Below are 57,671 nucleotides of genomic sequence, written 5' to 3'. Positions count from 1 at the left end.
AGCAACACCAGCTGGGACTGCCGGTTTTTGTCAAACCCGCCCGCGGAGGGTCTTCAATTGGAATCTCAAAGGTTAACAGCTGGGAAGACCTAGGAGCAGCCGTAGAACTGGCCTATCAGCATGATAATAAGGTCATTGTGGAGGCGGAGATTACCGGCGCAGAGGTCGAGGTAGGGGTTCTGGAATACCCGGACGGCTCCCTGCAGGCTTCTGTTCCAGCAAAACTCAACGGCATTGAGGACTCAGCGGAAGGCTTTTACGGCTTTGAGACTAAATACCTGGACAACGTAGTCAGTGCGGAAATCCCCGCGCAGCTAGAGCCCGCTGTTATCGCACAGCTCCAGGACCTTGCCATCGCGTCCTTCAAGGCCTGTGACTGCAAGGGTCTGGCGCGGGTGGATTTCTTTGTCACGGATAAAGGCCCCGTCCTCAATGAGATCAACACCATGCCGGGGTTTACGCCTATTTCGATGTTCCCGCAGGTATTTGCCAAGTCCGGCGTACCCTACGGGGAGCTTCTGGATACTATGCTAAGTACTGCGCTATTGAACAGGCGTGGTCTCAGTAATGAGGTCGCCCAGAACCACTAGCACCTCGCCCGCCACATCCTGGGGGACGTAGACGGCTATATCGGTCGCGCGTCCCAGCGCAAACCACGTGGACGCGGTGGTGCCGCCGGCAAGCGTGGTGTCTTCAAACCAGGGGATATCGTTGACTTGTACCAGTCGTTTCCCGGCCTGGTACCCCGGAGGAGGGGCCACGCCGCAGCGCAAGACTATTGCCTCCCGGCCCTTGGCCACCCAAGCCCTGCTGTGCTTTACTGTCGCAACGCCCGGCTGAGCAGAATGGTAGTCAGGAGTGATCTCTGCAGGCAGAGCGTTCATAAATTGCTCACACGAGTCCGTATTACCGGCGGCCAGGTCGGCCAGCGGTGCAGGCCGGGGGCTAATCTTTTCATCTGCTGGATCCAGGGCAGATAAATCCAACTTGGGCTCGCCATTGTCGTGGGTAGTTACCGCAACGGTGGGCACATGGTCGGTGTTATACCAGGTGACCAGATCGGACCCGGGAGTCATGTCTTTGACCTCTAACCAAGAGTTGCCGCCAATTGTCTGGGTCTGTGAAAAGACGTTGTACTGGTAAGGCAAGTCCACGCCGCAGCGCAGCGTCACGGGGGTATCGGAAAAGGTTGCCCACGCTGCCGTGCCCGGCGGTTGTGGCTGGGCCACCTCAGCACGCGGGTGCCCCATGAATTTATCGGGCAAGGAGTTAATCAGTGCAGAGCAGCGGGGAGATCCTGCTCCATCAGAGGGCAGCGCTGTGATGGTAACCGGCGCGCGATCAGCGTGGGTCAAGACGTACTTAGCGCCCAGAACCACACCCAGAACCATAGCTATGCTCAGCCCCAGCGCGGTAAAGATAGCGGGGCGGCTAAATTGGTTATCCATAGACTTCTTATCGTATCGAAAGGACCGCGTGTGCACGAAACTTTGGCATCAGTAGGAGAACAAGAGGTTATCCGGGCCATCACCGCCATTGCCGGCAGTAGCCTCAACGGAGATGACGCCGCAGTGCTGCACCCCGGCGCGCCTAACCACCTGACAGTCGTGGCCACAGACATGATGGTGGAAGGCAACCACTTCCGGCAGGAGTGGTCAACGCCGGAAGAAGTAGGTGAGAAGATTATTCTGCGCAATTTTGCTGACGTGGAATCCATGGGTGCGCGGCCGGTGGCCAGCCTGCTGGCTATCGCCGCACCGCCGGATACCCCGCTTGAGTTTGTGCGCGGCCTAGCCCGGGGGATAGCCAAGCGTCAGGACAAGTACAACGCGGAGCTGGTGGGCGGGGATGTGACCCATAGCTCGCAGATAGTTATCACGCTCACGGCGCTGGGAGCGTTGGGCGGAGACCTACCCGCGTTAACGTTATCGGCCGCCCGGCCCGGACAGACCGTCATTGCGCACGGCCGCATAGGCTGGGCCGGAGCAGGACTGGCGCTCTTGCAACGCTATGGCCGTGCGGTGCCGTCCGAATTCGCCCCCTTGGTCAAAGCGCAGTGTGCGCCCTGGATAGACCCCGGGCGCGGGGTGGTAGCGCGCGCCGCGGGTGCTAAGGCCATGACGGATAACTCCGACGGCCTCATCCAAGACCTCACCACTGTGGCCACCAAATCAGGCGTGGGCATAGACCTTGATTCTGCCGCCCTGGAACCCGATGACTTGTTAGTTGCGGCGGCGCGGGCGCTGGATGCGGACCCATGGGAATGGGTGTTGGCCGGCGGGGAGGACCACACCCTAATTGGCACCACCCCGGGTGATGTACCCACCGGCTTTGTCCCCATTGGCCGGACCACTGCAGCCCGCGATACCGGAGTTGTGGTGGACGGACGCAAGCCCCAATTTAGCGCCGGTTGGAGCGCGCTATGAGCAACTACCACCCGTCGTGGGAGCCGTTTATTGGAAGCGCTGTTAGGCAGTACCTCCCCGGTATCAAACGCCACATTGGGCGGGACTTTTTACCCGAAGACTACTTTGCAGCCTTGCGAATGCCCCACGACCAGGTGCGGGTGCTCATCGTGGGACAAGATCCCTATCCCACGCCCGGGCACGCGATGGGGCTGTCTTTTTCCACCGCGCCGGGGGTTAAACCACCGCGTTCGCTGGCCAATATCTATGCAGAACTAGCCAGTGACATAGGGGTGACACCGCCTGAAGATGGTGACTTACGTCCGTGGACGCGCCAGGGGGTGCTGCTGCTCAACCGCGTTCTGACCGTTCAACCAGGCCAGGCAGGATCCCACCGCAAGATAGGGTGGGAGCACATTACCGAGGCCGCTATCCGCTCGCTAAACCGCGCGCCCATGGTGGCGGTCTTGTGGGGCAAAGACGCCCAAGCGTGCGCGAAATTTCTTGCCGATGTCCCGGTGGTCACCGCCCCGCACCCCTCACCGCTGTCAGCGCGCCGTGGCTTCTTTGGTTCGAAACCATTTTCCCAAGTAAATCAATTTTTGCAGGCCCAGGATGCCACGCCCATCGATTGGCGCTTGTAGACTGTAACTCATGTCATATGCGCCTTCTCTCAACGCTCAAGGGCTCTACAATTGGGCGGCCCGCTCAGTAGCCGAACTCTCCGAGCGCCGCGCAGAGATCAATGCGCTGAACGTCTTCCCCGTCCCGGACGCTGACACCGGCTCTAACATGGCACACACCATGGAGGCCGCGCTGGAACAAGCCGACCGCGGCGGGGACGTGGCAGAAGCCCTGGCTATAGGCTCCGTGCGCGGGGCGCGTGGTAATTCCGGCATGGTCTTATCCCAAGTCCTAGCCGGTGTGGCCAACGCCAGCCACGACTCAGTGATTGACGCTACTGTGTTCGCAGACGCCCTAGAACGCGCGGAAAAGCTGGTGGACCGCGCTATCGCGCAGCCGGTAGAGGGCACCGTCATCACCGTCCTGCGCGCTGCGGCCAAAGAAGCCAGAGCAGCTACGGCCGAGGGGTCGGATCTGCACGGCACCCTCGTCCGGGTTACCGCAGTGGCGCGCCGGGCGCTAGAGCAGACCCCTTCCCAGCTGGAGGTGCTGCGGGAGGCCGGGGTGGTAGACGCCGGCGGCATGGGCTTGGTCATCCTGCTGGACTGCCTGTTGCAAGAATTGGAAAGTGGACGGTCAAGTTCTCAGATGTCTACCTCTCAGCTGCCTGGTACTGAGCTGCCTGGTACTGAGCTGCCTAAAACTGACTCGCCTGGTATTGAGTTACTTAATGCTGGTCTGCCTAACGCTGGTCTGCCTAAAGCTGGGCTGTCTAGTTCTGAGCGGTTGGGGTCCGGGCAGGTTAGTTCCGCACAGGTTAGTTCCACACAGGTTAGTTCCACACAGGTTAGTTCCACGCAGTCCCTTGCGGGGCGGCCGGCTTCGGAGCAGGTGCCGGAGTTAGAGGTGATGTTCTTCTTCTCAGGAGAGGTAGAAGTTCTAGAAGCCCAGCTGGCTCCGCTGGGTAACTCACTGGTTATTGCTCGCGCGACGGATACTTCGGCGTCTGTACACATCCACACCGCCCAAGCCGGTGCGGTGATAGAGAAGGCTTTCAAGCAGGGAGAGGTTACTAACCTGCGGCTGGAGGTGCTACCAGAAAATTGCGCCCCGGTGCCAAAACAGCGCCAGCTCTACGCGGTGGCACCGGCAGGACCGGTAGCAGACGTCTTCGCGGCCGGGGGAGCCAAGGTCATTGACCCGGAATGTTCACAGGCAGTTGCTGCTGCCGGGGATATATTTTTGCCCAACGGCTCTGCCTGCCCGGCGGGTCCCGCCCACGTGGTGCCCACAGACTCCTTGGTGGCAGGAATAGCAGCCATGGCGGTCTACGACCCGGAGGATGAACTTGAAACGGCCGTCACAGCCATGAACGACGCGGTTAAATCCATGCGAGTGGCAAAACCACCGGCTGATACCACAGACGCCCTCATCGTGGCCGCACGCGAGCTCTTGCAGGACGGTGGGGAGCAAGTCACCATTCTTTCCCCGCACCCGGTGGACCAGCAACTGCTAGCCAAACGCCTGGGCGTTGAGGTCATGGCGCTGTCTGCACCGGGTATTGACGCTGAAGTGGGGGTGGAGTAAACGCCATGCTGGGCTGGCGCGACGAAAGACCGCTCAAGGAAGTCCTGCCGGACAAGGCAGCCACGTTGCTATCTAAGCAACTTGGGTGCAACACCGTAGGAGACCTACTGGCGCACTACCCACGTGACTACGTACGCCATGGCCAGGACGTGAATTTTCACGGCGCAGAAGAAGGTGACGTGGTAACCGTCAGCGGGATCGTAGACATGTCCAACCTGCGCGTGACAAAACGTGGGCAAGAGATTTCCGTGGTGCGCTTAGACACTGGCCTTGAGGCCAGCTTCTTTGGTCAACCCTGGGTGGCCCGCATTGTGGCCCCGGGCTCGCACATCATGCTTAGCGGCAAGTTGAAGTTTTTCAACGGCCAGCCGCAACTTGCTTCCCCCACGTTTGCCTTGTTGGGCGGGGAAGCTGCCAAGATGGCGGCCAGCCCGCAGCTTAAGCAGCTAGCCCAATTTGGCAGCCTTGAGGAGCTGTTGGGGGATAGGCCGTGGATTCCCATCTACCCGGCTACCGCGAAGGTGTCCTCCTGGTTCATCATGGGCGCTATCCACCACGTGCTCACCCAGCTGGAACATATCCCGGAACCGCTGGATTATGAGCTTCCCATTTCCTATGATCAGGCGCTTCGGGCCGTCCATGAGCCCGGGCCGGACGGGCCTTACTTGGGTATTCACCGCCTGAAATACAACGAGGCCCTGACCGTGGGGCTAGTAATGGCGCTGCGCCGGCGCGACGCCCAGGCTCAAAATGCCCCCGCTATGGAGGAGGTTTCCGGAGGGTTCCGGGAATCCGCAATAGCAGCGCTGCCCTTCGAATTAACCCAAGGGCAACAGGATGTGGTGCAAGAGATTTCAGCTGATATCTCCCGCAGCTTCCCCATGCAACGGCTTCTGCAAGGGGAGGTGGGCTCCGGCAAGACCATGGTGGCCGTGTTGGCCATGCTGCAGGCTATCGACGCCGGGTACCAGGCCGCGTTACTAGCGCCCACGGAGGTGCTGGCCGGTCAGCATGCGGCGTCCATCGGCGGCTTTGTGCCCCAGGGCGTCAAGGTTGTGTTATTGACCGGTTCGATGAAGACGGCCCAGAAGCGCCAAGCGCTGTTGGACATTGTCTCCGGGGAGGCCGACATAGTCATTGGCACCCACGCGATCATCCAGGATGCGGTCGAGTTCTTCAACCTAGGCATGGTTATTGTTGATGAGCAGCACCGCTTTGGCGTGGAACAACGCGACCGCCTGCGCTCCAAGACCAGGGACGGCACCCACCCACACACGCTGGTGATGACGGCCACGCCTATCCCGCGCACCGTGGCCATGACCGTGTTCGGCGACCTAGCCGTGTCCACCCTGCGGGAGCTACCTGGTGGGCGCAAACCCATTGAGTCCTTCATAGTGCCAGACTCCCAGCCAGCATGGGTTGAACGCGGCTGGCAGCGAATCCGGGAGGAAGTCTCAGCCGGCAGGCAGGCCTACGTGGTGTGCCCCCGCATTGACGCCGAAGGCGGCGTTGAGGAAGTAGCCGCAGAGCTAAGCAACGGACCACTGGCTGACACCCGCATTACTTGCCTGCACGGCCGGATGGCCGACCGGGATGAAATAATGGCAAGCTTTGCCCGCGGCGAGTCAGACGTCATGGTGGCCACCACCGTCATTGAAGTTGGCGTGGACGTACCCAACGCCACCGTCATGCTCATCCGGGAAGCAGAGAAGTTTGGCGTCTCCCAGCTGCACCAGCTGCGCGGGCGGGTAGGCCGTGGCGGCAACGCCTCGCTATGCCTTTTGCACACCTCCGCTCAACCCGGGTCTGCCAGCTTCGAGCGGATAGAAAAAGTAGCCGCAACTCCTTCTGGCTTTGAGCTGGCCGACCTTGACCTTGCCACCCGCAAAGAAGGTGACATCCTGGGAACCGTGCAGTCCGGGACAAAGAAGACCCTCCGCTTGCTCAATCTCTTGCGGGACCGGGAAACAATCGAGCGCGCGGAGCACGACGCCGCAGCACTCGTGGAGCGCGACCCCGGCCTGGCACAAGCTTTGGTAGGGGAGTTCAGTGAGCAGGAAAGAGAATATCTAGAAAAAAATTAGCCGCAGAGTTTCCCAGTGGGCATGGCCAGCATCCGAATGCGGCCGTGGGGGTCAAGAAGGGGAATTAGGCGGGGAACTTGGATGCGATAGACTTAACCGCCATGAGAATCTGCGCGCCCTTTGCCGGAATAGTCCGCTACCACGTGGTAGCGGGGCAGGAAGTCCGGGCGGGTGACATTATCGCTACAGTGGAGGCCACAAAGTTAGAAGCCCCGGTGCCATCACCTGGCCCCGGGGTAATTGCCGGTCTTGCCCTCCCGGAGTTCGCCGACGTGCTGGGCGGGGACCTGTTAGCTGAAGTTGAGGAGAAGTAAAATGACGCGAATCATTGCCGGGGAAGCCCGGGGTCGCACCATCAAAGTCCCACAATCCGGAACCAGGCCCACCTCTGACCGCGCGCGGGAAGGACTGTTTTCTTCCCTGAGCATGCGGTGGGGCTTTAGCGGCTCAAAGGTCCTGGACCTGTTTGCCGGGTCTGGTGCGCTGGGCCTAGAGGCCGCTAGCCGGGGCGCTGAGGAAGTAGTGCTGGTTGAACATCACGCCGCCGCCGTCCGGGTTATCGAACACAATATTTCCGTGGTGCGCCACCCCAAGGTCACCGTGCGGGAGCAGAAAGCCTCCACCTATCTGGCAACGGCGCCGCGCGGCTACTTTGACATGGTGCTGGCAGACCCGCCCTATGACTTCGGTGCTGTTGATGAGCTCATTGAGGCCATAATCCCGGTGCTTGATGACCGCGCCATAGTGGTGCTAGAGCGCCACGTTGATTCACCCGCCACCCAGTGGCCTGCGGGATTTAGCGAAACCGGCCAGAAGCTCAAGAAACGCACTTACGGCGTCGCGCGGATGGATATGGCAATTTTCGACCGCGCGGACTATGAAAAGGAAAACAATGACTAAAGCGCTGTGCCCGGGGTCCTTTGACCCCATGACCATGGGGCACCTGGATATCTTCAACCGCGCCCTGGGGCTGTTCGATGAGGTAACGGTGCTGGTTACCGGCAACCCAGACAAACCCTCCGGCTTATTCACCGTGGAAGAGCGCGTGGAGCTTATCCGGCAATGCGTGGATCCGCGGATCACCGTGGACTACTGGGCCGGGCTGCTGGTGGATTACACCACCCAGCACCGCTACGACGCCCTGGTCAAGGGACTGCGTTCTTCCCTGGACTACGAGTATGAGCTGCCTATGGCGCAGATGAACCGCCGGTTATCAGGTATTGATACCGTGTTTTTGCTCACCGATGAAAAATACGGCTACATTTCCTCATCTTTGGCCAAGCAGGTGGCAAAGTACGGCGGGGATGTCACGGGACTATTCCCGGAACCCGTCCACAAAGCAGTACTGGAGAAATTTTCTTGATTATATCCGCTATTTTGGGAATCACGCTGGCGGGTGCTGTTCTCCAACGCGTATCCGGAATGGGGTTTGCGCTAGTCGCAGGCCCCGTTCTCATGCTCATCCTGGGGCCGGTTGATGGCATTATTTTGGTCAATCTCCTGGCGGCGGTCAACGCTGCATTGACCACAGCTGTGGTGCGCCGGGACATCGAGTGGGGGAAATTCGCCTTCATGGCCCCCTTCCTCCTTGTCGGATCAGTTCCCGCCGCCATCATGGTGGCACGCTTTGACTCCTCCTGGTTGCTCATATTAGTAGGTTTGATGCTGCTCTCCGCGCTGGTGGCGGCCACCCTTTCCTCACGCCGTATGGCCCCGGTGGCCGGGAAAATTCCCATGGTCATAGCCGGCGTGACGGGTGGATTTGGAAACACCCTGGCCGGTGCAGCGGGCCCACCGGTGGCCATCTACGCGCAAGCCTCCCGGTGGAATCCACTGGCCTTCCGGGCCACATTGCAGCCCATCCTGGCCGTCAGCGGGGCGATATCCGTGGTGGTAAAACTAGCCATGGGCGCCGGAAGTCTGGACCAAACAACACCGCTTCTCTGGGTGGCGTCGTTTGGCGGGATGGTGTTAGGGATTATTGTGGGCACCCGACTGGCCGGAAAGGCCTCACAGGCACTGGCACACAAGTTGTCAATGAGTGTTACTGCCGCAGGTGCCTTGGCCGCCATTGTCCGCGGAGTAGTATCCCTTGTCAACACCTAGACATTAGGGGTTTTGGGCTGGCTAGTGGCGTGTCAAGCACTGGTCGAAGGGTGGTGGCGCGGGGCTGTCCTTTTCCAGCCATTGCGATAGAATGCAAGGGTCACCCCCCAAACGCAGTCCCTAACAAGTATGGGTTAGGGACTGCTCAAACGTCTAAGGTCAACTATGTTTTTGCCTAAAGCAGCTCTAGCGGCGCTACTGTCCATCGCCCTTGTGCAACCCACCGTGGCGAATGCCGCGCCCGTTACCGTCAATCAAGGCGATGAGATCCGAACTCCCGTGGATGATAATTCTGATTTCGTCTGTACCGCCGGGTTCATAGATCCCGCCAATCATCGGATCTGGACCGCCGGGCACTGTGGTAGCGACGGCGCGGAAATGTTCATGGCAGATGACCGCTACATCTACCCGATAGGCGAGCTTGTCCACCGCTACAACTTCGTTGACATCTCCGACAGCCTGGAAGGCGAGGAGAAATTCGAGGCGTTATCCAAATATTTCTTCTACGACATCTCCTACATTGATACCAGCGACTTCGACGTGGCGGGTGAAAACATCTACTCCGGCGACAGGGTCTACACCCCGGCAGAAGATGACACCGTGTGCAGGTACGGAAGAACCACCAAGAAGGTCGTGTGCGCCAAAATTTTCAGCATGAATAAGCACCTCATCTTTGCCGGCTCGCTGCTAGGGGAGTCCGGGGACTCCGGCGGACCAGTGTGGGTACCGGGCAAAGGCTACGTGGGGCAGTTCCTCGGCGTCGCGGAGTCCTACCTCGGGGATGAAGTGCTGGGAATGAGCATTATTCACCGCGAGGATTTGGCAGAGATAATTGAAGAGCCGGACGCCGGCCAGAGTTTCGAAATCGTTTACCCGTCCTTGGATGACCTCCGCAACGGCGTAGGGGTAGTCAAAAACGCGGACGAAGTCTTTGGCCGTAACCTTCCCGACCCCGTTGAATTTGCCCGGCTCCTGCACGAACACGAGGCCGCAGTAAGTGCCGCCCAGCAGCGGGTAACCGAACTCGAAGCCAACCTGGCTACCGCTGGATCGGAAAAGCAGGAGCTAGAGTCCGAACTGCTGGAGGCGAAGCAACAGCTTGCTAGCGCCCAGGAGACGGTAGGGGCACTCAAGGTGATCCGGAACGAACTTGAAGCGCGCAACAGCGCCCTGGCTGCGGAGATTAAGGAAAAGGAAGCCAGTTACCAAGAGGCTCTGCAAGAAATGCAGGCAAGCTGGGAACAGAAGGTTGCCGCTAAAGAAGCAGATTGGTCAAATAAGTTAGAGGAGCAAAAAGCACAGCACCAGGTGGTCCTAGAGCAGAAGTTGGCCGATAACAACGCCACGTGGGAGCAGCGGTTGGCCGCGCGATTGGCCAAGAATGAGGCTGATTACCAGGCCAAGCTTGCCACTAACAACGCCACGTGGGAGGACAAGCTGGCGGCGCAGGCTGAGAAGGCGAAGGCGGACGCTGCTGCCGTTATGGCAAGCCGGGAAGAGCAGTGGCGCAATACCCTTGAGTCAAGGCTTAAAGAGAATAACCAACAGTGGCAGGACAAGCTTGACGCGAAGCAGGCGGAGCTAGAACGCGAGCGGGAGCAGCAGTCCCAGGACCAACCTCAGCCCCAACCACAGCCGGATTACGAGGCCAAGGTTAAAGACCGCCTGGAGGCCCTAGCAGCGGAGAATGAGGCGCTGCAGATGGAGAAAACCATTGGGATTGTGGCAGCCGTAGTGGCCGCCATCCTGGGCCTGCTGGCGGCAGCCGGCGGATTGCTCATCCCACGGAATTTGCTGCCCTTCTAAGCGGCGGTTTCGAAGGCTCGGTTAGCAGATATAGATAACCGCACCGCGGGCTCGTTAGGTGAGCCGCGGTGCGGTTTTCTGCTTCCTTGGGTGCCTGTGCGCGCCAGCGCGTGCGCTGCTGCTTTCAGCGGAGCGCTGCGGTTAAAGCAGGGTGGACAGGAAGGACTGGGTTCTTTCGTGCTGGGGGTTGTCCAGGACCTGGCTGGGGGTGCCGGACTCTAAGACGACGCCGCCGTCCATGAAATAGACGGTGTCCGCGACCTCCCGGGCAAAGCCAATTTCGTGCGTGACAACCATCATGGTCATGCCCTGGGCGGCTAGATCTTTCATGACGCGGAGAACCTCACCCACTAGTTCCGGGTCAAGGGCGGAGGTGGGCTCATCGAACAACATGAGCTTGGGATCCATAGCCACGGCCCGGGCAATAGCAATACGTTGCTGCTGGCCGCCGGAAAGTTGGATGGGGTAGGAGTCTGCCTTATGAGCTAGCCCCACCATCTCCAGTAACTCCATGGCGCGTTCTTTGGCCTTGGCCGGTGATTGTTTTTTCACGTGGATGGGGGCTTCGATGATGTTGTCCATAACCGTGCGGTTGCTAAAGAGGTTGAAGGACTGGAACACCATGCCAATGTCCTGACGTTGCTTGGCCGCGTCCTTTTCGGAGATTTCGTACAACGTGCCACCACGTTCGCGGTAGCCGATGATCTCCCCATCAATGTAGAGCCGGCCGGCAGTGACGGTTTCCAGGTGATTACAGCAACGCAGGAAAGTGGATTTACCGGAGCCGGAAGGCCCCAGCAGGCAAGCGACCTCACCCTGTTCCACCGTCATGTTGATTCCCTTAAGGACTTCAAGTTGGCCGAAGGACTTATGGACGTTTTCAGCTCTGATCATTGGGTGCTTCATTTACTTGACCTCCGGGATGATGTTGACGTTTTTAGGAATTGTTGCCTCAGCATCAGCGAGCGCTGCTAGTTGCCGGTTGGTGAGCTCACGGGTTGCACCGCGGTCAAAGTAGGCCTCCAGGTAATGCTGGCCAACCATCAAGGCAGAGGTAATAACGAGGTACCAGGTGGCAGCGACCATGAGCAGCGGGATGGGTTCAAACAGCGCGGCGGCAATGTCAGTAGAACGGCCAAAGATCTCATGGGTGTAAGGAATAGCAACCACCAGTGAGGAGGTCTTGAGCAGGGAGATGAACTCATTGCCGGTAGGCGGAATGATAATGCGCATGGCCTGTGGCAGCACCGTCCGGCGCATGGTCATAGACCAGTTCATGCCCAGGGCCTTAGAAGCCTCCTTTTGGCCGTCCGGAACGGAGTTGATACCGGAACGGACGATCTCAGACATGTACGCCGCCTCGTTGAGGCCAAGGCCTAGGACCGCCAGCATAAAGGCGTTAGACAACACGCCCTCAAGCGAGATTTCCGTAACCCCGAGGTTGATCGATTGGTAGAGCGCGGAGAGCAGACCCCAGAACACCAACTGGACGTAGATGGGGGTGCCGCGGAAGATCCACAGGAACAGCCAAGCGATGGACTGCAGGACCGGGTTCGGGGACAAGCGCAGTACGGCTAAAATCACGCCGCCAATTACGCCTAGGATCATGGCCAGCAAGGTAATGGCAATGGTGTGGAGCGCAGCCACGGCAATACGAGTGTCAAGTAAATATTGGAAGTAGGTGGACCAGCCATAAGCCTCGTTTTGCGCAGCGTCAATAATAAACCAGGCGGTTAACGCGAGAAGGACCGCTGCGAATACCCACCGCCACGGGTGCCGTAGCGGTTTGGCCTCAATCTTGGCGGGAGGGTCGGTGGGGGCGGTTTGTGAAGTCACGGGTGTACTAGACATTGATGGGCCTTTCATTGATCATGGCCTCATCAACGAGACCTTCGGTAATTCCCCACTGCGCCAGGATCTGGGCGTAGACGCCGGTGTCGATGAGGTGTTGGAGCGCAGCCGCGGTGGCGGGGCCTAGTGCAGAGTCTTTGGGCACTGCGATCCCGTAGGGAGCGGCGTCAAAAATTTCTCCAGTAAGCTCCATCTCACCGCCTGAGCGGTTGACCGCCCATGCTGTGACCGGGGAGTCTGCAGAGAGGGCATCGGCACGCGTTGTCAGCAGAGCAAGTGCGGCGTTGTCGGAAGAATCAAAGGACAATACCGTGATCGGCTCTTTGCCTTCGGCCAGGCATTTCTCCGCCTTGGGGCGCACGTCATCGGTTTCTGAGACCGTAGTACGCTGCACCGCTATGGTTAACCCGCAAGGATTGTCAGGGTCAATTGAGTCCCCGGGTTTTTGGGCCCACTGAATGCCGGCATAGAGGATGTCCACGAAATCATAGTTTTCGCGGCGCTCTTCCGTATCAGTGAATCCGCTGGCGCCAGCGTCAACCTGATTGCCGGAAATAGAGGGCAGGATGAGGGAGAAATCCTGTTCAACCGGTTTAAAATCCAAGCCCATGACTTGGGATAGGGCCCGGACAAGGTCCATTTCCACGCCCACGATGTTGCCGTCGGAGTCTTTGAGCTCAAACGGGGCAAAGGGTGGGGAGGTGCCAACGGTTAAGGTTCCGTCCGTGTCCTCAACCATGGCAGCGATTTCCGGGACGGTGTCAACGTTGATTTCCTGCCAGCCTTCAGGCACGGCAGGCTCTTCGTTGGTCACGCATGCGCTTAGTGAGAGGGCTAAGAGCAGGGGAGCTATGAGAGAGAGTTTTTTCATGTGTGAGCTTTCTTAATGCGGTCGGCGTAGATAAACGCGCCAACCAGGACTGCGCCAAAGATAAAGCAGCCAAGGATAACTGCTAGGGAGGCGTCTTGTTCATCGCCAAAAGGCCACAGCGCGCGCAACGAGCCCAGCATGAACCCGGCCATGGCGCCCAGGGTGGGTGCCCGGTGGTTATCCAGCAGGTAGTTGAGCACGCGGACAAAGGCGATTAGGCCGCACAGAGCGCCGGCCATAAATACCAGCAGGACTGTGAGATCGCGCTCGGATACCGCCCGGATGATGGGGTGGTACAAGCCCATGGTCAGCAATATGAGCGAGCCGGACATTCCAGGCAGTACCAGTGCGCAGATGGCAATGGACGCGGCGAAGAATACCACCAGCAGTGGTGGGTCCTGGACCACGCCGTTGGAAAGGCCGGTCAGGAAGAACACTGCCAGGGCTGCGGTTAGAAATGCGATGTAGGTTGACGCCTGCCGGAGTTGTTTGGCATCAAGCATCAGGAACGGGACGATGATGGAGACAAAGACCATGCCAAAAAATAGGGCATGGGAGGCGGAGAACTGGGAATCCACAAAGCCGGAGAGCAGCTTGGAAAGACCGAACACGGCGGTAAACATTCCTACTGCCAAGGAGATGAGGAAGTCCCACTCCACGTTGCGGAACTTTAGCTTCACCAAGTTGTCTGCGTTGCGCAGTGCGCGCACGTAGATGCCCACGATGAGCGCTACTGTACCGCCGGAGATTCCGGGGACTAGCTCTGCGGTTCCGATGAGTGCGCCGCGGATGGCGTTAGTTAATAGATGCATGGTTCACTTAATCTTGACTAAGCCGCATGAAATTTATGCGGTCGTATGAATTATATTCCAACATTGTGCGTGCCGGGATGCAAATCGCGGCGCGTGGCGGAAAATAATGGGTTCTTTTTAAAGAAGCCACAACCGCGCGAGGGGCCTTCGGCACGGCGGACTTAAGCCCGCCGCACGAAAAGCGCACGGCGGGCAAGGCTAAATCCAGGTATAGCTAGCGGATAAAACGGCCAACCTCGGCAAACACGGTGCCAAGAACAATGGAGATGCCAAAGGCGATAAGGAAGTCCACCAGCAGCTTGAGGAAGTTGTTGGTGTGGACGTTGTCGGTGGTAGCAACGTTTTCATCTAGCCACTTCAGGTAGGAAGACCCCTGGCGGGCTTCAGTGGAGGAAGCCTCTTGCTCAGCGGAGGTACCATCCTGGGCAAGGGCCGGAACAGGGGCCAGTGCCACGCAAGCGGCAGTGGCCAAAGCAATAATTTTTGTGCGCATGGCTGCATACTCTATCAGGAAAAATGCTGCGGTAGGACGGGCAACCGGGCAGCGCGCAGACCGTTGGCAATGATGGTTACCTCCGTTAGTTCGTGGATTGCCACGACCGGTGCCAATCCAAGCACCCCAAAAGATGGCCAAGGGGCACAGCACCGTGATAACGGCGAGGGCAGTGCCCACGGCAACGCCCACGGTAACGGTGGCCAGCGCCGGCGCATCATTAATCCCATCGCCAATCATGGCGGTGGGGGCGCTGGTGGATGCCCCCCGCACGCGGGTGGACCCGTCCGCAGGTAGCAGGCCGGCGTGAAAGTCCGTTATCCCCGCGTGTCGGGGCACAGTGGCGGCCGCCGGAAGCTCTGCGGGGAAAGATTAGTGGCTAGGGGAGTCGCTAAAGTGCGCGAGAGCACGTCTGACCGTGTCCGCTTCGCATCCCAACCGGTACGCGATTGCCTCGGGGGTAAACGAATACTTGCGCATATCATCTCTGGCTAACTCAACTGCTCGGGTGGTGAGCGGGCACCCCGGGGAGGCAATCCGCGGATCCTGATGGATCCAAGGAGCCTGGTCGCATTCGGCGTTCTGACAATCCAGTTGGTGTTGGAACCACCGGATCTTTAGAAACTGGCAACCCAGATTCGTATCAACCAGCTCGACTACCGTCTGGTCAATAACTTCGGCTTGCTCACCGCACCGGGGGCACTGTGGAGAAATCAGGTTGGATTCAATGACCATCACCAGGCCTTCACCTTCCGGAAGGCAGTCGTGGATAGTCACGTCCTCGAATCCAAGTATTTCCTGAGCCAGTGCCTCGTAGTCAGGACCGTCAACGTGGTTACTATCGCTCATTTCGAAGATGGTATCCAAGCCGGCCGCCGTAACAAAACAGCGACGGGCGAAAGTTGCGAAGTTTCCCGGGTTTGGTGGCGCCGCTGCGGTTGCCGTGGTGTGTGACCAATCCCGTGGTGCGGGCCGCGCTGTTGTCGCGGCTGTTCGGTTTCGGGGCTTCCCGCGCAGCTGCACAAGGACGAACAAAACCCTCCACACAGCCGGTAGGGCGGTGTGGAGGGTCTTGGGTTGTGGTGCCTCCGGTGAGACTCGAACTCACACTGAACGGGTTTTGAATCCGTTGCCTCTGCCAATTGGGCTACGGAGGCGCTGCTTAATTTTTAGTTGTGGATACCCGGATTGCAAGCGACCCAGGATCTGGACCCCGCAACGAAGTAACACGGAAGATATTAGCGCATGGCGGCCGACGGAGGGAAATCGCCCCATTTACATGGGGCTTGTAGACTAGCTGACTGTGACTACTACTAAACCTCGCCTCATGCTCATTGACGGACACTCCATGGCCTTCCGCGCCTTCTACGCGCTTCCGGCGGAGAATTTCTCCACCACGGGCGGCCAACACACCAACGCGGTCTACGGCTTTTTATCCATGCTGGCCAATATTGTGGGGCAGCAGCGCCCGGAGTACCTGGCGGTGGCCTTCGATGTGGGCCGCAAGACCTTCCGCACGGAGATGTTCCCGGAGTACAAGGCGCAGCGTGAGGCGGCGCCGGAGCCGTTTAAGGGCCAGGTAGAGCTCATCCGGGAGGTCCTGGAAACCCTGGGGATTACCACCTTGTCCCGGGAGAACTTTGAGGCGGACGACATTTTGGCCACCTTGGCCACCCAGGCCACAGACTTTGACACGGTGCTTGTCACGGGGGACAGGGACTACCTGCAGCTGGTCAACGACACCACCACGGTTCTCTACCCCATGAAGGGCGTGTCTACCATGCACACCTTCACCCCAGAGGCAGTGGAGGAAAAATACGGGCTCACCCCGCAGCAGTACCCTGATTTCGCAGCCCTGCGAGGGGACCCATCGGATAACCTCCCCGGGATCCCTAAGGTGGGGGAAAAGACGGCCACCAAGTGGATCAAGCAGTATGGCTCTTTGGATGAACTGATAGCCAACGCGGACAAAATTAAGGGCGTGGTGGGAGAAAATTTCCGGGAGCGCCTAGACCAGGTCAAAATGAACCGCCAGCTAACCCAGATGATAACCGACATGGACCTGGAGGTAGGCCCGGAGGACCTGGATCTTAAAGGCGCTGACGTCACCGCGTTGGCCGCTAAGTTCGACGAGCTGGAATTCGGCCCAAACCTACGCGAGCGCGTTCTAGCCGTGATCCCCCACGACGGCCAGGAAAGTAACACGGAACCGGCATCTCCGGCACTGGAGCTCAACATCGCTGAGCCTGGTGAGTCCCTAGCCGGCTGGCTGGAAGGAAAGTCAGAGGTTGCCGTCTATGTTCAAGGTGACGGGCAGCCCGGGCGCGGGGACGCAAGTGCCATGGCCTTCGTGGACTCCGAGGGCAACGCTATCCAGGTCGAGCTTCCGGAGCTTAGTGCGGAAGATGACAAAGCCCTGGCCGCGTGGTGGGAAAGCGACGCGATAAAGTTCCTCCACGGCTCCAAGGCCGTGTTTCACATGTTGGCGGGCCGGGGGATTGGCCTTAACGGGGTGGCCCATGACACGGAGTTGGCCGCGTACCTGTTGCGCCCGGGCCAGCGGTCCTACGCGCTGGGGGATATCTACCAACGGCACCTGGAAAAGACTTTAGGTGCTGCCGATGACCAGCTATCTTTGCTGGACGATTGCACCCTGGTGGACCAAGCATCCGCCATTATGGAACTGGCCTTGTCCCTAACCCAAGACTTGATGGACATTGAATCCCTGCAGCTGTACACGGACATGGAGCTTCCACTGGCACTTGTCTTGGCGCGCATGGAATCAACCGGTATCGCGGTGGACATGGACCGGCTAGAGGAACAGCTGGAAGTGCTGGCAGGCAAAGTTCAGGAGCAGGAGCAAGCCGCGCGTGATTTGGCTGGGGACAACTCGCTGAATCTGCACTCACCCAAGCAGCTGCAGGTGGTGTTGTTTGAGACGTTTGATATGCCCAAGACTAAAAAGACCAAGACGGGGTATTCCACAGCGGCCAAGGAAATTGAGCAGCTGGCGGTGACCAACCCGCACCCCTTCCTAGACCACCTTCTGGCGCACCGGGAGTACCAAAAGCTCAAGAGCACCCTGGAAGGTTTGATCAAGACCGTGCAGCCCGATGGCCGCATTCACACCACGTTTAATCAAACGGCGGCGTCTACCGGCCGGTTGTCCTCCACGGACCCCAACCTGCAAAACATTCCGGTACGCACCGAAGCCGGCCGCAAGATCCGCGAGGCCTTCGTAGTCGGTGAGGGATATGAGACGCTGCTAACTGCGGACTACTCGCAGATTGAAATGCGCGTGATGGCGCACCTGTCCGAGGACCCGGGGCTTATCAAGGCCTACCATGAGGGCGAAGACCTACACAACTATGTGGGCTCACAAGTCTTCAACGTCCCCGTAAATGAGGTGACCCCCGAGCTGCGCCGCCGCGTGAAAGCCATGTCCTACGGCCTGGTCTACGGCCTGTCTGCCTTTGGCCTGGCCCAGCAGCTGAGCATCCCCAACGGGGAGGCCAAGCAGATTATGGAGGCTTACTTTGACCGCTTTGGCGGGGTAAAGCAATACCTTGATGACGTGGTGGTCAAAGCCCGCAAGGACGTGTACACGGCCACCATCTTTGGGCGCCGGCGCTACCTCCCGGAGCTTAACTCCGACAAGCGCCTGGCCCGCGAAAACGCCGAGCGTGCCGCGCTCAACGCCCCCATCCAGGGCACGGCGGCGGACATCATCAAGGTGGCCATGATCCGCGTGGACAAGGCGCTTGAGGGCTTCAAATCCCGCGTGCTGCTGCAGGTCCACGACGAACTCGTTGTGGAAGTTGCCAAAGGTGAGCTTGAGCAGGTGCGTGAAGTCATTGAAAAGGAGATGGACAGCGCTATCAGCCTGACCGTGCCGCTGGAAGTCTCCGTGGGCGCGGGGGAGAACTGGGACGCCGCCGCGCACTAGCTTCCGGCCCGATCGGGCCCGGCCGGGCCGGAACCAGCCAGGACCAGCCGGGGCCAGCCGGGCTCTAAACCCCAGCCGGCGGGAATTCCAGCCGGTCCACCCGTGCTTGGGCCCAGGTGTCAAAGGGGTGCTTGCCCCAGATGATGATGCACACGCCTAGGACTACGGGGATGAGGTTCTCCCACGACGCCACGTCTGCTCCACTGCCCCATGGGGCTGTGGCCCCAAGCTGGTATTCGAAGGCTATGACCGCAGTTATGGCTAAAATCCAGGCGTTGCGCACCGCGGCGGCCACCCAAGCGTTCCGGGTGGGTGGGCCGGTATTGACCACGTAGAGGTTGCCCAGGAGCTTGCCCAGTGAGGTGTTCCGGGTGGCCTCAAAGACCCAGCGGTAGACAAAAACCACGACGGTAAAGATTGCCGCCCCCACTTGGTCACCGGCCAGGCCCCAGCTAAGCCCGGCGGTATCCCCGGTGCCGGCGGCCCTAGCCACTAGGTAGATGATAAGCGCCACCACGGGTGAGACCACCAGGCAGTCCAACCACAGGCAGGTCACGCGGCGGATGAAGTAACGGAGGCGGGTAAGCCACATGGGGATCCTATCTTGGGCTTGCGGGAAAAATTATTGCTTTGGGGGCCCAATGCTCTGGGGAATTAAACGGTCTTGGTGAGATTCTAGTAGTGTCCCGGCTTGCTGCGTAACCGTGGTGAACATGGTAACTGCGGTAAGTCGTGTGACCCATGTGGCGGCAACCAGTTGGGGCGGAGGGGTTGTGGACTCTATTGGCGCGCCAAATTTGCGGGTTGAGCTGGGTTAATATACGATTGTTCGAGCGTGTCTATGTCGTGCGGTATTCCCGGTTAGCGTGGGAGAACCTCGAAGCCGCAACGGCGGGATCAAAATTCACCCAGTACGCTGGGCGTTTTGAGATGATGCGTACATGTCCAAATACTACCTCCCACGAAATTTCGGAGCATAAATTAATGCCATCTTCTAAAACCCCTCAGGTTGCGATCAACGACATCGGAACCGCTGAGGATTTCCTCGCAGCCGTTGACGCAACCATCAAGTACTTCAATGATGGTGACATCGTTGAAGGTACCGTTGTCAAGGTTGACCATGACGAGGTACTGCTTGACATTGGATACAAGACCGAGGGCGTCATTCCGTCCCGCGAGCTTTCCATCAAGCATGACGTCGATCCCGATGAGGTCGTCGAGGTCGGCGACACCATCGACGCACTTGTTCTCACCAAAGAGGACAAAGAAGGCCGTCTGATTCTGTCCAAGAAGCGCGCACAGTACGAGCGTGCATGGGGCGCCATCGAGGAGCTTCAGGCCAAGGAAGAGCCAGTTACCGGTACCGTTATCGAGGTTGTCAAGGGCGGCCTCATCCTGGATATCGGCCTGCGTGGCTTCCTCCCAGCTTCCCTGGTGGAAATGCGTCGCGTTCGCGACCTGGAGCCATACATCGGTCAGCAGCTTGAAGCCAAGATCATCGAGCTGGACAAGCAGCGCAACAACGTTGTCCTGTCCCGCCGTGAGTTCCTGGAGCAGACCCAGTCTGAGGTTCGCTCTGAGTTCCTGCACCAGCTGCAGAAGGGCCAGGTCCGCAAGGGCGTTGTCTCTTCCATCGTCAACTTCGGTGCCTTCGTGGACCTGGGCGGCGTAGACGGTCTGGTTCACGTCTCTGAGCTGTCCTGGAAGCACATCGATCACCCATCCGAGGTTGTCACCGTCGGTGATGAGGTAACCGTTGAGGTCCTAGACGTTGATCTAGACCGCGAGCGCGTTTCCCTGTCCCTGAAGGCTACCCAGGAAGATCCTTGGCGCGTATTCGCACGCACCCACGCTGTGGGCCAGATCGTGCCAGGCAAGGTCACCAAGCTGGTTCCTTTCGGTGCGTTCGTTCGCGTCGAAGAAGGAATCGAAGGCCTCGTCCACATCTCCGAGCTGGCTCAGCGCCACGTGGAGGTCCCGGACCAGGTTGTCACCGTTGGCCAGGAAGTTATGGTCAAGGTCATCGACATCGACCTCGAGCGTCGTCGTATCTCCTTGTCCGTCAAGCAGGCTGATGAGGACTACACCGAAGAGTTCGATCCATCCAAGTACGGCATGGCTGACTCTTACGACGAGCAGGGCAACTACGTCTTCCCAGAAGGCTTCGATGCTGAGACCAACGAGTGGAAGGAAGGCTTCGACGAGCAGCGTCAGGCTTGGGAGGCTCGCTACGCTGAGTCCGAGCGCCGCTTCCAGCTGCACTCCGCACAGATCGAGCGCAACCGCGCCGCTGCTGCTGAGGCCGCTGAGAACCAGGATTCCTCCAACTACTCCTCTGAGTCGAATGATGCAGCTCCGGCGTCCAACGAATCAGAGTCCGCTGGTTCCCTAGCTTCCGACGAGCAGCTTGCTGCCCTTCGCGACAAGCTGGCCGGCAACTAAGTCAGGCTCAACCTGATTTAGTCACTGGTCTAGGCCACTAGGTGGCCTAGTAGAACCAATGCTTAGCCCCGCCGCCTTCCCGTTTATTGGGAGGGCAGGCGGGGCTTCGCTGTGGTCTGGATAGGGGGCGGTTTCAAGAGATCGTGGCTGGAGCGGACTAGGTTTCCTGGTTCCCTGAGTTCCCGATCCTCATTTCCTCCTGCGGGCTTGCGCTCCGGGGCTGTGCTGGTGTGCAACCGCGTGGGGGAGTGCGGAGGGAGTGCGGAGGGAGTGCAGAGGGAGTGTGGGGGAATGGGGTGTAGGGGAGTGGAGTGCGGGGAGTGGGGTGGAAAGGAATCGAGTGGGAAACCCCTCAGTCCAGGAATTTTGTGACGGTTCTTGCTTATGCCAGTCTTTCGGTGTAGTATTCGTTGCAACCCCGGTTGCACAGACAACTGGTAACAGGGTTGTTACTCTTTATTGAGGCAAGACCTGAGGTAGTCGCTTTCGCGCGGCTTCCTCAGGTCTTTTCTCATTCTCATCTAACTAAGAAGGTTTATGGCTATGAGCACTACTTCTCGCCAAACCGCCCAAGATATCTTGGATGCGGTTGGTGGACCTAGCAACGTGAATTCCTTTACTCACTGTGCCACGCGCTTGCGTTTCGATCTCAATGACGCTTCCATTGTTAACAAGGAAGCCCTTGACTCGCACCCCGGCGTGATGGGCGCAGTGCCACAAGGCGCACGCAACTATCAGGTAATTATTGGCGGTAACGTCTCCAGCGTCTATGACGATATCCGTTCTTTGCCCGCAATGAAGGGCAACGGTGAACCGTCTAACGACGACGTCAAGGCTGCCGCCCGCGCAAAGTCCAAGGGCAAAATCCCGGGCATGGACGTATTCTTCGAGTACCTCTCAGACTCGTTCCGTCCCATCCTCGGCGTGCTGCTTGGCGCGTCTTTGATCATCGCCTTCACCGCTGTCCTTGACGCGTTGAAGCTTGTGGACTTCCGTGCAGACGACAAAGCTGCAGGCTGGGTCTTCGTGGACGCGATGTGGAACGCAGTGTTCTACTTCCTCCCCATCATGGTGGCCTATAACGCGGGTAAGAAACTCCGTATTGACCCCTGGGTACCAGCCGTTGTAATGGGCGCGCTGATGACCCCGGCCTTCACCGGCCTGAAGGACAACGCGGCTACCACTTGTATCACCAACGCTACGTTGGGTACCGAGGTTTGTTCCGTGCCTATCTTCGGCCTGGATATGACCCTTCCAAGCTACGGCGGAAACGTCTTCGTTCCTTTGATGATGACTGCGGTTGCCGCCCTTATCTACAAGGCTTTGCAGAAGGTTATTCCGACCTCCGTTCACATGGTCTTCGTTCCATTCTTGACCCTGCTGGTGGTTATTCCTTTGACCGCATTTGTCATTGGCCCCCTGGGTATTTGGCTGGGTACCGGCATTGGTGCCGGTTTGGCTTGGATGAACAGCAACGCTCCGTTCGTCTTTGCAATCGCTATTCCTATGTTGTTCCCATTCCTGGTTCCGCTGGGCCTGCACTGGCCTTTGAACGCTTTGATGCTCATCAACATCCAGACTCTGGGTTACGACTTCATTCAGGGCCCAATGGGCGCCTGGAACTTCGCTTGTTTCGGCGCTACCGCCGGTGTGCTCTTCCTGTCCATCCGTGACAAGGATCTGGAAATGCGTCAGACTTCTGCCTCCGCACTGGCCGCTGGCCTCTTCGGTGGTATCTCCGAGCCTTCCCTCTACGGTATTCACCTGCGCTTCAAGCGCGTCTACCCGCGTATGCTGGTCGGTTGTTTTGCCGGTGGCCTTACCGTTGCCATCCTGGGTATTCCTACCGACGGCGTTAAGACCAGCGCCTTCGCGTTTACGTCCCTGCTGACCATCTCGGTCTTTAGCCCCATGCTTACTTACGCGATTGCCATTGCAGTTGCCTTCTTCACCTCGATGATTCTTATCGTGGTTACCGACTACCGCACGCCGGAAGAGCGTGAAGAGTCCCGTGCCCGCATTGCTGCGGCTAACGCTGCTGCTAATGGGGACACCGCAATCACCACCGCTCCTGCAGCGCCTGAGGTTTCTGACAACGCACCCCTGGCACCGGTTGCCGGCGCTTCTTCCGGTGCTACCGCCGCTGGTGCTACCGCAGCCGGTGGCGCTACAGCACTCGCTGAAAGGCCAGTTTCTACCACCGTGGAAGTTGTTACCCCAGTCGAGGGCCGCGTGGTTGCCCTTTCAGATGTTGATGACGCCGCTTTTGCTTCTGAGACCCTGGGTAAGGGCGTTGGCGTAGTACCTGCCAACGGCACCGTAGTTTCCCCAGTATCCGGCGTTATTGCCAGTGCTATGAAATCCGGCCACGCCTACGGCATCAAGACTGATGACGGCGTGGAGATCCTTGTCCACATTGGTATTGACACCGTGAAGATGAAGGGTGAAGGCTTCACCCCCAAGGTTGCCAAGCGCGACCGCGTTGAAGCCGGACAGGTTCTTGCTGAGTTCGACCTGGACGCCGTTCGCGCAGCAGGTTATGACAACACCGTGATCTGTACGGTTACTAACACCAAGAAACTGGATTCTGTTAACCCTGCCGCCCCAGGAGAAGTTCGCTTGGGTGACAGCGTCATTTCAGTTCGTACTTAAGCATTAAAACGCTAGAATAATACCTAATGAAAGTTCTAAGGGTATTAAACAACAACGTCGTCTTGGCCCGCCGGGAGGGTTTACCCTCTGCGGACCAAGGCGACGAAGTTATTGTTACTGGCCGGGGTGTGGGCTTCGGGATGAAGCAAGGCCAGACTATTGACCCTGACAAGGTGGTCAAGGTCTTTGTTTCCATGGACGGGCGCGATCCTGATCACGCCGCTGAAATGCTTGCCGCCGTCCCACCGGTATTCGTGCGCTTAGTGGTGGAAGCCATGGTGGCGGCTGAATTCCCTGCGAAGCTCAGTGAGAGGCTCACTTTTGTTGTGGCGGTCGCAGACCATATCTCCATGGCGGTCAGGCGTCACGCCAACGGTGACCACGTGGCCTACCCGCTGCGCGCCGAAGTTGAGCACCTCTACGGAGATGACTACCGGCTAGCTGGGCAGCTTTTGGAAGAAATTAACCAAAAGATGGATATCCCGCTTCCCCAAGATGAGGCCGTGGCGCTTACCCTGCACCTGGTCAATGCCGGTTTTTCCACCGGGGACCTGTCCTACACTTACAAGATGACCGGGCTTATTCAGCAGATCATAGACGTGGTCTCTAGTTTCTACGGGGAGCACCTGGACTCCACCACGGTGAGTGTTGCCCGCTTTATCACTCATCTGCGCTACCTCTTTGTGCGTATTGCCCAGCACGGGCAGCTAACTTCGGAGCATTCTGCCGTGGCGGACGCCATCATGGAAAGCTACCCGCAGGCTGCGGAGTGCGCGGGCATTTTGGAAAGCTTGTTGGAGCTGCGCCTAGACGCCAGTCTCACGGGGGACGAGCTTGCGTACCTGGCGTTGCACATCGCACGGCTGGCACCTACGCAGTAGTCTTGGTGGGCATGAAACTCATAGGGCTTACCGGCGGAATTGGTAGTGGAAAATCTACGGTGGCGCAGCTTCTGGCCAGCCACGGCTGGGAAGTTGTGGACGCTGATAAAATTGCCAGGGAAATCGTGGAACCCGGCCAGCCCGCGTTGGAAGAACTAGCTGCGGAATTTGGTCAGGATATCCTTGACTGCAGCGGGCAGCTAGACCGGGCGGTGCTCGCCGAACGCGCTTTTGCCACCCAGGAATCCACCTCCCGGCTAAACGCCATCACGCACCCGCGGATAGCGGAGATTACCCAACAGCGCTTCGCAGCTGCGCGCGCGGGGGGTAAGAAGTTTTGCGTCTATGACATGCCGCTGCTGGTAGACAAAGGTCAGCATAAGGATATGGACGAGGTCATCGTGGTTGATGTTGAACCCGAAGAACGCGTGCGCAGGTTGGTGGCCTCACGGGGGCTGAAAGAAGCCGATGCCCGCGCGCGCATCGGCCGCCAGATCCCGGACAGTGAGCGGCTGGCAGCCGCCACCTTTGTCATTGACAACAACGGGCCACGCGACGCCTTGGAGGCGCAGGTGGCCCGGGTAGTCAAGCAGATAGAGGCCGCCTAGTCCCCGGCGTGGTCACGGTATGGTGCCCCGGACGCTAAGGCTAATTAATGACCTCATCCACCGTGATGTTGTCGGTGGTGAGGTTGTGCTTCAGCGCGAAGTCCAGGTCCGTGCGCATGAAGTAGACGTTGTAATCATCGAACGTACTCATCACGTAGTAGAGGTGTTGGTCATCCTGGCCAGGGACAATGAAGCCGCCGTACAGCTGCGGGATGGTGGACTGGGCAATCAGCAGGCGTTCTGCAGACCATGGTCCGTTCAGGCGCGGTGCGGTGCGCACCACCATACCCTTGCCCTCATGGAGGTACATGGCGACGTAGAGGTTCAAATAAGAGTTATAGGTCACCGAAAGCTCGGAGACCCTAGGCCCAAAAATGGCGGCTTTAGGCAATAGCAAGTCCGCGGGGCTGGAGGTCCACCTATCACCATCCCAGTACTCAAAGGCGTCCTCGTCCGGGAATTGCGCGCGGGCAGCCCGGGAGAGGTAAGCGCTGCCAAAGCGTCCGTTTGGCGTGGACAACCTGTAGATGTAGTCACCCTCATCCGCAAAATGGGGCTCAACAAAAGCAGCCATCTGCAGGCGGTCGTAGCCCAAATCAAAAGCCGAGCCGTCAGGCGTTAATGCGGGCAGCCCGTTGTTGCGCACAGAACCGGGGGAAATTGACCAGTTTGCGCCGTCCGTTGAGGTCACGGTGGCGGCGTAGTTGGTGTCCCACTGGCCCGGGGCACCCCAGTGCCGCACGGACATGTAGTCCACGTAGTGTATTCCGTCAACCACAATCCCAGCGGTAGGGATGGTGGTCATTTCCACGTTGTCTTCCTTGCGGGAGCCAATAAATTCCCGGGCGTCGCCGTCAGCAGACCAACCCTTGGGCGTGAGTGCCTGAGTAAGAGTCAGGCCGTCGCCAAAGTTGCGGTCGTTAGTTCGGGCCAGGACGTTGGATCGCCAAAACTCATTGTTCGGTGCGCACTTCCCGGTGTCACCAAACGCCAAATACGTGGTGGCCCCATCAGCGTAGGCCACCCCCAGGTCGGTGGAGGTAATACCCCAGCGGCTGTGAGTCTGGTCCGGGGAGGTGGGGCCGGTAATAAACTGGAGGGAGCGGGTGGGGCCGTCGCTAATGAGCGCCGGCGGGACCGCTTTGGGTGCCGGCTGCGCGCTTGAAGAACCGGACCCAAACCAGGAGGAACCGCTAGAAGCTGCGAAAACTGGGTTGCTGGGCTGTGCTGGAGATCCGGTGACAAAGGGGCGTACGGATTGTTCGCTGCACAGCTGGGCGTTAGCCACCGGAACTAAGCCGGGCACAAGGGCAGGGACAGGGACAAGCAGCGCGGAGACTGCCAGGATTAAAGGCCGGGGAATAGACATAGTCTCTAAGCTTAAACTCCTTGGCACCGCTTTACCTACCGCCACGGCACGCGGATTACCCCTGGTGTGGAGTTTTTAAGCGATGTCCCTAGCCCGGCTATGCTTAAGGCATGGCTTTTGCTGCGGAACACCCCATCCTTCCAGAATCCGAACACCGCCCCGTAGGGGAGATCGAAAGATCTGCGCGTAAATTCGAGGTGATCTCGGAATTCCAGCCCTCTGGTGACCAGCCGGTGGCCATCAAGGAACTTGATAAAAGGCTGAACAGAGGCGAGCGTGACGTGGTCCTCCTGGGCGCCACCGGTACCGGTAAGTCTGCCACTGCGGCCTGGTTGATTGAAAAGCAGCAGCGTCCAACCCTGGTTATGGCACCAAACAAGACCTTGGCAGCGCAGCTGGCTAACGAGCTCCGCGAGCTGTTGCCCAATAACGCGGTGGAATACTTTGTGTCCTACTACGACTACTACCAACCGGAGGCCTACATCGCGCAGACGGATACCTACATTGAAAAGGACTCGTCCATCAACGAGGACGTAGAGCGGCTGCGGCACTCCGCCACATCAGCACTGCTGTCGCGCCGCGACGTGGTAGTGGTCTCCTCCGTGTCCTGCATCTACGGCTTGGGAACGCCGCAGTCCTACCTGGACCGCTCCGTCATTTTGTCCGTGGGGGAGGAAGTGGAGCGCGACCGCTTTTTGCGCCTGCTGGTGGATATCCAGTACGAGCGCAACGATATCGGGTTCACGCGCGGTGCCTTCCGCGTTAAAGGAGACACCGTGGATATCATCCCAGCGTACGAGGAACGCGCGGTGCGCATTGAGTTCTTCGGAGACGAAATTGATGAGCTTTACTACATCCACCCCCTGACCGGAGACGTGTTGGAGCGCGTCGAGCAGGTGCGGATCTTCCCGGCCACGCACTACGTAGCCGGCCCTGAGCGGATGGAAAAGGCGGTGGCCGACATCAAAGAAGAACTTGCGGAGCGCTTAGCCGACCTGGAAAACCGGGGCAAGCTGCTGGAGGCACAGCGTCTGCGCATGCGCACCGAATATGATCTGGAGATGATTGAGCAAGTAGGTTTTTGCTCCGGTATTGAAAACTACTCCCGGCACATTGACGGCCGCCCGGCCGGCACGGCACCGGCTACCCTCCTGGACTACTTCCCGCAGGACTTCCTCACCATCATTGATGAGTCTCACGTGACCGTCCCGCAGATAGGTGGAATGTTTGAAGGGGATATGTCCCGCAAGCGCAACCTGGTGGAATTCGGATTCCGCTTACCGTCCGCTTTGGATAACCGGCCCCTGACCTTCGACGAGTTCGAAGAACGCGTGGGTCAAGCCGTGTACATGTCCGCTACTCCCGGCAATTTTGAGATGGCAGCCTCCGGGGGAGAGTACGTGGAGCAGGTCATCCGCCCCACCGGCCTGGTTGATCCCAAGGTCACGGTGAAACCCACCAAGGGGCAGATAGACGACCTTATTGATGAAGTACGCCAGCGCACCGCCAAACAAGAGCGCATCCTGGTCACCACCCTGACCAAGCGAATGGCCGAAGACCTCACGGACTACCTCCTAGAACACGGGATCAAAGTCCGGTATTTGCACTCCGATATTGACACGCTGCAGCGCGTGGAGCTGCTCCGCCAGCTGCGCCTGGGCGAATACGACGTGTTGGTGGGAATCAACCTGCTGCGCGAGGGATTGGACCTTCCGGAAGTTTCCTTGGTGGCCATCTTGGACGCGGACAAGGAAGGGTTCTTGCGTTCAACCACCTCGCTCATCCAGACCATCGGACGCGCTGCACGTAACGTCTCCGGTGAGGTCATCATGTACGCCGACAAAATCACCGACTCCATGGCGCAGGCTATTGAGGAAACCGAGCGCCGCCGCGAAAAGCAGATTGCCTACAACAAGGAACACGGCGTAGATCCGCAACCGCTGCGCAAGAAGATTGCAGACATCCTAGACCAGGTATACGAGTCGGAGGCGGAATCCGAAGGTGCGGACGCGTCCGATCCCGCGTCAATTGTGGAAAAGCATGACCTTTCCTCCATGGCAGTCGGTGAGGTTCAAAAACTGATAGATGACCTCACCGCCCAAATGCGGGCGGCTGCCAAGGAGCTGAAGTTCGAGCTAGCCGGGCGGTTACGCGATGAGGTGATGGAGCTGAAAAAAGAGCTGCGCGGGCTTAAAGACGCCGGGATCTAAGCAGGGCGCACGGGGCTCTGGTCTGCGCATGGGCTAGAGCCTTGGCGTTATCGAAAAGCTAACCAAGCCAGCTAGACTAGTGGGGCAAACCCTAAGTTTCACAGAAAGGCCACCATGAGCGATTACAGCACCATTGTAGTTGGAACCGATGGATCCAAGTCATCCCTTCTAGCAGTGGAGCGCGCAGCCAAAATAGCCGCAGTATTCGACGCCACCCTAGTTATTGGTGTCGCGTTTTACGAGGATAAAGAGCAGGCCTCTCAGACTCTACGCCAGGAGTCCGTCACCGTCCTGGGTGATGAGACAGCGCGGGAGAACCTGGAATCCGGCAAGGCCCACGCCGAGAAGTTCGGTGCCACCAAAGTTGAGACCACCGTGCGGTCGGGCACGCCGGTCCAGGCCCTGATGGGAATTGTCAACGACTTTGACGCGGACCTGCTGGTGGTGGGAAACCGCGGAATCAACTCCCTTACCGGCCGCTTGCTAGGCTCCGTGCCTGCTGACGTGGCCCGGCAGTCCGATTGTGACGTCATGATTGTTCACACCGTCAACGAGTCCTAGACCAGGCCGTTAACCGCAAGAAGATGTGAAAAAGCCGCCCCGCACTGTGGTAGTGCCGGGCGGCTTCTTGGTATCCGGGGGGTGCTGTGAGCGGGGCGGAGGGGCTATTCCGCTTCGTTGACGAACTGCTCCAACTGCGCTTCAAGCTCGTATCCATTGGTGCCCTGGATAACCGGGATATTGGTCCGGCTGGCGGAAGAGTTGACCTCCACCAGTGGTGCCAAAGTGCCGTGGGCCAGCAACTGCTCCTCCGGAGACAGGTTGCGGATGGCTATACCGCGCACATGGTCAGGGTGTTCTACGGCCGCGTCCACGTAGGTGCGGGGATCGTGCTGCCCGTCATCACCGATGAGAATCCATTCCACGCCCGGATAGGTAAGGAAGAGGTTCCGGAGTGCCACCTTCTTGTGCTCAGTGCCGTTGCGGAACAAACCGGTAGGAGTGGGACCCCAGTCGGTCAACAGCATGGGGCCGGCCGGAAAACCGTGGGAGGCTAGGAAATCTGTCAGCGTCTCATAGGTATTCCACGCCCCGGTGGACAGGTATATAACCGGTGCTCCCGGGTGCTTTTCATGCAGGGCCTGGTAAAAGCTGGACATGCCCTCCACAGGCTTGCGGTTATTGGTTTTGCGGACCCAGGAGTTCCACGCCGCCGTCCACGCGCGCGGCAGCCAGGTGACCAAGACGGTGTCATCAATATCGCTAACAAAGCCCACGGTTGTCTCCGCTGAGACAATCAAGACCGGGGCTATGACAGTCTGGCCGCCTTGCACATCAATCGTGGCCTCATGCCAACCAGCGTCCAAGCCGTGGTCCTCAATCCGGACGTCAATGTAGCCCTGGGAGTCCGCATGGGAGTCAACGGTGGTGGCACCCAGTTTCACCGTGACCGGGATATCCGCCACCTCAATGGTAAAGAACTGGCGGTAGCCGCGCTGTGCCCAGGTTTCCTCCGGGCGGCGGTTGGGGTCTTCCAAAAGCACACGCCCCAGCACGTGAGCTACGTCCATGGAGCCATAGCCACTGTATCCGGTAACGGAGGGGACCCACCCACGGTTGCGGGCGCGCTTAGCGGCAAAAGAGTTGGCGGAAGATTCAAGTTTACGGGCGATATCTGCAATAGCCATTGAAAATCTTAATTCGTTTCGGTAGTAGGAAGTGGTCCAACAATAGTGAGAGTCTGGGTCGCACGGGTGATAGCAACGTAGAGGTTTTGCCACCCCTGCGGTGAGGCTTCGACTATCTCGGATGGATTGACCACAGTGACGTGATCATACTCCAATCCTTTGGCCGTTTCTATGTTGCCGGCATCTAACACGGCCTCCAAGCGGGACCCCGCAGTAGTGCGAACCCCACGGAAAGTGGGAGCCGTGTCGGCGAACATAACCGGGCGGCCGTCACGGATAGCCGTTGCCGGCTGGGCTTGGGGGTCAATGACGGCCAGAACCTGGTTGGCCAGCTGCGTCACCGGCTGGGGAGTGCGGTAGTTCACCGTGAGACAGTGGTGGCGGAACCGGGAACCAACGAACGGCTCTAGGGTCTCGCTCCAGGAGTCCACCCCAGCCGGGGCCCCAGTTTGGGCGGTATCACCCACCAAGGTCATCCAACGCGAAGGGCTGCGCCGGAACACCATGCGCCATTCCATGGGACTAAGCTCCTGAGCCTCATCAATGATGATATGACCGTACGCCCACGTGTAGTCCTCCCGTGCCCGTTGGGCGGTAGTGCGGATGTCGCGGACCTCCTGGCGGTGGGCTAGGGTTTCTGCGTCAATGATGTCGTGTGCGGAAAGGATCTCCGCATCAAACATGTCGTCGTCGTTGTCCGTGGATTCTGACGAGGACAAAATATCTAGGGCTTCCTCCGCGTCGGCTAACTCCTGGCGCCACTGCCTATCAGCCTCCGTTTTCTCCGTCTCCGGGTCTGGCATGCCCACCAACACTGCCAGTTCGTCGAGCAATGCGGTGTCCGAGGTGCTCCAGTCAGTGCCGTTGGTGCGGTAGAGGGCGGACTGGGTTTCTCCGTCGTAATCAGCCGCTGCGGCAGCAATGGCGTCTTTGCTAGAAAGCAACTCCGCGAGCACGTGCATGGGCGAAAGCTTTGGCCACAGCTCATCGATGAGGGCTTCTACCACCGCGTTGTCTTCCAGATCATCATGGAGCTGGTCAACGTCCGCGCGGGACAAGAGATTCTCACCACCCAGGGGATCCGCCCCAATCCGGTCGGCCATCTGCTGGGCAAGCTGGTCCACAAGGTGCTCCTTGAAAGCCCCCCGCGCCAGGTTGTGCGGTTTGCGGCTGCGCCGCGCACGAGTTCGCGCCGATGCCACCATTGCGGGCGTTACCTCCAATGAAAGCGAGTCTATCCGGAGCTCGCGGTTGTGATCTGGCACGGCCTGGTAATTGCGCACCGCTCGGGTGAGGATCTCCACCATTTCCGCAGAACCCTTAACCTCGCGCACGTCAAGGGACTCCACCAACTCAGGATGAACGCCCGGGAATAGGTCACCGACCGTGGCAAGGACCACGCCGGTTTCGCCCAATTCCGGAAGGACACGGGAGATGTATTCCAAGAAGGTGTCATTGGGGCCAAGGATTAACACGCCGGTGGCGGAGAGGTAATCACGGTGGTTGTACAGCAAGTAGGCAATCCGGTGCAGCGCCACGGCGGTTTTTCCCGTGCCGGGCCCGCCTTCCACAACCATGACCCCGCGCGTGGTGTCCCGGATGATTTCATCCTGCTCACGCTGGATAGTCTCCACTATCGAAGCCATGTGGCCGGTGCGGGCCTTCTCCAGCGCGGCGTGGAGGGCGGACTCACCGGCCACGCCCTGCTCCGCGCCTGGTGCCCCGGCGGTAAGGGCTTCGTCGCTAATCTCCTTTACGCTCCGGCCGGAAGTGCGGATATGGCGGCGTGTGGCCACGCCCTCCGGGTGAGCGGTGGTGGCTAAGTAGAAAGCGCGAGCCATGGGGGCGCGCCAATCAAGCAGCAGCGTGCGGTAGTCATCATGGCGGTCATCCAGGCCCATACGGCCGATGTAGCGGCGGTCCAGTCCTTCTGCCGTGGGGTTGTCACCAGGTGCGTCAATATCAATGCGCCCGAAGACCAGGCCCAGCTGCGCCAGGTTGAGGCGGTCAAGTTTCTTTTGCAGGCCGTGGTACTCGGTCTCACGGCGAACCAGCGCGTCCGAGTCCGGGTTTTGAGGGTCTACTTCCAGCATCACCTCGGATAGCCGCTGGTTCGCTGTGGCAACCTCCCCGTCAAGGTGTGCGAAGAGGGTGTCTACGTATGCCTGCTCAGCCGCGAGCTCCGCTGAGTAAGCTGCGGCGTTATCAGGTAAGTTCCCTGGCTGGGACAAGGGTGGTAACTCCTTAAAAGTCTGAGATGTGTGTAGGCAAAAGTCTGAGATGTGTGTAGGCAAAAGTCTGGGATGTGTGAAGCCGGAATGTGCTGGGCCTGGACGTGCTGGGCCGGGGAAGGCGGCCAGGGCGCGGGTGGCCAGGGCGGGCGGCTAGGGCGCGTGGCCGGCGCGCGCGGGCAAGGAAAGAGCGACGGACCAAGCACTTGATGCTTGATCCGTCGCTTCCAACGCTGCGCGGGGCTTTCTTTATTCCCGGTGGGCGGGTACCTGCTTTATTCCCGGCGCGCGGGTACCTGCTTACCAGGCGGGTAGCCGCCTTAAGATTAGGCGGTACCGAAGGTAGGTGGAGCCTAGACGCGGTCGCCGAACTTCTTCAGCGCCTTTGCCATAGCCTTGTCAGCCTGCTCCTGCAGCTTCTCGGCGTTCTTAGCGGCCTTCTTGGCAGCCTTGCGGGTGTCCGCAGACTTGACGCGGTCAAGCGCTTCATCGGCACGCTCCTGTGCCTTGGCGGCGTTTTTGACTACGGCCTTGCGGGCAACCTTGGAGTTCTTCTCCGCAGCCTTGAGGAACTTCTTGCCTTGCTTTTCCCAATCACCGCGGTTGTCGTCGATGAAATCCTCAACCGTGTCGCGGGCTTCCTGAGCGTAGTGCTTGGCGGAATCTAGAATGTTGCGGCCAGCGTCCTCCCAGTCATCGCGGTTGTCCTCAACGTAGGCCTGAGCCTTGTCAGTGGTCTCGTGGAACCAGCCCTGTGCCTGGGAAGAGAACTCAGAGGCACGCTCGGAGACGTTTTCTGCGAACTTCTCAGACTCCGACTTGGTGGGCAGAGCAGCCTGGACCTTGCGGGCCGCACGCTTGGTGCCCTTCTGCGCACGCCAGCGCAGGGAGGGGTTGCCCTCAGTGTCCTGGGTGACAATGAACAGCGCACCCATAAGTGCGGTGTTGGTCAGCAGACCATTGCGCTTTTCATCCTTGGATGGTTCCGCACCCTTTGGGTCCCACACAGTGTTACGTGCGATAACGCAAGGCAGGTGGCTGAGCGCCATCACTGCTGCGGAAGTGCGAGGTGCCTTACCCAGTGCGAAGAGGGTACCGGAGGCAACCTTGATTCCGGACAAGCCCTTGACAACGGTTTCGGTGTCCTTAGGGATGTACATCGAATAAGGGGCGGGGACAAACTTGCGGGCCGTCTTGAGCAAGTCAGCGGACTTTGGCACGCGCTTTTCAGTGTTGCGCAGGGCATCAACGCCGTCGTAGATAAAGACGGATGCCAGCATGGGGCGGGCGATCTTACGGATCATAAAGTGTTTTCTCCTTGTATTTGCCCAACTCAACCGGGCATTATAATTCAAAGCTAGAGGCCCACAACCAATAGACCGGGGGCGTAGCTAGTGCAATGTCCCAACCAGCTTACCTAACTTTGAAAATTATGGGGCTAAGCGGGCTACCAGCCGCGCGCCAGCCACTCATCCAACTGCGGGCGCTCCGCTCCTAGCGTGGTGGATTTGCCGTGCCCGGGGTGTACAACGGTGGAGTCTTCGTAGACGTCAAAGATCCTCTCGGTGACGTCCTTGAACAGGCGCGCGAAACTTCCTTCGGAGTCGGTCTTGCCCAGGCCGCCGGGAAAGAGGCTGTCCCCAACAAACAGGTGAGTGGTTCCTGCCATCTCCACGGCTAGGGCCGCGCCGCCGGGGGTGTGGCCGCGCAAAATTGCGACCGGAAGTTCTTGTCCGCCAAATTCGATGACGTCTCCATGGTTGAGCTCCACATCAACCGGGGCCGGTAGGGCGGGGGAGTCAAGGAAAGGGGCGTAGTGGGTAGCTCCGGTGGCAGAGAGTACCTCCGGTAGTGCGCGGACGTGGTCCCAGTGCCGGTGGGTGGTAAGGACCCCGGTGATGGTGACGCCTGCAGACTTAGCCATCGCAAGCAGCGCTTTGGGATCATCGGCAGCGTCGATGAGCAGGCCTTGGGATCCCGAACACAATAGGTAACAGTTGTTATCCATCTCAGATACGGAAATATGTTCTAAAGTAATAGTGTTGTTCATAGTGTTAAGCCTACGTATGTTTTGGGCAAAAGCCCCGTATATTGGTTGAAGTCATTTGCCTTCTACTGACTACCGGGCCAACCCGCGCCACCTGCCATAAGCAACAGGTGCCGGTCCTAACAACTTTTAGAAGATTTTCGCACAGTCAAAACAGTAAGGAAATTCAGTGGCAGAACGCCTAGTGGTTCGTGGAGCACGTGAGCACAACCTCAAGGGAGTAGACATCGATCTACCCCGCGATAAGATGGTGGTGTTCACCGGCCTTTCGGGCTCCGGTAAGTCCTCCCTAGCCTTTGACACCATCTACGCCGAAGGCCAACGCCGGTACGTGGAGTCCCTTAGTTCCTATGCCCGCATGTTCTTGGGACAGATGGACAAGCCAGACGTGGAGTTCATTGAGGGCTTGTCGCCGGCGGTATCCATTGACCAGAAATCAACTAACCACAACCCGCGGTCAACGGTGGGTACCATCACTGAGATTTATGACTACCTGCGCCTGCTGTTCTCCCGCGCCGGCACCCCGCACTGCCCGGTGTGTGACGCGGTCATTGAGCGCCAGACCCCGCAGCAGATTGTCGATACCGTGCTGGGCAACGAAGAGCGCCTAAAGTTCCAGGTCCTAGCACCCGTGGTGCGCCGCCGCAAAGGCGAGTTCGTAGATCTTTTCGCGGAGCTTACCGCCCAAGGTTTCGCCCGCGTGCGCGTGGACGGGCAGCTGTACCAACTCAGTGATCCGCCCAAGCTCAAGAAGCAGATTAAACACGATATTGACGTCATCGTGGACCGCCTGCAGGTTAAGCAGTCCGCCAAGCAGCGCCTGACCGACTCCGTGGAAACCGCGCTGAAGCTGGCGGATGGCATGGTCACCATCGACTTCGTGGACAACGAAGAACTCACGCACACCTATTCGGAAAAGACGTCCTGCCCCAACGGCCACCCTTTGGCTATCGAGGAATACGAACCTCGCGCCTTCTCCTTCAACTCTCCCTTTGGCGCCTGCCCGGTGTGTGACGGGTTGGGAACCCGCTTGGAAGTAGACATCGATCTGCTCATCCCGGATGAGGACGCGCCGGTAACGCGGGCTATCCAGCCGTGGCACTCCTCGCCCAACTCCCGGTACTTCGTCAAACTGGTGGAAGGCCTGGCCAAGACCATGGGTTTCGACGCTAGCTCCCCGGTCAAAGACCTTTCCCCGGAGCAACGGAAGGCCCTGGTTTACGGCACCGACACGGAGGTGCGGGTCCGGTACAAAAACCGCTACGGCCGGATCCGGGACTGGACCGCACCCTTCGAGGGCGCGGTAGGGTTCATTGACCGCAAGCTCTCCGAGACGGATTCCGCCTCCCAGAAAGACCGGCTCATGCAGTACACCCGGCGCGTGCCGTGCGCTACGTGTGGCGGTTCCCGCCTCAAGCCGGAGATCCTGGCGGTGCGTCTGGCCTCTACCGCCCACGGGGAACAATCCATTGCCGGACTGACCGCTTTGTCCATCGAGGAATCCGCGGAATTCCTGGACTCTTTGGTGCTGGGTGAACGCGAAGAGATCATCGCCGGGGCGGTGCTCAAAGAGATCCAGGCCCGCCTGAAATTCCTGCTTGACGTGGGGCTCAACTACCTCACTCTAGACCGCGGTGCGTCCACGCTATCCGGCGGCGAAGCCCAGCGAATTCGCTTGGCCACCCAGATTGGTTCCGGCCTAGCGGGCGTGCTCTACGTGTTGGATGAGCCCTCCATCGGCCTGCACCAGCGCGACAACCACCGGCTGATAGAAACCCTTAAGCGGCTGCGCGACATTGGCAACACGCTCATCGTCGTGGAACACGACGAGGACACCATCCGGGAGGCCGATTGGCTAGTAGACATTGGTCCCCGTGCTGGTGAATACGGCGGTGAGGTGGTCTACCAAGGAAAGCCTGAGGGCATTGAGAAGGTCAAAGAGTCCTTGACGGGCCAGTACCTGTCCGGAAAACGCGAGTTGGCCGTGCCGGATAACCGCCGGCCGGTGGACCGGGAGCGCATGCTGCGGGTAGTGGGCGCGCGGGAGAACAACCTCAAAGAAATTGACGTGGAAATCCCCCTGGGTGTCATGGTGTGTATCACCGGCGTATCCGGCTCCGGAAAGTCCACCGTGGTCAACCAGATCCTGGCCAAGACCCTGGCAAACCAATTAAACCGCGCCCGCCAGGTTCCCGGCCGCGCCAAGCGCGTGGAAGGCGTGGAACACCTAGACAAGCTGGTGCAGGTGGACCAGAGCCCCATCGGGCGCACCCCGCGTTCCAACCCGGCTACCTACACCGGCGTGTTTGACAAAATCCGCAACCTCTTCGCCGAAACCCAGGAAGCCAAGGTGCGCGGTTATAAACCCGGACGTTTTTCCTTCAACGTCAAGGGCGGGCGGTGTGAGTCATGCCAGGGTGATGGCACCCTGAAGATTGAGATGAACTTCCTACCGGACGTCTACGTCCCGTGTGAAGTATGTAACGGTGCCCGGTACAACCGCGAAACCTTGCAGGTGCACTACAAGGGAAAGAACATAGCCGAAGTCCTGGACATGCCCATCTCCGAGGCAGCCGAGTTCTTTGCGCCGATTACCTCTATCCACCGCTACCTCAACACACTGGTGGACGTGGGCCTAGGCTACGTGCGGCTGGGACAATCCGCCACCACTCTCTCCGGCGGTGAGGCGCAGCGCGTGAAGCTGGCCAGTGAGCTACAAAAGCGCACCAACGGCCGGACCATCTACATCCTGGATGAACCCACAACCGGATTGCATTTTGAAGATATCCGCAAGCTCATGCTTGTTATCCAAGGGCTGGTGGACAAGGGCAACTCCGTGGTCATCATTGAGCACAACCTGGACGTCATCAAGGCAGCTGACTGGGTGGTAGACATGGGCCCAGAGGGTGGTTCCGGCGGCGGACTGGTGGTGGCTGAAGGTACCCCGGAAGAGGTTGCTAAAGTAAAGCAGTCTTATACGGGTCAGTACCTCAAGGAGCTTTTATAAAACGTGTTAAGGATTGTGGGCGCAATAGCGTCATGCGTTGCGGCGTCCATCCTGGGTGCATGTAGCACCGGCGCGGCTGGGGAGGCAGCAGCCGGACCAGATACGGCGACCGCTGTGGGTTCTTCCGCTGCCGGCTCCACCGTTGTTAAGGGTGGCGGGGCCTCCGGCGCGCAGATGGATCCCCAAACCCGCGAAATGGTCGAGCAAGACCTGCACAAGCTGGTGATGAAAATCGGCCGGAAACACCACGCGCGTGTGGGCGTGGCTATCACCACGGCGGAGGGGACCTTCACCGCCGGGCATCCGGGAACCGGTCCCGCCTGGTCCACCATCAAAGTCCCGATAGCCATCGCGGCTTCCAGGGGTGAGGCGTCCAATGATCTGGTTGACCTATCAATTAGGGAGTCTGACAATGACGCATCCTGGGAACTGTGGATGCACGTGCTCGATAAAGAAGGTGATCCCATCCAAGCTGTGGATACAGTCTTGGCGGAGGGAGGCTCGAAAGTCCGGTGGCAAGATCCCGAGTCCGGATGGCAGACAGCTTTTGGATACGCCAACTGGCCCCTGCAGGAACAAGCGAAGTTCGGTGCTCACCTGGAATGCATCAAGGGTGCTAGGCGCGTTATTCGCGACATGGGCAAGATAATCGAATGGCAACGCTGGGGTCTAGCCAAGGAGTCGAATGCCCGCGTGAAGGGCGGCTGGGGCCTAAGCGAACTTGATGGCCACTACACCCAGCGCCAGTTTGGGGAGCTAAAGTTTGACCAGGGAAACGTGGGGGTTGCCACAATCACGGTGCGCTACGACGGCTTTAAGACGGGTGAAGACGCGGCCTACCACAAGGCCCAAGCAACCCTTGATGATCTATCGCCGGAACTGGTTGCTTACCTCCAGCAGTCGCTAGCCCGGGGCGTGCTTAGTCCGGTGGATTCCTGCCCCGGGTAGGAAAGAGACTGCGCTATTTACCCCGGTGGCCCCGTATGTATAAACCGCACGCACTGGCGGCAGGCACCCGGAGGTTGGACATCCGGGCGGAGGATTCACGGACTGTGGACGTTCGGACAGGAAACGTTCGGACAGGGTGCGTTCGGAACGGGGGACGTTCGGGCAGGGTGCGTTCGGACGGTGGCTACAGCGGGCATGGGCGGCCCCGTTGGCCTTCGCGGTACCGTTGGCGCGGTTAGCAGAAACTGGGGTCCGAAGGGCTAATTTGGAAAGGGTTGGGACCATACGCTATAGTTGCCAGTACTACCGCCCAGAGCGCCTTCTCCAGGAGGTCTTGGGTCGCAAGCGGAGTTTCTCTCCCACCTGAAGCCGCACGGTTTACCGTGTTGGATAAAGGTAAAAGGTTTTACTTTAAAACGTAGAACGTTTCTGAGAACTCCCGGCTGCATATCTTGCAAGCCGGGTTCTTCGTTTGTGGTCAAGGTAGGCAAATCAAGTTTAGCTTTTCACATCTTTAAACCAAGGAGACCACAATCAGCGCTGAAGCTCGCATTAATGAGCGCATCCGAGTTCCCGAGGTCCGCTTAGTCGGCCCCGGTGGTGAACAGGTGGGTATTGTCCGCACGGATGATGCTCGCAAGCTCGCATACGAAGCAGATCTAGACCTGGTCGAGGTAGCACCCACGGCAAAGCCGCCGGTTGCCAAGATCATGGATTACGGCAAGTACAAGTATGAGCTAGCCCAGAAGGCTCGCGAGGCTCGCAAGAACCAGCAGCAGACTGTGGTTAAGGAACAGAAGTTCCGTCCGAAGATCGATGATCATGACTATGAGACCAAGAAGAGCAATGTGATTCGCTTCCTGGAAAAGGGTTCCAAGGTCAAGGTGACCATCATGTTCCGTGGCCGTGAGCAATCGCGTCCGGAGCTGGGTTTCCGCCTTCTTGAGCGTCTTGCAGAAGACGTAAAAGAATACGGTAACGTTGAGGCCCGTCCAAAGCAGGACGGCCGCAATATGACCATGGTTCTGGGACCAACCCGCAAGGGCAAGAAGTAGACAACAAGACAATTTCGGCAATCAACGGGAATTAAAGGACTTAACTCTCATGAAGCAGAAGACCCACAAGGGAACCGCTAAGCGCATCAAGGTAACCGGTTCCGGCAAGCTGCGCCGTGAGCAGGCTGGCCGCCGCCACCTACTCGAGGGCAAGACGTCCAAGCGTACTCGTCGCCTGAAGGGCGAAGAGGCAGTTGCACCCGCAGACGTCAAGCGCGTAAAGCGCCTCCTAGGCCGCGCATAATTTAGCGCCTACACCCAGTTAAATAAACATCACTCTATAAGTTAAGGAAGTATTACTGTGGCACGAGTAAAGCGCTCAGTTAACGCCAAGAAAAAGCGCCGCGCGATTCTAAAGTCCGCTAAGGGCTACCGCGGCCAGCGCTCCCGCCTGTACCGCAAGGCCAAGGAGCAGTGGCTACACTCCATGACCTATGCGTACCGCGATCGCCGTGCGCGCAAGTCTGAGTTCCGTAAGCTGTGGATCCAGCGTATCAACGCTGCAGCTCGCATGAATGACATCACCTACAACCGTCTCATCCACGGCCTGCGCCTGGCTGAGATTGAGGTAGACCGCAAGATCTTGGCTGAGCTTGCTGTGAATGACTTCGAAACCTTCTCGGCACTGTGTGAAGCAGCTAAGGCTGCTCTTCCTGCAGACGTCAACGCTAAGGTCGCCTAAGAGCCCTAAGCTGCTTAGAGCACCTAGCGTCGCACCCCGAACCCCGCTTGTGAGTTCGGGGTTTTCGCGTATCCGGGTAGGGTGGGGGCATGACTTTGGACTTCGAGAACGCCTTTACTGAGCGCACCCCCCGTATTGTCAACGCCGCCAAGCTGCACCGCGCGGCCGCCCGCAAGAAGGCAGATAGGTTTATCATCGAGGGTGAAAATTCTGTCGATGCTGCCGTGTCCACCGGCGCCGCCACGGATATCTTTGTCACCGAGTCTGCCGCCAGCCGTTTTGATCATATAGTCACGGCCGCCGGCTACATGGACGTCTACGTCCACCCGATTACCGACCGTGCGGCCAAGCACTTGAGCGACACCGCTACCACCACGGGCCTTTTTGCGCTGTGCCCGCCTGTGCTGTGGACCGCCGGGAAGATTCTGGCCGGAAAACCTAAGTTGGTCTCCGTTCCGGTGGAAACCGCAGAGCCAGGCAACGCGGGAACACTCATCCGTACTTCGGATGCCATGGGCGCAGACGGCGTTATTTTTGCCGGGGAGTCCGTGGACCCGCTGGGTTCTAAGGTGGTCCGGGCGTCCGCAGGGTCGTTGTTCCACATTCCGGTGGCTAGGCAAACCAATATCAAAGACGCCTTAGGGCAGCTGCGCCAGGCCGGTATGCAGCTGATTGCCACCGCCGTTGATGGTGAGGTTGACTTGGCTGATGCTGATCTCAGCCAACCCACGGCGTGGCTGTTTGGCAATGAGGCCCACGGGCTAGGGGATCTGCAGGAGGAAGCGGACATTCGGGTGAGGATCCCCATCCGCGGCCGCGCGGAGTCGCTGAACCTTGCTGCTGCGGCCAGCATTTGTCTCTATGAGTCCGCCCGGGCGCAATCCCAAACCGACCACAGTTAATTGTCACGCCTGCGGTAAGATAAGCGGCGTTAGTTTTTCGCGAAAGTAGAAGGTTTTTAAGGCACGTGTCTGATATTGAATTGACCCAAGAGGCGCTTGGCGCCGCCGCGGAGAAGGCAATTGCGGCCTTTGAGTCCGCCGCCACCCTAGAAGAGCTAGACCAGGCCCGCAGGGAGCACCTGGGAGAGAAGGGCTATATCCCGCAGGCCCGCACCATGCTGGGCACTTTGCCCAAGCAAGACCGCAAGGAAGCCGGCAAGAACGTCAACATTGCCCGCGGCCGCGCGGAGAAGGCGTTCGGTCAGAAGAAAGCCGTGCTGGAGGAGCAAGCGCGTGAGGCGCAGCTGAAAGCGGAGACCGTGGATGTCACCGTTCCCACCACGCGTGCGCAGACCGGCGCTCTCCACCCCATCACCGCCTTAAGCGAGCGCATTGCGGACATCTTTGTGGGCATGGGCTGGGAAATTGCCGACGGCCCCGAGGTGGAGGCGGAGTACTTTAACTTTGATGCCTTGAACTTCAAGCCGGATCACCCCGCGCGTACCCTGCAGGATACGTTCCACGTCTCCAAACCGGGTTCCAAGCAGGTGCTGCGCACCCACACCTCGCCGGTGCAGATTAGGACCATGCTGGAGCGCGAAGTTCCCCTCTACATCGCTTGCCCAGGCCGCGTTTTCCGTTCCGATGAGCTAGACGCCACCCATACCCCGGTATTCCACCAGATTGAGGGCCTGGCCGTGGACAAGGGGCTGACCATGGCGCACCTGCGTGGCACACTTGACCACCTGGCCAAGGTTTTGTTTGGCCCGGAGACCACCACGCGTATGCGTACCAATTACTTCCCGTTCACCGAGCCCTCTGCGGAGGTGGACGTGTGGTTCCCCAATAAAAAGGGCGGCGCCGGCTGGATCGAGTGGGGCGGCTGCGGCATGGTCAACCCCAATGTTTTGCGCGCGGTGGGCGTGGACCCAGAGGAGTACACCGGCTTCGCGTTTGGCATGGGGCTAGAGCGCACCCTGCAGTTCCGCAACGGTTTGACCGACATGCGCGACATGGTTGAAGGCGACGTCCGTTTCACGCTTCCTTTTGGCGTGCAGGCATAAGTTAAGATTTGTAGAGGAATTTAAAAGCACATGTTGATTTCACAAAGTTGGATTACCAATCTTCTAGCCGCACGCAACCCGGGCTGGTCAGTTAGCCCTGAGGACCTGGATACCGGATTTGTCCGGGTAGGTTTTGAAACTGAGGGCTACGCCCCGCTCCCGGAGATTTCCGGTCCGCTAGTCATTGGCTACGTGGAGACCTTCGAGGAGCTTGAGGGATTTAAAAAACCCATCCGTTACTGCCAGGTCAACGTGGGCCAGGCCAACGGCACGGGAGAGCTACAGGGCATAATCTGTGGTGCTCGCAACTTCCGCATGGGGGACCACGTGGTGGTTTCTTTGCCCGGCGCGGAGCTTCCTGGTGGCTTCAAAATCGGGGCGCGGGAGACCTACGGCAAGATTTCAGCGGGCATGATGTGTTCCGCAGCTGAGCTGGGTATTGCGGATAAATCCGAGGGGATCATTACTCTTGGCCCGGAGTTCGCCGCGCACGTGGGACAGGACGCCCGCCCGCTGGTGGGCCTGGCAGACACCGTTTTTGACGTCAATATCACCCCGGACCGCGGGTACGCCCTCTCCGCCCGCGGGCTTAGCCGTGAGGTAGCTTCCGCCTTCGATCTTGAGTTCGGTGACGTGGCAAAGGACCCGGACATCGCGGGTATCGACACCGCAGACGTGCCAGAGCCTGCAGGCGATCTCATCGACGTGGACGTGCACCCGGAGACCAAGGCCGTGCGCTTTGGCTTGCGCCAAGTCACTGGGATTGACCCCACCGTACGTACCCCGTACTGGATGGAGCGCGAGCTCATGCTGTGCGGCCAGCGCCCGGTCAACCTGGCCACGGACATCACCAACTACGTCATGTTGCTGCTGGGCCAGCCTATGCACGCTTTTGACGCGGATAAGGTAGCCGGCAATCTGGTGGTGCGCAACGCCCAGAAGGGGGAGAAGTTTGAAACCTTAGATCACGTCAAGCGCACGTTGGACGCGGAGGATGTGGTTATTTGCGATGACAACGGCATCCAATCCCTGGCCGGAGTGATGGGTGGCACCACCACGGAAATCTCTGATTCCACCACCAACATCTACTTCGAGGCTGCCAACTGGGATCCCATTACCGTGGCGCGCACCTCGCGCCGCCACAAGCTGTCCTCAGAGGCCTCCCGCCGCTTCGAGCGTGGCGTGGACCCGGCTATCGTGGAAGCCGCGCTGGATTATGCCTGCGCGCTTGCGGTCAACATTGCCGGCGGAACGGTTGCGCCCGGCCGCACCTTGGTGGGCGGAGTTCCCGCGCCAGCGGCTATCACCATGCGCGCGTCCAAGCCGGGGGAGTACGCGGGCGTGGACTACTCCCGCGCCACCGTGGAAAAGCGCCTGCGTGAGGTTGGCTGCCAGATTGAGGATGCCGGTCAAGAAGTCCTCTCCGTTACCCCGGCCACGTGGCGGGGGGATATCACCATGGACGTGGATCTTATTGAGGAAGTCCTGCGGCTAGAGGGCCTAGAGGATATCCCCACCATCCTTCCCACCCCGGTGGGCGGGCGCGGTTTGACTCCCGCCCAAAAGCGCCGTCGGGCTATTGGCCACGGCTTGGCTTATTCCGGCTACGCTGAGGTGCTGCCTTCGCCGTTTATCGCCTCTAAGACTTTTGATATGTGGGGTCTGGATAAAAAGGATCCCCGCCGCCAGGCAGTTACGGTCCAGAATCCGCTGGAATCTGACAAGGCCACGTTGGGCACCACCTTGCTGCCCAACATGCTTGAGGCCTTGGCGCGCAATGTGGCGCGTGGGCGCCATGACCTGGCGCTCTACGGCTTGCAGCAGGTCAGCTTCAAGCGCCAGGACGCATCTCCCATGCCGGATGTTTCCGCCCGCCCGGATGAGACCACCGTGGCGGAGCTGCTGGACTCCTTGCCTTATCAGCCGCTGCACGTGGCAACGGTGGCCACCGGCCGCATTGAGCACGCCGGCCCCTGGGGTGAGGGGCGCGCCTACACTTACGCGGACGCCATTGAATCCGCCCGCCTAGCCGCCCGCGCCGCTGGCGTGGAAATCGAGCTGGAATCCGCACAGGAGCTCCCGTGGCACCCGGGCCGCTGCGCCGCGATTGTGGCTACCGACGGACAAGGCAACCGCGCGGTGGTAGGTCACGCGGGCGAACTCCACCCGGAGATTGTCAAGGCCCTGGGCTTGCCGGAGCGTACGTGCGCTATGGAAATGGACGTCACCGCCCTGGACTTGGCTGAGCGTTTCCCCGCACCGGTGCTTTCCGCCTTCCCGGCCTTGCACCAGGATCTGGCGCTGGTCGTTGATGAAGACACACCTGCTGAGAAGGTCCGCCGTGTGGTGGAATCTGCCGCTGGTGAGCTCCTGGAATCCGTGGAGTTGTTTGACATCTTCCGCGGTGATCAGCTGGGTGAGGGCAAGAAGTCTCTAGCCTTTAGCCTCAACTTCCGTGCTGCAGACCGCACGCTGACTGATGAAGAGGTCAACCCTCACCGTCTAGCCGCAGCTTCCGCCGCTAAGGCCGAACTTGGCGCGGAGATGCGCGCTTAGGGCAGCTGTTTTAAGTCCGCGCTGGCCGGCCTCCCGGGTTTCCGGGAGGCCGGTTTTCTTTTGCTCGCGTACTCAGTGGCTTGGCTGGGGCACCGGGTCATACGGCGTGCCAAGGGGGTGGGGAACAACCAAGGCCGCGTACCGGCGCGCAGATACCGGTGGGATAAACTCAAGGGTATCTTTGTCTCACGAACCTAAAGTAGCTTAATTAAGGAATAGTCTTGACCACTTTCCCTCTCTCCGGGCGCAGACCAAATCTTCCTTCCCTCACAGGAGCGCGGTGGTGGGCGGCCATGGCGGTGTTCTTACTCCACGCCCTCATCTTCTTGGCGGTCTACCCGTTCCAGCGCAGTGAGTTGTTTGCCACCATCCACTCCTTTGTCCCCATGCAGCTGGGCTCTGCTGGTGTGACGTTTTTCTTCGTGCTTTCGGGCTTTTTGATTTACTGGTCCAACAGCAGCGTGCGTGGGGCAGGGGACATTCTGTATTACTGCCGCCGCCGTTTTACCAAGATTTATCCTATGCACTGGGTGGCGCTCATCCTCTTTGTCGCGGCCTCGGCCACCGTCACGCGGGAGGGTGCCGGCCTGAATGTGGACTTTGCCATGGATTTTTCCCGCCTGGAGCTGTGGCTGCCCAACGCGTTGTTAATCCACACGTGGAACCCCAACTGGGCGCTGCTTGGTGGGCTGAATGTTCCCAGCTGGTCCTTGGGCGCGGAGATGTTGTTTTACCTGTCCTTTCCTTTCTTGGTCCCCCTGGTCAACCGCCTGCGCGGTCGCGGGCACTGGGCCGCTTTTTGGGGCCTGTTCGCGCTCCTGCTGGGTGTGGCCCTGACGGTTCACCTGGTTTTTGCCGGCGGCTGGGAGACGGAAAACGCGTTTGTGGCCAGGCTGTGGGAGATGGATGTCTCCCCGGTAGCAGAGCCGCACGCGGACCCTGTGTGGTTTGCCCAGGAGTCCATCCCGGTGCACATGGCCTACTTCTTTTCCTATTACTTCCCGCTCTCGCGTCTGGCGGAGTTCTTCCTGGGCTGCGTGATGGCCAAGATGGTCTCAGAGGGCATCTTCCGCAATACCAACCTTGCCGCCCCCATGGTGGGCCTGGCCCTTTCCTTTGCCGCTACGTGGTTTGTTCCCGTGGCGTTGAAGATGGCGGTGGTGATGTTGGTCCCCATGTGCTTAATTGTGGGCACCCTGGCGGTCCGGGATCTGGAAGGGCTGTCCGGGCGGATAGCCTCCCCGCGCGCGGTGTTGCTGGGGAACATCTCCTTTGCCTTTTATATGGTGCAGTACCCGGTGATGGTGGCGCTACAGCGCTATGTCATAGCCGGGCACCAGTGGGGTTTCGTGGGCTGGCTGTGCTGCGCGGTGGCCGCGTTTATCCTGTCTGTCATCCTGGCCTGGCTGATGTTTACCTTTATCGATGATCCGCTGATGAAGGCTACCTCCAGGGGGCCAAGAAGACCCCGGAAGAAGGCAAATCCGCTGGTACGGGACCTTGCGGTTGTGATGGGTAGGTAGCTCGTGGAGTTTAAAAAACCCTAGTTAATGTATAGATTGCACAGTGTTGCATAATATGTGCTAGTCTTTCGGCATGACTACTACCGTTGCCATCGCGGGCGCTACCGGATACGCCGGCGCAGAAATCCTCCGGCTGCTACTTGGACACCCGGCCTACCTTGCCGGTGAGCTAAAAATCGGTGCCCTGTGCGGGCACTCCAACGCTGGACAGAAGGTGGGGGAGCTCATGCCGCACCTTCCGCAACTAGCGGACCGGACCATCGTTGCTACCACCGTGGAGAACCTCTCCGGTCATGACGTGGTTTTCTTGGCCTTGCCCCACGGACACTCCGCACGCCTGGGGCAAGCGTTGGGGGAGGACACTGTGGTTATAGACTGTGCGGCTGATTTCCGGCTCAAAGACAAATCCGCCTGGGAGGAATATTACGGCGGGGAGTACGCCGGTAGCTGGCCTTACGGCGTCCCGGAGATTCCCGGCCACCGGGAGCAACTCAAGGGAACTAAACGGGTGGCAGTCGCGGGTTGTTTTCCCACCGCCATCACCTTGGGCGCGCTGCCCGCAGTAGCCGGAGGCTTCATTGCCCCGGATTTAAGCGTCATTGCCGTGACGGGCGTGTCCGGCGCAGGGAAAAAGGCTTCGGTGAGTTTGCTGGGTGCAGAGACCATGGGTAATCTGCGCGCCTATAATCCCGGCGGCAATCACCGGCACACCCCGGAGATAGTCCAAAACCTCTCCGCGTTTAGCTCCAGCAACACCCCATTAAAAGTCACCTTCACTCCCATCCTGGCACCGCTTAGCCGCGGGATCCTGGCCACCGTCACGGCTGACCTCACGCCAGGCACCACCCCGGAGGCCGTCCGTGCCGCCTACCTGGACTACTACCGTGATGAGCCCTTCTGCCTGGTGCTTCCGGAAGGTCAGCAGCCGGAAACCCACAACGTGGTGGGCACCAACATGGTTCACATCCAGGCCCACGTGGATACCCGCGCTGGCAAGCTCATAGTTACCGCTGCGGTGGATAACTTGTGCAAGGGCACCGCCGGTGGGGCCGTGCAGTGCATGAACTTAAGCCTTGGGCTTGAGGAAACCGCCGGGCTTCCGCTGGCGGCCGTGGCGCCCTAACAATAGGTACTAGTAGAAAGAGCATTTCAAAACCATGACTAACTTATCTTCCGCCGGCGTGCTGGCACCCCGGGGTTTTGCCGCCGGAACTACTCGGGCGGGTATCAAGCCCTCCGGTAATCCAGACTTGGTACTAATTCATAACCAGGGCCCAGACTTCGCCGCGGCCGCCGTATTCACCCGCAACCGCGTGGTAGCAGCGCCCGTTGTTGTTACCCGCCAGGCGGTAGCGAATGGGCAGCTGCGTGCCGTGGTTATCAACTCCGGCAACGCCAATGCCTGTAATGGACAGCAGGGGCTGGCCGATGCCACCGAAATGACCACCCTGGCCGCCGCCGCGCTGGGCGTTGAAGCCGGTGACGTGGCGGTGTGCTCCACGGGGCTCATCGGCGAGCTCATGCCCATGGACAAGGTCCGCGCAGGAGTAACCCAAGCGGCCGGCATGGGGGCTACTGGGCTGGACGCGGCGCAGGCAATCATGACTACCGACACCGTGCCCAAAATGGCGGTTGCTAGCCGCCAGGGCTGGTCCATGGGTGCCATGGGCAAGGGGGTGGGCATGATGGCCCCTAGTCTGGCCACCATGTTGGCGGTCATCACCACGGACGCCGTGGCTAGCCCGGAGGCTTTGCACGCCGCGCTCACTAAGGCCAGCGGGGTAACCTTCAACACCCTGGACGTGGACGGCTCTACCTCAACCAATGACACAGTTATTGTCATGGCTAGCGGAGCCTCCGGGATAACCCCCACGCAGGAGGAGCTTGATGCTGCGGTGCTAGAGGTCTGCGCCAGCCTGGCGGATCAGATGCAGGCCGACGCAGAGGGAGTGACCAAACGTGTGAAAATCACCGTTACTGGGACGTCTTCAGATGCCCAGGCGTTGAGTGCCGCCCGGACCATCGGCCGGGACAACCTGTTTAAATGCGCCATGTTTGGCTCTGACCCCAACTGGGGCCGTGTCCTGGCGGCCGTTGGAATGGCGTCCGCTGACATGGACCCGGAAAACATCTCCGTGTACTTCAACGACCAACCGGTGTGCGTGCGGTCTACCGGTGCACCTGGTGCCCGGGAGGTGGATCTGTCCGGCGCGGATATTGACGTGCGTGTGGATCTGGGGACCGGCGGGCCGGGCCAGGCGTTCGTTCGCACCACTGATCTTTCCCACGCCTATGTGGAGATCAATTCGGCTTATAGCTCCTAGTACCACCCGCTCGCTAGATTTTTACCTCAACCGCCAGAAAGGCACCGCGATGACAAGCGAAAATACCCTAGATATGAGCCTTGGTCAGCTCACCAACCACGATAGGGCGGAAGTCCTGGCCCAAGCTTTGCCGTGGCTTATGCACTTTCGCGACAAAATCGTGGTGGTCAAGTACGGCGGCAACGCCATGGTGGATGGGGACCTGCGCCGCGCGTTTGCTGCGGACATGGTGTTCCTGCGCACTGTGGGGGCCAAGCCCGTGGTGGTCCATGGTGGTGGCCCGCAGATTTCGGACATGCTCGCCAGACTGGGCCTTAAAGGGGAGTTCCAGGGCGGGTTCAGGGTGACCACTCCGGAGGTTATGGAGATTGTGCGGATGGTGCTCTTTGGCAAGGTGGGCCGCGAGTTAGTGGGGCTCATCAACTCGCACGGACCCTACGCCGTGGGGACCTCCGGTGAGGACGCAGGTCTGTTCACCGCCCGCAAGCGCCTGGTGGACGTAGACGGGGAGATGACCGACATTGGTCAAGTAGGAGACATTGACTCCATTGACCCTGTGGCCATCATGGACATCATCGAGGCCGGACGGATCCCGGTGGTGTCCACCATCGCGCCCGGCCCAGACGGGGAAATCTACAACATCAACGCGGACACCGCAGCCGGAGCGTTGGCCGCAGCGCTCGGAGCAGAGCGTCTGCTCATCCTCACCAACGTGGAGGGTCTCTACACCGACTGGCCCAACAAGAACTCCTTAGTGTCAAAGATTGACTGTGAGAAGCTGGCGGAGATCCTGCCCGGCTTGGACTCCGGGATGATCCCCAAAATGGAGTCCTGCCTGCGGGCGGTGGAGGACGGCGTAGTGGCAGCCCACGTGATTGACGGCCGGGTAGCGCACTCGGTGCTGCTAGAGCTTCTCACCCCCGGCGGTATAGGCACCATGGTGCTCTCCGACGGCGGGGACTGCCTCCCCTTTGACGCAAAAACCGTCTTGAGAAAGGACGAAACCAAATGAGTAACCTCCAACAGCGCTGGTCTGCCGCGCTGATGAATAACTACGGCACTCCGCCCATCGCGCTGGTTTCCGGCCAAGGGGCGCGCGTGGAAGATGAAACGGGCAAATCTTACATAGACATGCTGGCGGGAATTGCCGTCAATTCGCTGGGCCATGCACACCCTGGCGTGGTGGCCGCCGTGAGCCAGCAGATAGCCACGTTGGGCCACGCCTCTAACTTGATGGCCACCGGCCCGGTGGTTTCTGCCGGGGAAAAGCTGATTAAGCGGGTGGGGGTTAGCAGCGCCCGGGTACTGTTTGTTAACTCCGGCGCGGAGGCCAACGAGGCCGCTGTGAAACTGGCGCGTTTGACCGGCCGCTCCCGCGTGCTGGCTGCCAAGGATGGCTTTCACGGGCGCACCATGGGTGCGCTATCGGTGACCGGACAACCTGGCAAGCGCAAAGCATTTGAGCCTTTGCCCGCCGGCGCGGAGTTCTTCCCCTTCGGCGACATTGATTACCTCACGCAACTTGTGGAGATTAACCCAAGTGACACCGCCGCCATTTTCTTGGAGCCAATTCAGGGGGAAACCGGGGTTATTCCGGCCCCGCCTGGGTTTCTCCAGGCGGTCAGGGCGCTCTGTGATGAACACGGCATCTTGATGGTGGTCGATGAGGTCCAAACTGGTGCGGGCCGCACGGGTACATTCTTTGCCTATGAACACTCCGGCGTGGTTCCGGACGTTATCACCATGGCTAAAGGCCTGGGTGCCGGCCTGCCTATTGGCGCGTGCATTGGCGTGGGTAAAGCAGCCCAGCTTTTCACCCCCGGCAGCCACGGCACCACCTTTGGCGGAAACCCCGTGGCTTGCGCGGCAGCTAATGTGGTGCTGGAGACTATTGATGAGGAATTCTTAGCGGAAGTGGCCCGCAAGGGCGCGGAGCTCAAGGAGCTCGTGGAACACTCCCCACACGTGGAGCAGGTTCGCGGCGCTGGCCTGATGTTAGGGGTAGTTCTCAAGCAGCCGGTGGCCAAACAAGCCGTGGAGGCCGCACTTCAGGCGGGAGTTATTGCCAACGCCATCGGCAAAGACGTCATCCGTTTGACCCCGCCACTGGTTATCGAAGACGCGGATATTGCCCAAGCAGCAAACACTTTGACACACATACTTCAACAGATGGGAACACAATGAGGCACTTTCTAGCAGATGACGATCTTTCGCCGGCTGAGCAGGCAGAGGTCCTGGACTTGGCCGCCTGGCTGAAGGATAACCCTTATGCCAAACAACTCCTGGCACCGGGAAAAACTATAGCGGTGATTTTTGACAAAACCTCGCTGCGGACCCGCTTTAGCTTCGCCACAGCGGCCGCACACCTAGGGGGCACTGCCATTACGGTAGGCAGCGCGGAAACCCAGATGGGCAAGGGGGAATCCATCGAAGACACAGCCAAGGTGCTCTCCCGCTACGCGGAGGCCATAGTCTGGCGCACTTTCGCCCACAGTAACCTAGAGGCCATGGCCGCAGCGGCGGACGTGCCGGTCATCAACTCACTGTCGGATGACTTACACCCCTGCCAGATCCTGGCGGATTTGCAGACTATTAAAGAACACTTCGATGACCTCACCAGCATCAAGGCCGTTTACTTAGGCGATGGTTCTAACAACATGGCCAACTCCTACATGCTGGGCTTTGCTACGGCGGGGCTGGATATCACCATCATCGCCCCAAAGGATTTCCAACCGGAACAGAAATTCGTAGACCGCGCAATCAACCGTGCGGCGCAGACCGGGGCAAGGGTGGAAGTCACCGATGACATCACAGCTGCTGCTGGTGCGCACGTGGTTATTACCGATACCTGGGTATCCATGGGACAAGAGCAGGATGGAAAGGACCGCAACACGCCGTTTAGGCCTTATCAGGTGGACGCGAACCTCATGGATAAGGCAAGCGCAGACGCCATCTTCTTGCATTGCCTTCCCGCCTACCGCGGTAATGAGGTCGCTGCGGAGGTCATTGACGGCCCGCAGTCTGTGGTATTCGATGAGGCGGAAAACCGGCTCCACGCCCAGAAAGCACTGATGGTCTGGCTGCTGGAGCACAAGGCAAAGGCCGCCCAGTAACGCCGCTGCCGTCAGGTGGACGCCACAACCCCACAGCAGTCGCCCTAAACCCTAATCAACCGCCGTAACCCCCAGGCACCCGCCGTAACCCCCCAAACAACTGAGCACGGAGTAAACTGCCCACCATGTCTAATACGCCTTCTAACCGAAATGCGCGCCAGGCGAAGATCTTGGAGATTCTAGCCTGCACTCGTGTAACCAGTCAGGTGCAACTTTCTGAGCTATTGTCCAAGGAAGGTTTTGATATCACTCAAGCCACGCTATCGCGGGATCTGGACGAGCTGGGAGCAAAGAAGGTCAAGCTGGATAACGGTAGCTCCTTCTATCAGGTGGGTGATGACCTGGAGCAGTTTGAAGATCAGGTTAACGGCCCACGGGAGAAACTTCGCCGGATGATAGATGAGTTGGTCACAGCCACGGACCACTCGGGCAACATGGCTATGTTGCGCACCCCGGCCGGTGCCGCGCAGTACCTGGCTTCCTATATTGACCGCGCGGGCATACCTGACGTGGTGGGATGTATTGCCGGAGATGACACCATCTTCGTTCTCTCGCGGGAACCGATGACGGGCGCTGAGATGGTGGAGAACTTGGTTCACCGGAAATCTAGCGGCAAACCCCAGTAGCAACCCCTACCGGCAACCTCCAGCAGCAAGCCCTGGTGGCCGCGAGAAACCAGGGTAGTGCCTGGTTCTCACCCCGGGCGGTAGATAGGGATGGCTTTAGCTGGCCCCGGGTTAGACTCTGAGCACATTTACGTATATTATTAACCAGACGGTATAATTTTCACTAACATTTTGAGGAGCACTTTTAACATGAATGCACGCGTAGTACTCGCATATTCCGGCGGCCTGGACACCTCGGTGGCCATCCCTTACCTATCAAAAATGACCGGCGGGGACGTCATTGCCGTGTCCTTGGATCTGGGTCAGGGCGGGGAGGATATGGAATCCGTACGCCAGCGCGCGCTGGATTGCGGCGCCGTGGAGTCCATTGTCGTTGATGCCAAGGATGAGTTTGCAGAAGAGTACTGCCTTCCCACCATCAAGGCCAACGGTATGTATATGAAGCAGTACCCGCTGGTATCTGCCATTTCTCGTCCGCTGATTGTCAAGCACCTGGTAGAGGCTGCGCAGGAGCACGGCGGTACGCATGTCTCCCACGGTTGCACCGGCAAGGGCAATGACCAGGTTCGCTTTGAAGTCTCCTTCCGGGCGCTAGATCCTTCCTTGGAAATCATCGCGCCGGCCCGTGATTACGCCTGGACCAGGGATAAGGCCATCGCTTTTGCTGAAGAGGTTAACCTGCCCATCGAGCAGTCAGCTTCCTCACCTTTCTCCATCGACCAAAACGTTTGGGGTCGCGCCGTGGAAACGGGCTTCCTTGAGGACTTGTGGAACCCACCGACAAAGGATCTCTACGCCTATACCGAGGATCCGGCTATGGGCAACGCCCCGGATGAGGTAGTCATCTCCTTTGACAAGGGAACGCCGGTAGCCGTGGACGGCAAGAAGATGACCGTGCTGCAGGTTATCGAAGAGCTCAATAAGCGCGCTGGCGCGCAGGGAATTGGCCGCCTGGATATGGTGGAAGACCGCCTGGTGGGAATCAAGTCCCGCGAGGTCTACGAAGCCCCAGGTGCCGTTGTTCTTATTAAAGCCCATGAGGCTTTGGAGGATGTCACCATTGAGCGCGAGCTGGCCCGTTACAAGCGGTTGACCGACGCCCGTTGGGGTGAGGAAGTCTATGACGGTCTGTGGTTTAGCCCCCTCAAGCGCTCCCTCGACGCCTTCGTGGACTCCACCCAGGAAACCGTCACTGGGGATATCCGCCTTACTCTGCACGCTGGTACCGCCACGGTGACCGGCCGCCGCTCCTCGGAGTCGCTCTATTCCTTTGACCTGGCTACCTATGACACGGGTGACACCTTTGACCAGACTGCAGCAAAGGGCTTTGTCCAGCTACACGGCTTGTCTACCCAGATTTCTAACCAGCGTGACCGTGAGGGTGGTTTCCCCACTGGCAATGAGAAGTACGCCCAGTAGCAAAACCAGTAACAACCCCTGTAACCAAACCTGTAACTAAAAGACAGTAACCAACCCCACTGAACCGGAGGCTAGGAAAACATATGCAACAGCACAAGACCAACCAGGGCGCGTTGTGGGGCGGCCGCTTTGCCGGTGGGCCGTCGGAGGCCATGTTTGCGCTTTCGGTGTCCACTCACTTCGACTGGGTGCTAGCGCCCTATGACGTGCTGGCCTCCAAGGCGCACGCCAAGGTGCTGCATTCCGCAGGCCTTCTTTCCGATGCCGATCTTGCCACTATGCTCGCAGGCTTGGACGAGTTAGGAGAGAAAGTCGCCAGTGGTGAGTTCGGGCCACAACCTAGCGATGAGGACGTTCATGGTGCCATGGAGCGCGGCCTGATTGAGATTGTGGGCCCGGAAGTAGGCGGGCGTTTGCGCGCGGGCCGTTCTCGCAATGACCAGGTTGCTGCGCTGTTTCGAATGTGGGTCCGCGACGCCATTCGTGACATCGCGGCGCAAGTATCCGATCTTATCGAGGCCCTAGCAGGCCAGGCTGCCCAGCATCCTCACGCCATCATGCCGGGCAAGACCCATTCCCAGGCCGCCCAGCCTATTTTGCTTGCCCACGGGCTTCTGGCGCATGCGCAGCCGTTGCTGCGCGACGTGGACAGGCTTAAGGACTTGGACAAGCGCCTAGCTATTTCTCCTTATGGCTCCGGTGCGCTGGCGGGTTCCTCGTTGCAGCTCGATCCGGAGGCCATTGCCCAGGAGCTGGGTTTTGAAGCAGCAGCGGAGAACTCCATTGATGGCACATCTTCGCGCGATTTTGCCTCCGAAACCGCTTTTGTGTTGGCGCAGATTGCGGTGGATATGTCCCGTCTGGCTGAAGAGATAATCTACTGGTGTACGCCCGAATACGGCTATGTCACCCTCGATGATGCCTGGTCTACAGGATCGTCCATCATGCCACAGAAGAAAAACCCTGACGTCGCGGAGCTAACCCGTGGTAAGACCGGCCGGCTGATTGGCAACTTGGCGGGTCTTATGGCAACTCTCAAGGCGCAGCCACTTGCCTACAACCGCGATCTACAGGAGGATAAAGAACCCATCGTGGACTCCGTGGCACAGCTCAACCTGTTGCTGCCAGCCATGAGTGGACTGGTTTCCACACTAACCTTCCACGAGGACCGCATGCGCGAACTTGCCCCCCGTGGGTTTACTCTGGCCACCGATTTAGCGGAATGGATGGTGCGCGAGGGCGTGCCCTTCCGCGAAGCCCATGAGGCATCAGGCGCGTGCGTGCGTATTGCTGAATCACGCGGCGTGGATCTAGTCGACCTTAGCGATGAGGAACTAGCAAGCGTGGACCCGCGCCTTTCCGGCGCAGTCCGTGAGGTACTCACCATCGATGGTGCGGTGGCTTCACGCTCTACTAAGGGCGGAACCGCCGGTGTCCAGGTCAAACAGCAACTGGCCAGAGTGAAAGATTTAGCCGAAAAGGCTCGCGAGTGGGCCAACGTCCCGGTTCGCGGCTAGGGCACAGCTCTAGGTGAACGGGCTTTTAGGATAGCCAGGCCAAGCTTTGACGGCAGCAGAAGGGGAACCGGAATTATCGGTTCCCTTTTTGCCGTTTTCACCGCTGCCCAACACTAAAGCAAGGGACGGTCTTTGTGTAGGGTTATGACTATGAGTCTTGATCCTAAGCTGTTGGAAATCCTGGTCTGCCCCCAGGACAAAGGTCCGCTAACCCACCTTGAAGAAGATGCCGTCTTGGTCAACGAACGGCTAGGTGTTGCCTATCCTATTGAGGACGGAATACCTGTCATGCTGGCCGATAGTGCCAAACCGTGGCCAGCGGCCTAAACGAGCACTTCGTAGAAAGTCAGAGCCTTCTCACCAACTCTGTTATTTAGCAACGCTGCAAACCAGCACCAAGTCAATACCAACACCTGTTAGCAACAATTGTCACAACCTCCGAGGGAAATAGATCTATGAACATTATCGATGAGCTGCAATGGCGCGGCCTTATCAACCAATCCACCGACCTTGATTCACTGCGTGAGGCATGCGCTGAGCCCATTACCTTGTACTGCGGTTTTGACCCCACGGGTGATTCTTTGCACGCCGGTCACCTGGTGCCCATGATCATGCTGCGTCGTTTCCAAGAAGCCGGGCACCGTCCCATTGCTTTGGCCGGTGGTGCCACAGGGTTCATTGGGGATCCCCGTGACGTGGGGGAGCGGTCCATGCTGACTCAAGACCAAATTGAAGAGAACCTAGTCAGTATCAAGGAGCAACTAAAGAAGTTCGTGGGCTTTGCCGGTGACAACGGTAACGCCAACAACCCTGATAGTGACAACGGCGCTCTGCTGGTTAACAACGCCGATTGGACCATGAATCTGTCAGTCATTGATTTCCTGCGTGATGTGGGAAAGAACTTCTCACTCAACACAATGTTGGATCGCGACACCGTCAAGCGCCGCCTGGAGTCTGATGGCATTTCCTACACGGAATTTTCCTACATGCTCTTGCAATCCCATGACTACCTGCACCTTAACCGCGCGGAAAACTGCGTGCTGCAGATTGGCGGCGGGGACCAGTGGGGCAACATTGTCTCCGGCGTAGACCTTGTTCGCCGCGTGGAAGGCAAGAAGGTGCACGCGCTCACCGTGCCGCTAGTTACTGACGCCCAAGGCCAGAAATTTGGCAAGTCCACCGGTGGTGGCAAGCTATGGCTGGACCCGGAAAAGACTTCCGCCTACTCCTGGTACCAGTACTTCCTTAACGCGGGTGACTCCGTGGTCATTGACTACTTGCGTTGGTTTACTTTCCTTACTCAGGACGAGATCGCGGAATATGAGAAGAAGGTAGCTGAGGAAGCTTTCCGCCGTGAGGCCCAGCGCCGCCTGGCCCAAGAGATGACAGACTTGGTCCACGGACCGGAGGCAACCAAGGCCGTTGAACTAGCCGCCCAGGCCCTCTTTGGACGTGCTGAGCTCACCGACCTGGATGAAAAAACCCTGGCTGGAGCCCTTTCTGAAACGGAGGTAGCTGAAATAGCTGCCGGCGAACCACGCACGGCAATCGATCTTTTCGTTGCAGCTGGACTTGCTGATTCGCGGGGTGCAGCACGCCGCACCATCAAGGAAGGCGGTGCATACGTCAATAACCAGCGCGTTGAGTCTGAGGATTGGGAGCCCACTGAATCTGACCTGCTGCACGGCAGCTGGCTGGTTCTCCGCCGGGGTAAGAAGAACTTTGCCGGGGCACGCCTGGTCTAGTCGGGCCTGTAGTTCTTGCCTCAGCTTTACGGCAACGAAGCGGAAAAGTGTCAACACTAAAACCTGCACGCTAAGGCGTGCAGGTTTTTGCGTTCTAGCAGGGGATTTGTCAACGGCTTAAACGGTATGTAAATTAGTTCAAGTCGCCACGGAAACAAGGTGACGCGGAGATGAACTTCAAGTTGACAACTTACAAAGTTAGAAACTAGGATTTAAACTCCAACGTCCTAGAGAAAGCCAAGATTAAATCCTGGTGAGTAAATAGGTACGGACGATGTCTGAGAACTCAATAGTGTACCAATGTACTTATATAACTTATGGTTGTTTGTGACTTTTTGCTGTTGTGTGCTTGGGTTGTGCCGGTGCCGTTATGTGCGGTGTTGGTTGGTGTGTGCCGGGTGGTGCCCTTTTCCATATAGGGGTGTCACTGTAAATAAT

Annotated in this window: 49 protein-coding genes and 1 tRNA gene (1 of these 50 running past the window's edge); 36 read left to right on the top strand and 14 right to left on the bottom strand. The window is 59.1% G+C overall.

Annotated features, from left to right (window positions below; all coding sequences use genetic code 11):
• Nucleotides 1-590 carry the 3' portion of a D-alanine--D-alanine ligase family protein gene (locus F4V58_RS06180; RefSeq protein ID WP_075734283.1) on the top strand. 511 nt of this gene lie to the left of the window's left edge, so 590 of the gene's 1,101 nt are visible here — the last part of the coding sequence; its start codon lies beyond the left edge, outside the window; it ends in the stop codon at nucleotides 588-590.
• On the opposite strand, the gene F4V58_RS06175 is transcribed toward F4V58_RS06180, so the two are convergent.
• A complete protein-coding gene (locus F4V58_RS06175) occupies nucleotides 543-1,448 on the bottom strand; it encodes a DUF3515 domain-containing protein (protein ID WP_075734281.1) in 906 nt (301 codons plus the stop codon). The two genes, F4V58_RS06180 and F4V58_RS06175, sit on opposite strands and share 48 nt — an antisense overlap.
• Before the next feature lie 30 nt (nucleotides 1,449-1,478).
• On the opposite strand from F4V58_RS06175, the gene F4V58_RS06170 reads away from it, so the two are divergent.
• The 9 genes from F4V58_RS06170 (at nucleotide 1,479) to F4V58_RS06130 (ending at nucleotide 10,612) form a co-directional block, all read left to right on the top strand.
• Nucleotides 1,479-2,426: a thiamine-phosphate kinase gene (locus tag F4V58_RS06170; RefSeq protein ID WP_245802953.1), complete on the top strand. Its 948-nt coding sequence runs from the start codon at nucleotides 1,479-1,481 to the stop codon at nucleotides 2,424-2,426.
• Nucleotides 2,423-3,049: a uracil-DNA glycosylase gene (locus F4V58_RS06165; protein WP_075734279.1), complete on the top strand. Its 627-nt coding sequence runs from the start codon at nucleotides 2,423-2,425 to the stop codon at nucleotides 3,047-3,049. Before F4V58_RS06170 ends, F4V58_RS06165 begins: the two co-directional genes overlap by 4 nt.
• A gap of 10 nt (nucleotides 3,050-3,059) precedes the next feature.
• Entirely contained in the window at nucleotides 3,060-4,616 is a 1,557-nt protein-coding gene (locus F4V58_RS06160; protein WP_075734277.1) for a DAK2 domain-containing protein, read from the top strand.
• A 5-nt stretch (nucleotides 4,617-4,621) separates the two neighbouring features.
• A complete protein-coding gene (locus F4V58_RS06155; RefSeq protein ID WP_075734275.1) occupies nucleotides 4,622-6,700 on the top strand; it encodes an ATP-dependent DNA helicase RecG in 2,079 nt (692 codons plus the stop codon).
• A 101-nt stretch (nucleotides 6,701-6,801) separates the two neighbouring features.
• A complete protein-coding gene (locus F4V58_RS06150; protein WP_075734273.1) occupies nucleotides 6,802-7,014 on the top strand; it encodes a biotin/lipoyl-containing protein in 213 nt (70 codons plus the stop codon).
• Between the two features lies 1 nt (nucleotide 7,015).
• Nucleotides 7,016-7,600, top strand: coding sequence for a 16S rRNA (guanine(966)-N(2))-methyltransferase RsmD (rsmD, locus tag F4V58_RS06145; RefSeq protein WP_075734271.1), 585 nt, complete (start codon nucleotides 7,016-7,018; stop codon nucleotides 7,598-7,600).
• Nucleotides 7,593-8,063, top strand: coding sequence for a pantetheine-phosphate adenylyltransferase (gene coaD, locus F4V58_RS06140; RefSeq protein ID WP_075734269.1), 471 nt, complete (start codon nucleotides 7,593-7,595; stop codon nucleotides 8,061-8,063). The genes rsmD and coaD overlap by 8 nt, the downstream gene beginning before the upstream one ends.
• Nucleotides 8,060-8,806: a TSUP family transporter gene (locus F4V58_RS06135; RefSeq protein WP_169833308.1), complete on the top strand. Its 747-nt coding sequence runs from the start codon at nucleotides 8,060-8,062 to the stop codon at nucleotides 8,804-8,806. The genes coaD and F4V58_RS06135 overlap by 4 nt, the downstream gene beginning before the upstream one ends.
• A gap of 165 nt (nucleotides 8,807-8,971) precedes the next feature.
• Entirely contained in the window at nucleotides 8,972-10,612 is a 1,641-nt protein-coding gene (locus tag F4V58_RS06130; protein ID WP_075734265.1) for a hypothetical protein, read from the top strand.
• A 141-nt stretch (nucleotides 10,613-10,753) separates the two neighbouring features.
• Here the strand turns inward: F4V58_RS06130 and F4V58_RS06125 are convergent, their stop codons facing one another.
• From F4V58_RS06125 to F4V58_RS06090, 7 genes are all read right to left on the bottom strand, one after another.
• Nucleotides 10,754-11,518, bottom strand: a complete 765-nt coding sequence (locus F4V58_RS06125; protein WP_075734263.1) for an amino acid ABC transporter ATP-binding protein — start codon at nucleotides 11,516-11,518, stop codon at nucleotides 10,754-10,756.
• Entirely contained in the window at nucleotides 11,519-12,463 is a 945-nt protein-coding gene (locus F4V58_RS06120) for an amino acid ABC transporter permease (protein WP_075734261.1), read from the bottom strand.
• A complete protein-coding gene (locus tag F4V58_RS06115; protein ID WP_075734259.1) occupies nucleotides 12,456-13,334 on the bottom strand; it encodes an ABC transporter substrate-binding protein in 879 nt (292 codons plus the stop codon). Before F4V58_RS06115 ends, F4V58_RS06120 begins: the two co-directional genes overlap by 8 nt.
• Nucleotides 13,331-14,146, bottom strand: a complete 816-nt coding sequence (locus F4V58_RS06110; RefSeq protein WP_075734257.1) for a DUF368 domain-containing protein — start codon at nucleotides 14,144-14,146, stop codon at nucleotides 13,331-13,333. The genes F4V58_RS06115 and F4V58_RS06110 overlap by 4 nt, the downstream gene beginning before the upstream one ends.
• Nucleotides 14,147-14,360: 214 nt before the next feature.
• On the bottom strand, nucleotides 14,361-14,978 hold the full coding sequence (locus F4V58_RS13060; RefSeq protein ID WP_211272742.1) for a hypothetical protein: 618 nt from the start codon (nucleotides 14,976-14,978) through the stop codon (nucleotides 14,361-14,363).
• 33 nt (nucleotides 14,979-15,011) lie between these two features.
• The gene (locus F4V58_RS06095) at nucleotides 15,012-15,488 is read right to left on the bottom strand and encodes a hypothetical protein (protein ID WP_075734253.1); all 477 of its coding nucleotides are present in this window, start codon (nucleotides 15,486-15,488) and stop codon (nucleotides 15,012-15,014) included.
• A gap of 231 nt (nucleotides 15,489-15,719) precedes the next feature.
• Nucleotides 15,720-15,796 (bottom strand) — tRNA-Leu (locus F4V58_RS06090).
• 191 nt (nucleotides 15,797-15,987) lie between these two features.
• On the opposite strand from F4V58_RS06090, the gene polA reads away from it, so the two are divergent.
• Nucleotides 15,988-18,585, top strand: a complete 2,598-nt coding sequence (polA, locus tag F4V58_RS06085; RefSeq protein ID WP_245803053.1) for a DNA polymerase I — start codon at nucleotides 15,988-15,990, stop codon at nucleotides 18,583-18,585.
• A gap of 64 nt (nucleotides 18,586-18,649) precedes the next feature.
• Here the strand turns inward: polA and F4V58_RS06080 are convergent, their stop codons facing one another.
• Nucleotides 18,650-19,177: an RDD family protein gene (locus F4V58_RS06080; protein ID WP_075734249.1), complete on the bottom strand. Its 528-nt coding sequence runs from the start codon at nucleotides 19,175-19,177 to the stop codon at nucleotides 18,650-18,652.
• Between the two features lie 392 nt (nucleotides 19,178-19,569).
• On the opposite strand from F4V58_RS06080, the gene rpsA reads away from it, so the two are divergent.
• From rpsA to coaE, 4 genes are all read left to right on the top strand, one after another.
• Nucleotides 19,570-21,027 carry a 30S ribosomal protein S1 gene (rpsA, locus tag F4V58_RS06075; RefSeq protein WP_075734247.1) on the top strand — a complete coding sequence of 486 codons (1,458 nt, stop codon included), beginning with the start codon at nucleotides 19,570-19,572 and terminating at the stop codon, nucleotides 21,025-21,027.
• 543 nt (nucleotides 21,028-21,570) lie between these two features.
• Nucleotides 21,571-23,679, top strand: a complete 2,109-nt coding sequence (locus tag F4V58_RS06070) for a glucose PTS transporter subunit IIA (protein WP_075736562.1) — start codon at nucleotides 21,571-21,573, stop codon at nucleotides 23,677-23,679.
• A gap of 26 nt (nucleotides 23,680-23,705) precedes the next feature.
• Nucleotides 23,706-24,560, top strand: a complete 855-nt coding sequence (locus F4V58_RS06065; RefSeq protein WP_075734245.1) for a PRD domain-containing protein — start codon at nucleotides 23,706-23,708, stop codon at nucleotides 24,558-24,560.
• 11 nt (nucleotides 24,561-24,571) lie between these two features.
• The gene (gene coaE / locus F4V58_RS06060; protein ID WP_075734243.1) at nucleotides 24,572-25,168 is read left to right on the top strand and encodes a dephospho-CoA kinase; all 597 of its coding nucleotides are present in this window, start codon (nucleotides 24,572-24,574) and stop codon (nucleotides 25,166-25,168) included.
• A 40-nt stretch (nucleotides 25,169-25,208) separates the two neighbouring features.
• Here coaE and F4V58_RS06055 read toward each other — a convergent pair whose 3' ends face one another.
• Nucleotides 25,209-26,537 (bottom strand): glycoside hydrolase family 183 protein, encoded by a 1,329-nt coding sequence (locus F4V58_RS06055; RefSeq protein WP_075734241.1) that lies wholly within the window; start codon nucleotides 26,535-26,537, stop codon nucleotides 25,209-25,211.
• Nucleotides 26,538-26,647: 110 nt separating this feature from the next.
• On the opposite strand from F4V58_RS06055, the gene uvrB reads away from it, so the two are divergent.
• Both uvrB and F4V58_RS06045 read left to right on the top strand, forming a co-directional pair.
• Nucleotides 26,648-28,747, top strand: a complete 2,100-nt coding sequence (uvrB, locus tag F4V58_RS06050; protein ID WP_075734239.1) for an excinuclease ABC subunit UvrB — start codon at nucleotides 26,648-26,650, stop codon at nucleotides 28,745-28,747.
• 114 nt (nucleotides 28,748-28,861) lie between these two features.
• Complete coding sequence (locus F4V58_RS06045; protein ID WP_075734238.1) at nucleotides 28,862-29,308, top strand: universal stress protein; 447 nt, start codon at nucleotides 28,862-28,864, stop codon at nucleotides 29,306-29,308.
• 104 nt (nucleotides 29,309-29,412) lie between these two features.
• Here the strand turns inward: F4V58_RS06045 and F4V58_RS06040 are convergent, their stop codons facing one another.
• The 4 genes from F4V58_RS06040 to F4V58_RS06025 all read right to left on the bottom strand — a co-directional run bounded on the left by F4V58_RS06040 (nucleotide 29,413) and on the right by F4V58_RS06025 (nucleotide 34,716).
• Complete coding sequence (locus F4V58_RS06040) at nucleotides 29,413-30,435, bottom strand: App1 family protein phosphatidate phosphatase (protein WP_075734237.1); 1,023 nt, start codon at nucleotides 30,433-30,435, stop codon at nucleotides 29,413-29,415.
• A gap of 8 nt (nucleotides 30,436-30,443) precedes the next feature.
• The gene (locus F4V58_RS06035; protein WP_075734235.1) at nucleotides 30,444-32,666 is read right to left on the bottom strand and encodes a HelD family protein; all 2,223 of its coding nucleotides are present in this window, start codon (nucleotides 32,664-32,666) and stop codon (nucleotides 30,444-30,446) included.
• Nucleotides 32,667-33,019: 353 nt separating this feature from the next.
• The gene (locus F4V58_RS06030) at nucleotides 33,020-33,970 is read right to left on the bottom strand and encodes a DoxX family protein (RefSeq protein WP_075734233.1); all 951 of its coding nucleotides are present in this window, start codon (nucleotides 33,968-33,970) and stop codon (nucleotides 33,020-33,022) included.
• Nucleotides 33,971-34,113: 143 nt separating this feature from the next.
• Nucleotides 34,114-34,716 carry an MBL fold metallo-hydrolase gene (locus tag F4V58_RS06025; RefSeq protein ID WP_075734231.1) on the bottom strand — a complete coding sequence of 201 codons (603 nt, stop codon included), beginning with the start codon at nucleotides 34,714-34,716 and terminating at the stop codon, nucleotides 34,114-34,116.
• 166 nt (nucleotides 34,717-34,882) lie between these two features.
• Here F4V58_RS06025 and uvrA point away from each other — a divergent pair, with 166 nt between their 5' ends.
• The 19 genes from uvrA (at nucleotide 34,883) to tyrS (ending at nucleotide 57,233) form a co-directional block, all read left to right on the top strand.
• On the top strand, nucleotides 34,883-37,720 hold the full coding sequence (gene uvrA / locus F4V58_RS06020; protein WP_075734229.1) for an excinuclease ABC subunit UvrA: 2,838 nt from the start codon (nucleotides 34,883-34,885) through the stop codon (nucleotides 37,718-37,720).
• A gap of 3 nt (nucleotides 37,721-37,723) precedes the next feature.
• Nucleotides 37,724-38,668, top strand: coding sequence for a serine hydrolase (locus tag F4V58_RS06015; RefSeq protein WP_150385725.1), 945 nt, complete (start codon nucleotides 37,724-37,726; stop codon nucleotides 38,666-38,668).
• Nucleotides 38,669-39,201: 533 nt separating this feature from the next.
• Nucleotides 39,202-39,723: a translation initiation factor IF-3 gene (gene infC / locus F4V58_RS06010; protein WP_075734228.1), complete on the top strand. Its 522-nt coding sequence runs from the start codon at nucleotides 39,202-39,204 to the stop codon at nucleotides 39,721-39,723.
• 49 nt (nucleotides 39,724-39,772) lie between these two features.
• Nucleotides 39,773-39,967, top strand: coding sequence for a 50S ribosomal protein L35 (gene rpmI / locus F4V58_RS06005; RefSeq protein ID WP_075734226.1), 195 nt, complete (start codon nucleotides 39,773-39,775; stop codon nucleotides 39,965-39,967).
• A 57-nt stretch (nucleotides 39,968-40,024) separates the two neighbouring features.
• The gene (gene rplT, locus F4V58_RS06000; protein ID WP_075734224.1) at nucleotides 40,025-40,405 is read left to right on the top strand and encodes a 50S ribosomal protein L20; all 381 of its coding nucleotides are present in this window, start codon (nucleotides 40,025-40,027) and stop codon (nucleotides 40,403-40,405) included.
• Nucleotides 40,406-40,494: 89 nt separating this feature from the next.
• Complete coding sequence (locus tag F4V58_RS05995; protein WP_075734222.1) at nucleotides 40,495-41,307, top strand: TrmH family RNA methyltransferase; 813 nt, start codon at nucleotides 40,495-40,497, stop codon at nucleotides 41,305-41,307.
• 65 nt (nucleotides 41,308-41,372) lie between these two features.
• Nucleotides 41,373-42,410 carry a phenylalanine--tRNA ligase subunit alpha gene (gene pheS / locus F4V58_RS05990; RefSeq protein WP_075734220.1) on the top strand — a complete coding sequence of 346 codons (1,038 nt, stop codon included), beginning with the start codon at nucleotides 41,373-41,375 and terminating at the stop codon, nucleotides 42,408-42,410.
• Between the two features lie 30 nt (nucleotides 42,411-42,440).
• Nucleotides 42,441-44,966 carry a phenylalanine--tRNA ligase subunit beta gene (gene pheT, locus F4V58_RS05985; protein WP_075734218.1) on the top strand — a complete coding sequence of 842 codons (2,526 nt, stop codon included), beginning with the start codon at nucleotides 42,441-42,443 and terminating at the stop codon, nucleotides 44,964-44,966.
• A 221-nt stretch (nucleotides 44,967-45,187) separates the two neighbouring features.
• Nucleotides 45,188-46,489 (top strand): acyltransferase family protein, encoded by a 1,302-nt coding sequence (locus F4V58_RS05980; protein ID WP_084559702.1) that lies wholly within the window; start codon nucleotides 45,188-45,190, stop codon nucleotides 46,487-46,489.
• Nucleotides 46,490-46,562: 73 nt separating this feature from the next.
• Nucleotides 46,563-47,612 (top strand): N-acetyl-gamma-glutamyl-phosphate reductase, encoded by a 1,050-nt coding sequence (gene argC, locus F4V58_RS05975; protein WP_075734214.1) that lies wholly within the window; start codon nucleotides 46,563-46,565, stop codon nucleotides 47,610-47,612.
• A 34-nt stretch (nucleotides 47,613-47,646) separates the two neighbouring features.
• Nucleotides 47,647-48,813, top strand: a complete 1,167-nt coding sequence (gene argJ / locus F4V58_RS05970; protein ID WP_075734212.1) for a bifunctional glutamate N-acetyltransferase/amino-acid acetyltransferase ArgJ — start codon at nucleotides 47,647-47,649, stop codon at nucleotides 48,811-48,813.
• Between the two features lie 73 nt (nucleotides 48,814-48,886).
• Complete coding sequence (gene argB, locus F4V58_RS05965) at nucleotides 48,887-49,825, top strand: acetylglutamate kinase (protein WP_150385726.1); 939 nt, start codon at nucleotides 48,887-48,889, stop codon at nucleotides 49,823-49,825.
• The gene (locus tag F4V58_RS05960) at nucleotides 49,822-50,997 is read left to right on the top strand and encodes an acetylornithine transaminase (protein WP_075734208.1); all 1,176 of its coding nucleotides are present in this window, start codon (nucleotides 49,822-49,824) and stop codon (nucleotides 50,995-50,997) included. The genes argB and F4V58_RS05960 overlap by 4 nt, the downstream gene beginning before the upstream one ends.
• Nucleotides 50,994-51,926 carry an ornithine carbamoyltransferase gene (gene argF / locus F4V58_RS05955; RefSeq protein WP_075734206.1) on the top strand — a complete coding sequence of 311 codons (933 nt, stop codon included), beginning with the start codon at nucleotides 50,994-50,996 and terminating at the stop codon, nucleotides 51,924-51,926. The genes F4V58_RS05960 and argF overlap by 4 nt, the downstream gene beginning before the upstream one ends.
• A gap of 125 nt (nucleotides 51,927-52,051) precedes the next feature.
• The gene (locus tag F4V58_RS05950) at nucleotides 52,052-52,552 is read left to right on the top strand and encodes an arginine repressor (protein ID WP_075734204.1); all 501 of its coding nucleotides are present in this window, start codon (nucleotides 52,052-52,054) and stop codon (nucleotides 52,550-52,552) included.
• Between the two features lie 189 nt (nucleotides 52,553-52,741).
• Nucleotides 52,742-53,971, top strand: coding sequence for an argininosuccinate synthase (locus F4V58_RS05945; protein WP_075734202.1), 1,230 nt, complete (start codon nucleotides 52,742-52,744; stop codon nucleotides 53,969-53,971).
• A gap of 83 nt (nucleotides 53,972-54,054) precedes the next feature.
• Nucleotides 54,055-55,488, top strand: coding sequence for an argininosuccinate lyase (gene argH, locus F4V58_RS05940; protein ID WP_075734200.1), 1,434 nt, complete (start codon nucleotides 54,055-54,057; stop codon nucleotides 55,486-55,488).
• 150 nt (nucleotides 55,489-55,638) lie between these two features.
• Nucleotides 55,639-55,815 (top strand): Trm112 family protein, encoded by a 177-nt coding sequence (locus F4V58_RS05935; protein ID WP_075734198.1) that lies wholly within the window; start codon nucleotides 55,639-55,641, stop codon nucleotides 55,813-55,815.
• Nucleotides 55,816-55,943: 128 nt separating this feature from the next.
• On the top strand, nucleotides 55,944-57,233 hold the full coding sequence (tyrS, locus tag F4V58_RS05930; RefSeq protein ID WP_075734196.1) for a tyrosine--tRNA ligase: 1,290 nt from the start codon (nucleotides 55,944-55,946) through the stop codon (nucleotides 57,231-57,233).
• Nucleotides 57,234-57,671 lie beyond the last annotated feature (438 nt).

Source organism: Corynebacterium phocae (genome assembly GCF_008693075.1).
Classification (GTDB): domain Bacteria; phylum Actinomycetota; class Actinomycetes; order Mycobacteriales; family Mycobacteriaceae; genus Corynebacterium; species Corynebacterium phocae.
This window is presented reverse-complemented; position numbering and strand designations above follow the sequence as displayed.

Excerpts from the sequence above, each read along its gene's own strand:
- F4V58_RS06120 (WP_075734261.1), bottom strand. The coding sequence starts at position 12,463 with ATGTCTAGTACACCCGTGACTTCACAAACCGCCCCCACCGACCCTCCC.
- polA (WP_245803053.1), top strand. The coding sequence starts at position 15,988 with ATGGCCTTCCGCGCCTTCTACGCGCTTCCGGCGGAGAATTTCTCCACC.
- F4V58_RS06030 (WP_075734233.1), bottom strand. The coding sequence starts at position 33,970 with ATGATCCGTAAGATCGCCCGCCCCATGCTGGCATCCGTCTTTATCTAC.
- F4V58_RS06175 (WP_075734281.1), bottom strand. The coding sequence starts at position 1,448 with ATGGATAACCAATTTAGCCGCCCCGCTATCTTTACCGCGCTGGGGCTG.
- F4V58_RS05935 (WP_075734198.1), top strand. The coding sequence starts at position 55,639 with ATGAGTCTTGATCCTAAGCTGTTGGAAATCCTGGTCTGCCCCCAGGAC.
- F4V58_RS06095 (WP_075734253.1), bottom strand. The coding sequence starts at position 15,488 with ATGAGCGATAGTAACCACGTTGACGGTCCTGACTACGAGGCACTGGCT.
- F4V58_RS06045 (WP_075734238.1), top strand. The coding sequence starts at position 28,862 with ATGAGCGATTACAGCACCATTGTAGTTGGAACCGATGGATCCAAGTCA.
- coaE (WP_075734243.1), top strand. The coding sequence starts at position 24,572 with ATGAAACTCATAGGGCTTACCGGCGGAATTGGTAGTGGAAAATCTACG.
- uvrB (WP_075734239.1), top strand. The coding sequence starts at position 26,648 with ATGGCTTTTGCTGCGGAACACCCCATCCTTCCAGAATCCGAACACCGC.
- pheT (WP_075734218.1), top strand. The coding sequence starts at position 42,441 with ATGTTGATTTCACAAAGTTGGATTACCAATCTTCTAGCCGCACGCAAC.
- argH (WP_075734200.1), top strand. The coding sequence starts at position 54,055 with ATGCAACAGCACAAGACCAACCAGGGCGCGTTGTGGGGCGGCCGCTTT.
- argJ (WP_075734212.1), top strand. The coding sequence starts at position 47,647 with ATGACTAACTTATCTTCCGCCGGCGTGCTGGCACCCCGGGGTTTTGCC.
- F4V58_RS06065 (WP_075734245.1), top strand. The coding sequence starts at position 23,706 with ATGAAAGTTCTAAGGGTATTAAACAACAACGTCGTCTTGGCCCGCCGG.
- argB (WP_150385726.1), top strand. The coding sequence starts at position 48,887 with ATGAGCCTTGGTCAGCTCACCAACCACGATAGGGCGGAAGTCCTGGCC.
- F4V58_RS06160 (WP_075734277.1), top strand. The coding sequence starts at position 3,060 with ATGTCATATGCGCCTTCTCTCAACGCTCAAGGGCTCTACAATTGGGCG.
- F4V58_RS06165 (WP_075734279.1), top strand. The coding sequence starts at position 2,423 with ATGAGCAACTACCACCCGTCGTGGGAGCCGTTTATTGGAAGCGCTGTT.
- argF (WP_075734206.1), top strand. The coding sequence starts at position 50,994 with ATGAGGCACTTTCTAGCAGATGACGATCTTTCGCCGGCTGAGCAGGCA.
- F4V58_RS06130 (WP_075734265.1), top strand. The coding sequence starts at position 8,972 with ATGTTTTTGCCTAAAGCAGCTCTAGCGGCGCTACTGTCCATCGCCCTT.
- F4V58_RS06025 (WP_075734231.1), bottom strand. The coding sequence starts at position 34,716 with ATGAACAACACTATTACTTTAGAACATATTTCCGTATCTGAGATGGAT.
- F4V58_RS05995 (WP_075734222.1), top strand. The coding sequence starts at position 40,495 with ATGACTTTGGACTTCGAGAACGCCTTTACTGAGCGCACCCCCCGTATT.
- rpsA (WP_075734247.1), top strand. The coding sequence starts at position 19,570 with ATGCCATCTTCTAAAACCCCTCAGGTTGCGATCAACGACATCGGAACC.
- F4V58_RS06040 (WP_075734237.1), bottom strand. The coding sequence starts at position 30,435 with ATGGCTATTGCAGATATCGCCCGTAAACTTGAATCTTCCGCCAACTCT.
- F4V58_RS05960 (WP_075734208.1), top strand. The coding sequence starts at position 49,822 with ATGAGTAACCTCCAACAGCGCTGGTCTGCCGCGCTGATGAATAACTAC.
- F4V58_RS06070 (WP_075736562.1), top strand. The coding sequence starts at position 21,571 with ATGAGCACTACTTCTCGCCAAACCGCCCAAGATATCTTGGATGCGGTT.
- F4V58_RS05945 (WP_075734202.1), top strand. The coding sequence starts at position 52,742 with ATGAATGCACGCGTAGTACTCGCATATTCCGGCGGCCTGGACACCTCG.
- F4V58_RS06080 (WP_075734249.1), bottom strand. The coding sequence starts at position 19,177 with ATGTGGCTTACCCGCCTCCGTTACTTCATCCGCCGCGTGACCTGCCTG.
- F4V58_RS06110 (WP_075734257.1), bottom strand. The coding sequence starts at position 14,146 with ATGCATCTATTAACTAACGCCATCCGCGGCGCACTCATCGGAACCGCA.
- rpmI (WP_075734226.1), top strand. The coding sequence starts at position 39,773 with ATGAAGCAGAAGACCCACAAGGGAACCGCTAAGCGCATCAAGGTAACC.
- F4V58_RS06155 (WP_075734275.1), top strand. The coding sequence starts at position 4,622 with ATGCTGGGCTGGCGCGACGAAAGACCGCTCAAGGAAGTCCTGCCGGAC.
- argC (WP_075734214.1), top strand. The coding sequence starts at position 46,563 with ATGACTACTACCGTTGCCATCGCGGGCGCTACCGGATACGCCGGCGCA.
- F4V58_RS06150 (WP_075734273.1), top strand. The coding sequence starts at position 6,802 with ATGAGAATCTGCGCGCCCTTTGCCGGAATAGTCCGCTACCACGTGGTA.
- F4V58_RS06125 (WP_075734263.1), bottom strand. The coding sequence starts at position 11,518 with ATGAAGCACCCAATGATCAGAGCTGAAAACGTCCATAAGTCCTTCGGC.
- rsmD (WP_075734271.1), top strand. The coding sequence starts at position 7,016 with ATGACGCGAATCATTGCCGGGGAAGCCCGGGGTCGCACCATCAAAGTC.
- F4V58_RS06115 (WP_075734259.1), bottom strand. The coding sequence starts at position 13,334 with ATGAAAAAACTCTCTCTCATAGCTCCCCTGCTCTTAGCCCTCTCACTA.
- F4V58_RS06055 (WP_075734241.1), bottom strand. The coding sequence starts at position 26,537 with ATGTCTATTCCCCGGCCTTTAATCCTGGCAGTCTCCGCGCTGCTTGTC.
- tyrS (WP_075734196.1), top strand. The coding sequence starts at position 55,944 with ATGAACATTATCGATGAGCTGCAATGGCGCGGCCTTATCAACCAATCC.
- F4V58_RS05950 (WP_075734204.1), top strand. The coding sequence starts at position 52,052 with ATGTCTAATACGCCTTCTAACCGAAATGCGCGCCAGGCGAAGATCTTG.
- coaD (WP_075734269.1), top strand. The coding sequence starts at position 7,593 with ATGACTAAAGCGCTGTGCCCGGGGTCCTTTGACCCCATGACCATGGGG.